General features: G+C 62.6%; 33 protein-coding genes and 1 pseudogene. 24 read left to right on the top strand and 10 right to left on the bottom strand.

Features of this window, described 5'->3' with window-relative positions:
• From FSO04_RS32730 to motA, 3 genes are all read right to left on the bottom strand, one after another.
• Nucleotides 1-331: helix-turn-helix domain-containing protein (locus FSO04_RS32730; protein ID WP_154565724.1), on the bottom strand; the 331-nt coding region annotated here is incomplete at its 3' end.
• Between the two features lie 442 nt (nt 332-773).
• Entirely contained in the window at nt 774-1763 is a 990-nt protein-coding gene (gene motB / locus FSO04_RS32725) for a flagellar motor protein MotB (protein WP_154565723.1), read from the bottom strand.
• 14 nt (nt 1764-1777) lie between these two features.
• Nucleotides 1778-2647, bottom strand: coding sequence for a flagellar motor stator protein MotA (motA, locus tag FSO04_RS32720; RefSeq protein ID WP_154565722.1), 870 nt, complete (start codon nt 2645-2647; stop codon nt 1778-1780).
• Nucleotides 2648-3089: 442 nt separating this feature from the next.
• Between motA and FSO04_RS32715 the strand changes: the two genes are divergently transcribed.
• Both FSO04_RS32715 and FSO04_RS32710 read left to right on the top strand, forming a co-directional pair.
• Nucleotides 3090-4103 (top strand): hypothetical protein, encoded by a 1014-nt coding sequence (locus tag FSO04_RS32715; protein ID WP_154565721.1) that lies wholly within the window; start codon nt 3090-3092, stop codon nt 4101-4103.
• Between the two features lie 74 nt (nt 4104-4177).
• Nucleotides 4178-5590, top strand: coding sequence for a DUF2252 domain-containing protein (locus FSO04_RS32710; protein ID WP_154565720.1), 1413 nt, complete (start codon nt 4178-4180; stop codon nt 5588-5590).
• Nucleotides 5591-5689: 99 nt separating this feature from the next.
• Here the strand turns inward: FSO04_RS32710 and FSO04_RS32705 are convergent, their stop codons facing one another.
• Nucleotides 5690-6547 carry a polysaccharide deacetylase family protein gene (locus FSO04_RS32705; protein ID WP_154565719.1) on the bottom strand — a complete coding sequence of 286 codons (858 nt, stop codon included), beginning with the start codon at nt 6545-6547 and terminating at the stop codon, nt 5690-5692.
• A gap of 84 nt (nt 6548-6631) precedes the next feature.
• On the opposite strand from FSO04_RS32705, the gene FSO04_RS48380 reads away from it, so the two are divergent.
• The 8 genes from FSO04_RS48380 to FSO04_RS32670 all read left to right on the top strand — a co-directional run bounded on the left by FSO04_RS48380 (nt 6632) and on the right by FSO04_RS32670 (nt 12366).
• A complete protein-coding gene (locus FSO04_RS48380; RefSeq protein WP_267905066.1) occupies nt 6632-6763 on the top strand; it encodes a hypothetical protein in 132 nt (43 codons plus the stop codon).
• 22 nt (nt 6764-6785) lie between these two features.
• The gene (locus tag FSO04_RS32700; RefSeq protein ID WP_168435931.1) at nt 6786-7550 is read left to right on the top strand and encodes an SDR family oxidoreductase; all 765 of its coding nucleotides are present in this window, start codon (nt 6786-6788) and stop codon (nt 7548-7550) included.
• Nucleotides 7551-7624: 74 nt separating this feature from the next.
• Nucleotides 7625-7855, top strand: a complete 231-nt coding sequence (locus FSO04_RS32695) for an oxidoreductase-like domain-containing protein (RefSeq protein WP_168435930.1) — start codon at nt 7625-7627, stop codon at nt 7853-7855.
• Between the two features lie 50 nt (nt 7856-7905).
• A complete protein-coding gene (locus FSO04_RS32690; protein ID WP_154565717.1) occupies nt 7906-8775 on the top strand; it encodes an NAD-dependent protein deacetylase in 870 nt (289 codons plus the stop codon).
• Nucleotides 8776-8887: 112 nt separating this feature from the next.
• Nucleotides 8888-9493, top strand: coding sequence for a pyridoxamine 5'-phosphate oxidase family protein (locus FSO04_RS32685; RefSeq protein WP_154565716.1), 606 nt, complete (start codon nt 8888-8890; stop codon nt 9491-9493).
• Between the two features lie 12 nt (nt 9494-9505).
• Nucleotides 9506-10156 carry a DUF938 domain-containing protein gene (locus FSO04_RS32680; RefSeq protein ID WP_154565715.1) on the top strand — a complete coding sequence of 217 codons (651 nt, stop codon included), beginning with the start codon at nt 9506-9508 and terminating at the stop codon, nt 10154-10156.
• Nucleotides 10157-10373: 217 nt separating this feature from the next.
• On the top strand, nt 10374-11783 hold the full coding sequence (gndA, locus tag FSO04_RS32675) for an NADP-dependent phosphogluconate dehydrogenase (RefSeq protein WP_154565714.1): 1410 nt from the start codon (nt 10374-10376) through the stop codon (nt 11781-11783).
• A gap of 265 nt (nt 11784-12048) precedes the next feature.
• Nucleotides 12049-12366: a DUF4148 domain-containing protein gene (locus FSO04_RS32670; RefSeq protein WP_154565713.1), complete on the top strand. Its 318-nt coding sequence runs from the start codon at nt 12049-12051 to the stop codon at nt 12364-12366.
• Between the two features lie 139 nt (nt 12367-12505).
• Here the strand turns inward: FSO04_RS32670 and FSO04_RS32665 are convergent, their stop codons facing one another.
• Nucleotides 12506-13273 carry a DUF2968 domain-containing protein gene (locus tag FSO04_RS32665; RefSeq protein WP_168435929.1) on the bottom strand — a complete coding sequence of 256 codons (768 nt, stop codon included), beginning with the start codon at nt 13271-13273 and terminating at the stop codon, nt 12506-12508.
• 167 nt (nt 13274-13440) lie between these two features.
• Entirely contained in the window at nt 13441-13761 is a 321-nt protein-coding gene (locus FSO04_RS32660; RefSeq protein ID WP_054041885.1) for a hypothetical protein, read from the bottom strand.
• Nucleotides 13762-14009: 248 nt separating this feature from the next.
• Between FSO04_RS32660 and FSO04_RS32655 the strand changes: the two genes are divergently transcribed.
• From FSO04_RS32655 to ltaE, 3 genes are all read left to right on the top strand, one after another.
• Nucleotides 14010-14321, top strand: coding sequence for a cupin domain-containing protein (locus FSO04_RS32655; protein ID WP_054041883.1), 312 nt, complete (start codon nt 14010-14012; stop codon nt 14319-14321).
• 146 nt (nt 14322-14467) lie between these two features.
• Nucleotides 14468-15232, top strand: a complete 765-nt coding sequence (locus FSO04_RS32650) for a murein hydrolase activator EnvC family protein (RefSeq protein WP_154565711.1) — start codon at nt 14468-14470, stop codon at nt 15230-15232.
• A gap of 168 nt (nt 15233-15400) precedes the next feature.
• Nucleotides 15401-16408, top strand: coding sequence for a low-specificity L-threonine aldolase (gene ltaE, locus FSO04_RS32645; RefSeq protein ID WP_154565710.1), 1008 nt, complete (start codon nt 15401-15403; stop codon nt 16406-16408).
• Between the two features lie 56 nt (nt 16409-16464).
• Here ltaE and FSO04_RS32640 read toward each other — a convergent pair whose 3' ends face one another.
• Nucleotides 16465-17832: an MFS transporter gene (locus FSO04_RS32640; RefSeq protein ID WP_174825327.1), complete on the bottom strand. Its 1368-nt coding sequence runs from the start codon at nt 17830-17832 to the stop codon at nt 16465-16467.
• 751 nt (nt 17833-18583) lie between these two features.
• On the opposite strand from FSO04_RS32640, the gene FSO04_RS32635 reads away from it, so the two are divergent.
• Nucleotides 18584-21037 carry a glycogen/starch/alpha-glucan phosphorylase gene (locus tag FSO04_RS32635; RefSeq protein WP_154565708.1) on the top strand — a complete coding sequence of 818 codons (2454 nt, stop codon included), beginning with the start codon at nt 18584-18586 and terminating at the stop codon, nt 21035-21037.
• Between the two features lie 87 nt (nt 21038-21124).
• Here FSO04_RS32635 and FSO04_RS32630 read toward each other — a convergent pair whose 3' ends face one another.
• The 3 genes from FSO04_RS32630 to FSO04_RS32620 all read right to left on the bottom strand — a co-directional run bounded on the left by FSO04_RS32630 (nt 21125) and on the right by FSO04_RS32620 (nt 23392).
• On the bottom strand, nt 21125-22240 hold the full coding sequence (locus tag FSO04_RS32630; protein ID WP_154565707.1) for a hypothetical protein: 1116 nt from the start codon (nt 22238-22240) through the stop codon (nt 21125-21127).
• A gap of 264 nt (nt 22241-22504) precedes the next feature.
• On the bottom strand, nt 22505-22849 hold the full coding sequence (locus FSO04_RS32625) for a hypothetical protein (protein ID WP_154565706.1): 345 nt from the start codon (nt 22847-22849) through the stop codon (nt 22505-22507).
• 153 nt (nt 22850-23002) lie between these two features.
• Nucleotides 23003-23392, bottom strand: a complete 390-nt coding sequence (locus FSO04_RS32620) for a DUF6232 family protein (RefSeq protein ID WP_154565705.1) — start codon at nt 23390-23392, stop codon at nt 23003-23005.
• 430 nt (nt 23393-23822) lie between these two features.
• On the opposite strand from FSO04_RS32620, the gene FSO04_RS32615 reads away from it, so the two are divergent.
• The 10 genes and pseudogenes from FSO04_RS32615 to FSO04_RS32570 form a co-directional block, all read left to right on the top strand.
• The gene (locus tag FSO04_RS32615) at nt 23823-25388 is read left to right on the top strand and encodes a multicopper oxidase domain-containing protein (protein ID WP_154565704.1); all 1566 of its coding nucleotides are present in this window, start codon (nt 23823-23825) and stop codon (nt 25386-25388) included.
• A gap of 10 nt (nt 25389-25398) precedes the next feature.
• Nucleotides 25399-27051: a multicopper oxidase domain-containing protein gene (locus FSO04_RS32610; protein ID WP_408384638.1), complete on the top strand. Its 1653-nt coding sequence runs from the start codon at nt 25399-25401 to the stop codon at nt 27049-27051.
• Between the two features lie 17 nt (nt 27052-27068).
• Nucleotides 27069-35345 carry a choice-of-anchor Q domain-containing protein gene (locus tag FSO04_RS32605; protein ID WP_166618298.1) on the top strand — a complete coding sequence of 2759 codons (8277 nt, stop codon included), beginning with the start codon at nt 27069-27071 and terminating at the stop codon, nt 35343-35345.
• 10 nt (nt 35346-35355) lie between these two features.
• Complete coding sequence (locus FSO04_RS32600) at nt 35356-35856, top strand: hypothetical protein (RefSeq protein WP_154565703.1); 501 nt, start codon at nt 35356-35358, stop codon at nt 35854-35856.
• A gap of 42 nt (nt 35857-35898) precedes the next feature.
• Nucleotides 35899-36738, top strand: coding sequence for a LolA-like protein (locus tag FSO04_RS32595; RefSeq protein ID WP_233465053.1), 840 nt, complete (start codon nt 35899-35901; stop codon nt 36736-36738).
• Between the two features lie 25 nt (nt 36739-36763).
• Nucleotides 36764-37588: a LolA-like protein gene (locus FSO04_RS32590; protein WP_154565702.1), complete on the top strand. Its 825-nt coding sequence runs from the start codon at nt 36764-36766 to the stop codon at nt 37586-37588.
• A 2-nt stretch (nt 37589-37590) separates the two neighbouring features.
• On the top strand, nt 37591-39285 hold the full coding sequence (locus FSO04_RS32585; protein ID WP_154565701.1) for a c-type cytochrome: 1695 nt from the start codon (nt 37591-37593) through the stop codon (nt 39283-39285).
• Nucleotides 39286-39583: 298 nt separating this feature from the next.
• A complete protein-coding gene (locus tag FSO04_RS32580; protein WP_233465052.1) occupies nt 39584-40969 on the top strand; it encodes a cytochrome C in 1386 nt (461 codons plus the stop codon).
• A 175-nt stretch (nt 40970-41144) separates the two neighbouring features.
• Nucleotides 41145-41819 carry a c-type cytochrome gene (locus FSO04_RS32575; RefSeq protein ID WP_154565700.1) on the top strand — a complete coding sequence of 225 codons (675 nt, stop codon included), beginning with the start codon at nt 41145-41147 and terminating at the stop codon, nt 41817-41819.
• Between the two features lie 426 nt (nt 41820-42245).
• Nucleotides 42246-42675 (top strand): annotated as a pseudogene (locus FSO04_RS32570) (c-type cytochrome biogenesis protein CcsB); the annotation flags it as partial.

Below are 42675 nucleotides of genomic sequence, written 5' to 3'. Positions count from 1 at the left end.
GCAGGATGTCGGTCACGGTGCTGGCCTGTGGCACCGCCTCAAAGCCCAGATCCTGCAGGCGCCGGCGGATCTTGCGCCCGCCCCAGCGCGGATGGGCCTGGCGCAGCCGCACCACTTCCTGCTCCATCGCAGCGGGGGTCTTCGAGGGACTGCTGGCAGGGCGCCGGGATTGATCTGACAGCGCGTTCTCGCCGCGATTGAGCCATTTGTAGCCGGTCTGCCGGCTGATGTTAAAGCGCTGGCACAGCTCGGTCATCGTCAGCATGTTCTGACTGGCCAGATGAACAAATTCCTGTCGGAGGCTCATGGTGTCTCTTGCGTTCCAGGGCATGGTCGGGACCGGGCGTTTTAATACCCGGAAGTGTCAACCATGTCCCCGCACGTCTGTCAGCTATGTCTCCGGTCTATACACATGCCGCAAAGAAAAGTAGGCAAAAGAAAGCGGCTCAAACCACTCCTGCTAAGCGGGGCCCGTAGTTTACACAGGGTAGTGGTGCATCTGGAATCTGGGTTCGTGCACCTGCATACGCTAGTGACAAGGGTGTCATACTTCCGGCGGCGCTGCGCTCGCCGAAGAGTACTTCGAAAACCATTGGTCATCTGGAGCCTAGCTCCGTCGAGGTGCGATGGCGATGCAACCGCGTGATTTTTATCAGCGTCTCCGCCGGAAATTAATCCCCACGAATACCGCCATCAATGTCAAAAATCCGCCAAACAACAGGGCGGAATTGACGACAACGTGTCTGACGCCAAGCACGTCGACGTAAAAAATTCTACGGCGTGCTACGTGAAACACTGACCGGCTGCAAACGGTTCACTACCTCGGGTATAGCCGAGCTTGCGGGCGACGTTTCATCAATTGCCGTACGGCCGCCGTCGTGGAAGAACGCGAGTTCCGCAGCCTTATTCAGCACGAGAATACTGATCCGCCGATTGGTCGGTTCGTCGGCGACGTTGCTGTTCAGCGGCAATACATCGGCGAGTCCGCGCACCTGCAGCAGCTTCTCGCCGCGCATGCCGCCGGCGACCAACGCGCGGCGCGCGGCGTTGGCCCGGTCGGACGATAGTTCCCAGTTCGAGTAGCCCTCGGGCCCGGCCGTGTATGGCACCGCGTCGGTATGGCCGGCTATCGAAATGCGGTTCTCCACGTCGTTGAGCGCGGCGCCGATCTGCGTCAGGATCGTCACGGCGTAAGGCTGCAACTTCGAACTGCCGGACGGAAACATCGGACGATTCTGCGAATCGACAATCTCGATGCGCAGACCTTCGTTCGTGATCGAAATGCGGATCTGATCCTTGAATGCCCTCAACGCCGGGCTCTGCTCGATCAAGGCGGTGAGCCTCTCTTTCAACTGCTGAAGCCGTGCCGCGTCCGCTGGCGCCACGATCGGTGGGACCGTGGTCGGCGGCGTCGGTTCGGTCTGGCTCTTCTTGCCGTCGCCGGGCCGGGTGTCGGAAATGTCGCGCCCGCCGCCCTGGATGACGCTCGGACGTGCCGCTGCCGTGCCCTCGTTACCGCCGAGCAGGCTCGATAGCGGGGTGTTGAAATAGTCTTCGATGCCCTGCTTGTCGTACTTCGACGTCGAACCGAGCAGCCACATCAGCAGGAAGAATGCCATCATCGCGGTGACGAAGTCGGCATAGGCGATTTTCCATGCACCGGCGTGATGGGCGCCATGATCGTCGCTCTTTTTCGAGCGGCGCACGATCACGGGAGCGGGTGTTTCGACCTGTTGGGACGCGCGCGATCTTCTTTCACTCATGATGCCGCTCCGCGTCAGGCCGATTTCGGCATCTTGGTGGCGCGCACGGCGTCGTCCAGTTCCTGGAAGCTCGGACGGTCGGCGGTGAACAGCACCTTGCGCCCGAACTCGACGGCGATCGGTGGTGCATACCCGGAGAGCGAGGCGAGCAACACGGCCTTCACGCACTGATAGGGTTTGGCTTCGGCGCGGCCCTTGGCATTGAGCAGATCGGCGACCGGACCGATAAAGCCATAGGCGAGAAGAATGCCGAGGAAGGTGCCGACCAGTGCGCCGGCGATCATTTCGCCGAGCACGGCGGGCGGCGCACCGACCGAGCCCATCGTATGAACCACACCCATCACGGCGGCAACAATGCCGAATGCAGGTAAGCCGTCGGCCATTTTCTGGATCGCGTTGGCGGCGATCGACGCTTCCGCATGATGCGTGGCCAGTTCTTCGTCCATCAGGTCCTGCACTTCAAGCACGTTCACGTTGCCGCCGGACATCATGCGCAAATAGTCGACGATAAAGTCGAGCAGATGCCGGTCCTCCAGCACGTGCGAATACTTCTGGAACAGCACGCTTTCTTCGGGCGCGGCGACGTCGGCTTCGAGCGACATCATGCCTTCCTTGCGTGCCTTCTGAAGCAACTCGTAAAGCAGCGCGATCAGTTCAAGATATTTTTCCTTCGTATACCCACCGCTTTTGAAACACGAAGGAATCGCCTTGATCGTTTTCTTCAGCGTGGCGGTCGGATTGCTTACGACAAACGCGCCGATCGCCGCGCCAAAAATGCATAGCAATTCGAACGGTTGAACAAGCGCGGGAAGATGCCCGCCTACGCCGACAAAACTACCGATCACAGAAGCGATTACCACTACCCAGCCGATTGCGACAAACATGCTCTCTCCATTATCTTGCACGACGCACGTTCGGTGGAACAGGCCCTATTTCAAGGGCTTTTTCGAAGGCGCCACTAGTATTCTGTATGTACAGGTAAACGGCCAGAGTCGCGACGTCTGAAGTGTGCGCATCCGTGAAAATAAAAATATTCACCAATTGGTTAATCGGGTGAATCGACTTCCGGTAATTTTGTCCGTCGTGTTGCGACCAGTCGTTGTGGCCGCAACCAATAGGGGGGATTTGCGGACCGGATGATTGAGGATGTGGCTGCATGATCGGGTTATCCAAAACGCATGGTGTGGCATTTTTACCGGGCGGTCTGCTAGCATGGCAAACAGTTTGTAACGACAGCCGGTCCCGGCGCTCAAAGCGCGCCACGCGGCTTCTCGTCGGCTCACGAATGCCGGCAGCGACAGCGGCCCATCCGGAGATGCGAAAAGCATGTGGAATCTGAATTCTGCCGAGAACATCAAGCTGACGACCAAAGCGGCCTCCTGCATTGCCGGTCTCGGGCTTCTATTTGCGTCCAACGCGGCTCACGCCCAGGAGTTTTCCCTATTCGGCGGCGGCTCGCGCGCGGGCAGCACGAACACCTACACGTGGGCAATCGACTATCAGGAAGGGCTCGGGCAATACTTCGCCGCGAGCTTCACGTGGCTGAATGAAGGGCACATTCCCAATCATCATCGCGACGGCCAGATGATCCAGCTATGGGGCCGTATTCCCGTCGGGAGCCCGCAGTTCGTCCTGCAGGCGGGCGTCGGTCCATACCGTTACTTCGACACCACCACGGCCGTGCAAGGCGGGAGCTATTCGGACACTCACGGCTGGGGCGTCGTGTATAGCGTGCGCGCGGCGTACTACGCGTCGAGCCGGTGGATCACGCAACTGCAGTTGAATCGCGTGCATGTGCAGCGCGGGCCGGATGCGACCAGCGTGATGTTCGGCGTCGGCTATCAGCTCGATGCCCCGGGCACACCCGGTCCACGCGACTGGGCGAGCGGCAGTACGCAAAAGGTCACCAACAACGAGGTGGCGGTGTACCTCGGCGAAACCATCATCAATTCGACCAGCTCGCCGACTGCACTTGGCGGCGCGATCGAGTACCGTCGCGGCCTCGCGAAATACCTCGATGTGACGGTTGGCTATCTTCACGAGGGCAGCAGCAAGGTGGCGCGCCGCGACGGCTTGACCAGCCAACTGTGGGCGACGCGTGCCTTCCTCAACGATAAGGTATCGCTCGGGCTCGGCGTCGGCACCTACTATGCGATCAACGAAAACGAGAACAGCCTGACGCCAGGGCCGGGCGCCGGGAAGTTTTCGGGCCTCGTCACGATCGCCGGCTCCTATCGCCTGACCGATCACTGGAATGCGCGGATCGAATGGAATCGTGTCGTGACACGCTATGATCGCGACTCGGATGTGATTTTCGGCGGTGTGGGCTACCGTTGGTGATGGCTCACCGTGCCAGCAGAAACAGTCTTCTAGAACCGATAGTAAAGATTCACACAAAAAAACCGGAGAAGAGCATGAAAGCCAGCACCATCGCCGAACGGGAGGCCCGTGGCCGCGCCGCCCGTGAGCACTCGAAGCGTTCGAGCCATCGCGCGGTAGGCGAGTTGCATCGCAACCCGATCGAATTGCTCAAGCAAAGCAGCGAGGGGCGAGTCGAAAGGCTCGTGCCGCTGCGCTACGGGCGTATGTCGGTGTCGCCGTTCACCTTCTATCGCGGCACCGCGATCATTCAGGCACACGACCTGAGCCGTGTCCCCGACACCGGCCTCACCATGCCGATTTGCGGCGACGGCCATTTGATGAATTTCGGCGGCTTCGCGACACCGGAGCGTCAACTCGTGTTCGATCTGAACGACTTCGACGAAGTCGCCACAGGTCCCTTCGAATGGGACCTGAAACGTTTGACCGCAAGCCTCGTGGTCGCTGCACGTCATATGCGTTTGAGTCGTGGAGCAGCGGAGAATCTGGTGATGACCGCCGTCACCGAATACCGCGACCGCATGGCGCAATACGCGCAATGCGGCGCGCTCGAACTCTGGTACGACCGCATCACCTTCGACCGCATGGCGGAAACCGCGCTGACCCCCGAGCGCCGCCGTATCGTGCGGCGCGGCATGGAAAAGGCCGCGAGCCGCACCCACGAAAATCTGCTGGAGAAAATGGCCGAGCACGACGGCGACCACTGGACGATCCGCGATGCGCCGCCGGCGCTGTTCCACGTGCTAGGCGCGAACACGCTGTTCACACCCGAAGAAACCGAGGCATTCAAGGGCCACAACTGGCGCAAGATGCTCGAACGCATGTGGGGCGAGTACCTTAAGACGATGTCGCATGACCGGCGCGAGTTGCTCAGCCATTTCACCGTGCAGGACATCGTATTCAAAGTGGTGGGCGTCGGCAGCGTCGGCACGCGCTGCATGGTCGTGCTGAACGTGGATCACATGGGCAAGCCATTGTTCCTGCAGCTCAAGGAGGCGCGGCCGTCGGTGGTCGCCCAGTACTACAAGTCGCCTCCCGTCAAGCACGAGGGCGAACGCGTCGTGCAAGGGCAGCGCATGTTGCAGGCCGCGAGCGACATCTTTCTCGGCTGGGCGAACGGGCCGTTAGGGCGCCATTTCTACTTCCGGCAACTGCGCGACATGAAGCTGTCGGCGAACATCGAACTGTTCGACACCGACCTGCTGGAGGGGTACGCGAAACTCTGCGGCTGGATCATGGCGCGCGCGCATGCCAAGGCGAGTGGCGAGGCGATCGAAGTCAGCGCGTATATCGGCCGTAGCGACCAGTTTGCGGAGTCGCTCGCGGCTTATGCCGCCAGCTACGCTGACCAGGTGGAGCGTGATTACGACGTGTTCCTGAAGGCCTGCCGCAGCGGCGAGCTCGAGGCGCGCACGGACGAAGACATGGCGGCGGATTTCCGCGTGTAACAGTCAATCGCGCCTGAGCAGTGCTTGAGCCGCGTAAGCAATGTTTGCGTGGCTCGCCGCGTGCCGGTGGCCGAACCACGCGGAAAGATTGCTCACAGTTCAGTCGTCGATGCGTGCTTCACGCAGCGTAACGAAGCGCAGGTGCTGGCTGCGCGCCGCGTCGATTACGCGCGGCAGGACTGCGAGTATCAGCGGTTTGCCCTCGATGGTGAGCGCGGCATTGCCATCGTGCAGCAGCAGGATGTCGCGCGGCGCAAGGCCGCGGAGCAGCCGGTGCGCGACCACGTGGGGATCGCGCTCGCGCGTGTCGTAGCCGCGCCGCGTCCATGCCGCAAGTCGCAAATCGAGTTTGCGCAGCACGGGCTCGAGAAAGATGTTGCGCAACCCCGCCGGGGCGCGGAAGAACATCGGCCGCTCGCCGCTCAATGCCTCGAAGGTGCGCTGCGCCGCGCCGATCTCGCGGGTGAGCGCGCCCGGAAACGTGATCGAAAACGTGTGGACGTGAACCTGCGAATGGTTTTCCAGCGCATGGCCGCGTGCGACGATCTCGCGTGCGAGTTCCGGGTAGCGTTGCGCTTTCGCGCCGATACAGAAGAAGGTGGCGCGCACCTTGAAAGCGTCGAGCAGATCCAGCACTTGCGGGGTGACGACCGGGTCGGGGCCGTCGTCGATGGTCAGTGCGATCGCGTCTGCGTTGCGCGCGCCGGCGGGCAGGTGCGTCCAGTTCGGGCCAAGCAGCGAGGTGCGCGGCAAAAGGCCGGCTACCGTGAAAATAGCGTGATTCACGACGATCGCGGCGAGCCACCACGGCCATGCGGCGGGTGCCAGCAGCCAGCCCGCCAGTACGAATACGTGCCATGCGGCGGTGGCCGTGAGCATCGCGGGATAGCTGGTGCGCGGCCAGCGGCGCTGCGGCGGAGCCTCGTTGCGTTGCTGCGGCGTGAAAAGTTCGTTCATAAAGCGTGCTTCCTGTCTTCCTTCCTCCGTCCTGGGAAGGCCCTGAATCGCGCGCGTGACGCGCAACAGCCAACGATACCATTGATGCGCAATGCGACGCTGTTGCGGAAGGTAACGATAAGTAATGAAAGAATGCTGAAAGACGCCATGCTTCGCGACGGCTGCGCCGTTGCATTTGTGATGGGCGATCCGCTGTTGTATGGTGCTAAGGCCTAAGAAACGGAGCAGGGGAGGTGCTGTGACAGGAACGGGAGTCAAGAAAGTCGCGCTGGTGACGGGCGCGGGCAGCGGCATCGGCCGGGCCTGCGCGCTCAAGATGCTGGAACACGGTTATAGCGTCGTACTCGCCGGCCGTCGCCAGGCGCCGCTCGACGCTGTGGTCGAAGAAGCGCAGCAACTGGGCGGCGACGCGCTTGCAGTGGCCTGCGACGTGACGGATGCCGACAGCGTCGCCGCGCTGTTCGACACGATCCGCGCGCGGCGCGGCCGTCTCGACGTACTGTTCAACAACGCGGGCCGCAACGGCTCGCCGGTGGATATCGATGAGCTCGATGTCGACGAATGGCGCTCGGTGGTCGACACCAATCTCACGGGCGTGTTTCTTTGCACACGTGCCGCCTTCGGTCTGATGAAAACGCAGACGCCGCGGGGCGGCCGCATCATCAACAATGGCTCGATTTCCGCGCATGCGCCCCGGCCGAACAGCATCGCCTACACGGCGACCAAGCACGCGATTACCGGCATCACGAAAGCGGTTTCGCTCGACGGCCGCAAATACGACATCGTGTGCGGGCAGATCGACATCGGCAATGCGGCGACAGAAATGGCCGAGCGGATGGCGCGCGGCGTGCCGCAGGCGAACGGCGAAATCGCGGTCGAGCCGTTGATGGACGTGCAGCACGTCGCCGACGCGGTGCTGCATATGGCCGAATTGCCGTTGTCAGTGAATGTGCAGTTCATGACCATCATGGCAAGCAAGATGCCGTTCGTCGGGCGGGGCTGAGCGGGGCGCCGCACGCATCGCGGAAGATCAACTTATACTGGGCGCTTCCCGCCTTCTGGAAAAGGCGATTCGCCGTGCCCCGCGCCACACCCAAGGACGACCCTCAGCCGGTGCCGCCCGCGCAGCCCGACCTCGACGATTGTTGTCATAGTGGCTGCAATCCGTGTGTCTTCGATCTCTACGATGAAGCGCTCGAACGCTATCAGTCAGCGCTCGCCGAATGGCAAGCGCGGCAGGCGGCACTGAAGGTGCAAAAGGTACGAACGGTGCACGCACGGCCGAGCAAACCGCGTACGCGTCGCTAAACGGTGTTTCAGGTTTTACGCCAAGGCCGCAGCCATACCCCGTCCCCGTCATGACCGACCTTCAGTCCGCACCCCTCGAACCCTTCAACGAAACGCACACGCTGGACGACCTGCATACCTTCGTGCAGCGTTATCCGCGTCTGTTCGTGCTGACCGGCGCGGGCATCAGCACTGACTCCGGCATTCCAGGCTATCGCGACGACAACGGCGAGTGGAAACGTTCGCCGCCGATCACGCTGCAGGAATTTCTCGGCACCGCCGCGATGCGCCGGCGCTATTGGGCACGCAGCATGGTGGGCTGGCCGGTGGTGGCCGACGCGCAGCCGAATGCCGCGCATACCGCTCTCGCCCGGCTCGAGGCCGCGGGCCATGTGCCGACGCTCGTTACGCAGAACGTCGACGGTTTGCATCAGCGGGCGGGCAGCCGCGAGGTGATCGAACTGCATGGCGGTATCGACGGCGTGACGTGTCTGGACTGCGGCATGCAGCATTCACGCGCGTCGATCCAGCGCACGCTGGAAGCCGACAATCCCGCGTTGCTGAACGTCACTGCCGAAACCGCCGCCGACGGCGACGCGCATCTGGAGTGGCACGATCTCGACGCTTTTCGCATTCCGGCGTGCACGAACTGCGGCGGTTTATTGAAGCCCGCCGTGGTGTTCTTCGGTGAAAGCGTGCCGCGCGAGCGTGTCGAAGCGGCGTCGCATGCGCTCGACGCGGCGGACGCAGTGCTGGTGGTCGGCTCGTCGCTGATGGTCTATTCGGGCTACCGCTTCTGCGTGTGGGCGCAGAAGCAGGGCAAGCCGATCGTCGCGATCAATCTGGGGCGCACGCGCGCCGATCCGCTGCTGTCGCTGAAAATCGCCGCGCGCTGTGCCGACACGCTGACCGCGCTGGCGGGCCGTCTGGCACTGGATTGAGCGGACCGCCTGAGCCTCCCGATCAGCGCGCGGCCCGCATAAATCGTCGATAATCCCAATCCCACGCAGCGCCGCTCTCACGAAAAGCAACCGTCCCGCAAAAGGAACGCCGATGTTGACGACGATCGAACAGCTCGAAGCAATCTATGGTCAGCCCCACGAACGCGCGGTGAAGAAAGAGATTCCCTACGTCAACGAAGACTATCGCGCGTTCATCGAAGTCGCGCCCTTCGTCGTGCTCGCCACCGCCGGCCCGGAAGGCCTCGACTGTTCGCCGCGCGGCGACGCGCCGGGCTTCGTGCGGGTGATCGACGAACGCACGCTCGCGCTGCCGGACCGCATCGGCAACAATCGCGTCGACAGTCTGCGCAATATCATCGTTGAGCCGCATCTGGCGCTGCTGTTCATCATTCCGGGCGTCGGCGAAAGTTTGCGCGTGAACGGCCGCGGCCGCATTTCGAACGATCCGGAATTGCTGGACAGTTTCGCCGTCGAAGGTAAACTGCCGCGCACCGTGCTGCTGATCGACGTCGACGCGGTGTACTTTCATTGCTCGAAGGCGCTGGTGCGCTCGAAACTGTGGGATCCCGCGCGTCACGTCGAACGTTCGCGCCTGCCGAGTGCCGGCGAGATCCACCGGCGCATCAACGGCGCGAGTTTCGATGCCGCGACCTATGACCGTGAACTCGCCGAACGCGTGCGCACGGCCCTGTACTGAAACAACGTGAACATGACTGATTCCCATCCGGCGCTGCGGCAACACTCGCCGTCCGCCGAACGTAATCGCGAACCGATCCTTGCCGTATTGCGCGAAGTGCTGCCGGCCACCGGCCGCGTGCTGGAAATCGCGAGCGGCACGGGGCAGCATGCTATCTGCTTCGCCGGCGCATTGCCTGGGCTTGACTGGCAACCGAGCGATATCGATGCGGATGCGCGTGCGTCGATTGCCGCGTGGGTCGCGCATGCAGGGCTGGCGAACGTGCGCGCACCGCTCGCGCTCGATGTGCATCAGCCGGAGTGGGGCGCGCAAACGCTGGACAAGCTCGATCAGTTCGACGCCGTGGTCTGTATCAACATGATTCACATCTCGCCGTGGAGCGCGACAGAAGCGCTATTCGCCGGCGCGAGCCGCCGACTGGTCGACGGCGGTGTACTGTATCTGTACGGCCCTTACAAACTTGGTGGCGCGCAAACCTCGCCGAGCAACGATGCGTTCGATCAGCAATTGCGCAGCCGCGACCCCGCGTGGGGCGTGCGCGACATGGAAGCGGTGGTAGCGTTGGGCGCATCGGTCGGGCTCGTGTGCGACGAGCCGATCGCGATGCCGGCCAACAATTTCAGTCTGGTTTTCAGGAAACGCGTGGACGTGGCGCGGGTCTGACGGACGTTGCGTAGTGCGGTGCGTCATAAAGCGCATCACCGGGCGCCGCATAAAGTATCTCGTGAGGCCCGCATACAGTGGAAAGCCCACTCGTTGAGTATCAATGCGCGCCAGCGAGCGGCAAGCCGGCATTTCTTTTATCCTTTCACCCTCGACGTTCCGCCGACGTTCTTTCCGGCGCAGCGTCTCGACATTTTTTGGACTCTGGAGAATTCACATGGGCAAACAGGCAATCGGCGTGGTGGGGCTAGCGGTCATGGGCCGCAATCTGGCGCTCAACATCGAAAGCCGCGGCCACGCGGTCTCGGTGTACAACCGTAGCCGCGAGAAAACCGACGAACTCATCGCCGAATATCCGGACAAGAAGCTGGTGCCGGCCTTCACGCTGGAAGACTTCGTGGAGTCGCTGGAAAAACCGCGCCGCATTCTGCTGATGGTCAAGGCAGGCGAGCCGACCGACGCCACCATCGCGCAACTCAAGCCGCTGCTGGACAAGGGCGACATCCTGATCGACGGCGGCAATACGCATTTCACCGACACCATCCGCCGCAATCAGGAACTGGCGAAAGCCGGCCTGCATTTCATCGGCACGGGCGTGTCGGGCGGCGAAGAGGGCGCATTGAAAGGCCCGTCGATCATGCCGGGCGGCCAGCGCGACGCCTATGATCTCGTCGCGCCGATCCTCACCGAAATCGCCGCCAAGGCGCCGGACGGCGAGCCGTGCGTCGCGTACATGGGTCCGGACGGCGCGGGCCACTTCGTGAAAATGGTGCACAACGGCATCGAATACGGCGACATGCAATTGATCGCCGAGAGCTATGCGGTGCTCAAGCAGGTCGTCGGTCTGTCGAACGAGGAGCTGGCCAAGGTCTACACCGAATGGAACGAGGGCGAGCTCGACAGCTACCTGATCGAAATCACCTCGAAGATCTTCAAGAAGAAAGACGAAGAAACCGGCAAGGATCTGGTCGACGTGATCCTCGATCGCGCGGCGCAGAAGGGCACCGGCAAGTGGACCAGCCAGAACGCGCTCGACCTCGGTGCACCGCTGCCGCTGATTACGGAAGCCGTGTTCGCGCGTGTGTTGTCGTCGCTGAAAGTTCAGCGCGTGGCGGCGAGCAAGGTGCTGGAAGGGCCGGCAGCCAAGCCGCTCGACGCCGAGCGTGACGCGTTCATCGAATCGGTGCGGCGTGCGCTGTACTTCAGCAAGGTGATTTCGTACGCGCAAGGTTTCGCGCAACTGCGCGCGGCATCGGAAGAGTACAAGTGGGATCTGGACTACGGCGGAATCGCGAAGATTTTCCGCGCCGGCTGTATCATCCGCGCCCGCTTCCTGCAGAAGATCACCGACGCCTATACGAAAGACAAGGCAATCGCCAATCTGCTGCTCGATCCGTACTTCCGCGATATCGCGAAGAACTATCAGTCGGCGTTGCGCGAAGTTGTGATTGCCGCCATCAATGCGGGCGTGCCGGTGCCGGCATTCGCGTCGGCCGTCGCCTATTTCGACGCGTATCGGTCGGAACGCCTGCCGGCGAACCTGGTGCAGGCTCAACGCGATTTCTTCGGCGCGCATACGTTCGAGCGCATCGACAAGCCGGGCAGCTTCCACGCGAACTGGAGCTGATCGTTTGAATCGTGACCCGGCGCGCGCTTGCAGCAAGGCGCGCCGGGCCACGCTAGCGATTGAAATCGAGACGGGCAATTATTGCTGATAGCTATCGGACAGATAGCGTGGCAGCACGCCGGACCGTCTACTATTGCGAATTTTGGAATAGAGTTTCATCGTTTCAGGGGTTTCCCCTAGATGTCGACGCTCCTAAACTCCTATTTAAGCGCTACGGGACAACGAGCCCAAAGCGCATTAAATACAAGTTCTGGAGGTTTACATCATGAAGACTCTTATCTCTGCTGTCGTCGTCGCTGCCGCTCTGGTTGCTCCTGTTGCTTCGTTTGCTCAATCGAACCAGCCGCTTACTCGCGCTGAAGTGCGCGCCCAACTGGTGCAACTGGAAAAGGCCGGTTACAACCCGATCGGCGATCATGTCGACTACCCGGCTAACCTGCAGGCTGCGCAAGCCCGCGTCGATGCACAGAACGGCACCGCTCAAGCTGTGAACAGCGGCTACGGCGCACCGATCGCTGGTACCTCGCAAGCCGGCCGTCCGGTGACCGGCAACGACCGTAACTCGGTCTACTTCGGCAACTAATTCGCCAAAGTTGATGTGAACGCCGCCTGGCTGACAGGCGGCGGGTAATGAAAAAAACGCCGACCGGATTGCCGGGCGGCGTTTTGTCGTTTACGGCCAAGCCTATAGCCTGGCCGTCAGATCGATTTGAAGGCGCGCTTCAACGGTTCGGCAAATGCGGAATCCCTTCGTTGCTGGTCAGATTGAGCTGGTGAATCTGCCGATGCGCCTTGTTCAGATGCGCCTGCGCGGCGACGCGTTGCGCTTCCAGTTGCGACACCTCCTTGCGCACCTGATGCTGCCGGTTCGACACGGTCTGTTCCTGCGCGCCGCGCCGTTGCAGGTCCGTGCGCAGCCGTTCGGCCTGCGCCTCGGAGCGCGCGATCATGCGCGCAAGCTGTTCGTTTTGTGCCTCGAGTTGCGCGCGGCGTGTTTCGCCTTCCGAGAGCCGCGTCGCCTGTTCCTCGAAGTGATGGAAGGCGGCTTCCGCGGCTTCGAGGTCGGCGGCTTTGAGCGCGCGCCACAGCGAGCCGTCCTGATAAAGCGCGACGTAGTACGTCAGTTCCTTCGCGTGGAACAGCAGACTGACCGAATAGGCGAAGCTGCGGAACACGCGGAACGGTGTCAGCGCTTCTTCTTCGGCGAGCCATTCGATTTCGGCGGTGTCGGCCATCTGCACGCCGCGCGCGCTGACCTGCGAGGGCACCACCGGCACTGGCCGTAACGTCGTCACCGGCCGCGCCGGCTCGGCGGTTGGTGCGGCAGGTGCCCCAGCGGCAGCGACAGCGGACGCGACGCCGGCCGCCGCGGCCAGCGCCGCCTCCTCGCTGTCGTCGGGCGTTACGGGATCGGCGGCGTTCTCTCGAGCGACCTGCACGAGATGCGATGGGCCTGCCAGCACGCTGCGGCGATTCAGGAGACTTTTCACGGCGGTTCCTCCGGTTGACTCGCCCGAAACCTTCAGACGGCGTCGACAGTCATGCATGCCGGACAATCTGGCGGTTCGGGCGGTGAGCGAAAAGTGGCGGACCGGCGGCGCTATCGCTGAGCACCGGGGTGCGCGGCAGTGCAGATGCGTTTTCCGCGAGCGCGGCTTTAATGCAAGGTGCGATGCCGGCGGCCTATTTCATCGAACAGCGCGCGGCTGGGTTCGAGAGCAAGCAACCAGGATTCGTCGTAACCGCTGAGATTGTCGAGCGCCTCGCGCAGCCGTTCGATCGCCAGAGCCGGAATCTCGACGCTGGCTTCGACGCCGCTCGACAATCCCGCGATGCTGGCCAGTTGGACCAGTGCGTCGGCGGCTTCGGCGACGTCTGCCGCGAAAACCAGATGGGTGTTCAGCAACTCGACCAAACCGGGCGACGCCGCAACATCGTCGACGTTGAGTTGCACGGCCAGAAACGTGGCTTTGTTCATCCTCAACTCCTCGCAGGATCCAGGCGTTTGTGTACGGTGCGTTGCGGCAGCATGACTGAGTATAGGCGAGGGTTGAAAGGATTCAATAATCACACGAATGCCCTCGCGCGGCCGTGCGGCGGCGGTCGGGCCTGCCACAACACCTATAATGGGGGCCGTCGAAACGCGTGATCCTGCTGGGCCGGGCGGCTCGGTATGCGGCACGGATAACGCCTCGACAGCGACTGTTTCTCAACCCACTATTCACCATGAAGATCATTCGCAGCAAGAGCTTCACCGCGACGCGTCCGTGGGGCGCGCTCGATATCGCCAACATGGGCGGCATCACGACGCGCCTGCATTGGACCGATCAGCCATACAAGTGGCATGTCAACGACGGCGAGGAAGTGTTCGCCGTGCTCGACGGCCGCGTGGAGATGCGCTATCGCGAAGGCGGCGTCGAACAGTCGGCGATTCTGGAAACGGGCGATGTGTTCTACGCGTCGGTGGGCACCGAACATGTTGCACATCCGATCGGCGTGGCGCGCATTCTGGTGGTCGAGGCCGAGGGCAGTGTCTGACGGTTCCTTGGCCCATGCCGTGTCGAAATCGTCGCCAACGCGCACGGCGGCATAATGGATAGGCGCCGCGGCGCCCGTAGCGAGCGGCACGGCGAATGCTTGGGGCTGATTGAATCCGATTGAATCTAAGTGTCGAGGAAAATCACATGACAAGACAATGGCAATTCACGGCGGCCCGGTTGCTGATCTCGGCGACGCTCGGCGTGATGATCAGCGGTTGTACGTCGATGCCGTGGGAAAGCACGCCGTTCTATAGCAGCGCGCCGTCCCGCCCGACTACCCTCGGCACGGTCCCTGTGCCGGCCGGTTACTACCGCGCCAATCCGGGTGACACGCTGGCGGGCATCGCGTCGGCGTACGGTCGCAAGCCGCAGGAGATCGCGACATGGAACGGCCTCGCATCGAATGCGGCGATCAATCCGGGGCAGGTGCTGCGGGTGGCGCCGCCAATGGCGTCGGGTAGCGTGGTGACGCCGCCGGTCAACGTGGCCGGTCAGAATGGCGCTGCCGCCACGCCCGGTGCGGCTGGCGTCGCGCAGCAAGGCGTGCTGCTGTGGCCGTTGCGGGGTCCCGTGCTGAAAGCCTTTGCGCCGGGCAAGTCGAACGGTATCGTGATCGGCGGTCGCGCAGGCGATCCGGTCAAGGCCGCCGCGACCGGCCGGGTCGTTTACGCCGGCACGGGTATCGAGGCGTACGGTCCACTCATCATCATCAAGCACGACGACTCGCTGATTACCGCCTACGGGCAGAACAGCACGCTGCTGGTCAAGGAAGGCGACGCTGTCGCGCAAGGACAAACCATCGGCGAAGTCGGCGTGGATAGCCGGGGCGTGGCGTCGATCCAGTTCGAAGTCCGCCAGAACGGCCAGCCGGTCGACCCGCTTGCGTGGCTACCGAAGTCGGGTGGGTGAGCCCCGCTTACTAGCGCGGTTTTCAGCGCCGAGTTAATTAATTGAATACACTGTGTGGCTCAACAGCCGGAGTCGTGGCCGTTCATCGAAGCAGATGAAGCGGTGCGCGGGCCGGCGGTCACAGGCTGTCATGCATTGACACAAACAGGGACACACGAGGCTCTCACCATGATCGATTTGCGCAGCGACACCGTAACCCGTCCAACTCCTGCCATGCTCGCGGCGATGTCGGCCGCCGAAGTGGGCGACGACGTCTGGGGCGACGACCCAACCGTGCTGCGCCTGCAAGCAACGGTCGCGGAGCGCACCGGCAAGGAAGCCGGCCTGTTCTTCCCGAGCGGCACGCAAAGCAATCTGGCGGCGTTGATGGCGCATTGCGCGCGCGGCGACGAATACATCGTCGGCCAGTTGGCGCATACCTATAAGTACGAAGGCGGCGGCGCGGCGGTGCTCGGCAGCATCCAGCCGCAGCCGCTCGAGAATGCCGCCGACGGTTCGATCCCGCTCGAGAAGATCGCGGCCGCGATCAAGCCGATCGACAACCACTTCGCGCGCACGCGGCTGCTGGCGCTGGAAAACACCATCGGCGGCAAGGTGCTGCCGGCGGGTTACGTCGACGAGGCGGTGCAGTTGGCGCGCCGGCATGGCTTGTCGGCTCACCTCGACGGCGCGCGGGTCTACAACGCGGCGGTTGCATCGGGCAAGCCGGTTGCGGCGTTGTGCGAACGGTTCGATTCAGTCTCGATCTGTTTTTCGAAGGGCCTGGGCGCGCCGGTCGGCTCGGTTCTGGTGGGCAGCCAGGCGCTGATCGATGTGGCGCATCGCTGGCGCAAGGTGCTGGGCGGCGGGATGCGCCAGGCCGGCGTGCTGGCAGCCGCATGCCTGTATGCGCTGAATCACAACGTCGAGCGTCTCGCCGACGATCACGCGAACGCCGCGCATCTGGCGGCCGGTCTGGAATCGATCGACCAGGTCAAGGTGCAGTCGATCGCGACCAACATGGTGTTCGCGCATTTTCCGCAGCAGCATTGCGTACCGCTCGAAGCGTGGCTCAAGGAGCGCGGCATCCTCACGCAGATGCTCTACGCGTCGCGCTTCGTCACGCATAAGGATGTGTCGCGTGCGGATATCGATACGTTTATCGGCGCAGTGAAAGGGTATTTCGCCGCGCATTAATCGAAATGCCGGGAAGGAAAAAAGGGCGCACTGCCACAGCAGTGCGCCCTTTTTGTTTACTCCGCCGACGCTTTCGCGTGCACGCCCGCGCGATGCGACGGCGCGAACAGCCGCAGTCCGCTCGCAAGGCTCGCCGCGCCTGCAAAGAAGGCGCCGGCGCTGAGCGCGAGTGTGGGTCCATGCCGGCCGGCGATGCCGAAGCTCAGCGCGACCAGCGCTGCACCGGTGGTCTGCCCAAGCAGCCGGGCAGTCGCGACGATGCCGCTGGCGCCGCCGCTGCGCTCGGGCGGCGCGCTCGCCATCAATGCCTTCAGGTTAGGTGACTGGAAGAAGCCGAAGCCCGCGCCGCAAATCGCCATGCGGATGCCGATGTCGAGCACATGCGGATGCACCGGCAACAACGCCAGCGACGCCATCCCCGCCGACATCACCGCAAGGCCGATCGCGCCCAGCAGGCCCGGTGGATAGCGGTCGGACAGACTGCCCGCCAGCGGCGCGGCCAGTGCGACCACCACGGGCCACGGCGTCATCAGAAAGCCGGTCTCGACCTGGCTGCGATGCAACACGTCCTCGAAGTAGAAAGGCAGCGACACGAACGCCAGCCCTTGCGCGGCGAACGAGCACACCGCGGTCACCGCCGACAACGCAAACACCGGCCGCTTGAACAGATCGACCGGCAGCATCGGCGCGGGGTGACCGGCTTCACGGCGAATCAGCAACACACCGAACACCACGGCGATCGCGGCCGCGCTCAGCACCAGTTGCGTCGAGGCGCGCTGGGCCGCTTCGCCCAGCGCGAGGATCAGCGCGGCGAAGGTGATCACGTTGAGGAGCGCCGCAATCGGGTCGAAGTTGTGTTTGCCGCGCTCCGTGTGCGGCAGCGCGGGCCACGCGAAGGCCAGCGCCAGCAGGCCGAGCGGCACATTGACCGCGAACAGCCACGGCCATGCGGCAACGGACAGAATCAGCGACGCTACCGTCGGCCCGACCGCGAACGACACGCCGACGATCAACGCGTTAGTGCCGAGGCCGCGTCCGAGCCGATGCGGCGGATATAGATAGCGGATCAGCGCCGTATTGACGCTCATGATCGCGCTCGCGCCGAGCCCTTGCAGCACGCGCGCGGCGGCCAGCAGCGGCAGTGTCGAAGCGAGCGAGCAAGCCAGCGACGCCAGCGTGAACAGCGCAATGCCGCCGATATAAATCCTGCGATGCCCGACGATGTCGCCGAGTGCGGCAAGCGGCAGCAGTGTCGCGACCATCGCGAGCTGGTAGGCGTTGATGATCCACACCGACGCCGCGGGCGCCGCGTGCAGATCCGCGGCGATGGCGGGCAGGGCGGTGTTGGCGATCGCGGTGTCGAGCGTGGCGAGCGCGACTGCGAGCATGATCGCGGCCATCGCGCGGCGATTGGCGGCGCTCATCGGGCCGTCCGCTGGAAAGGTCTGGTCGAGCGTGGCGCCACGGGTGGCGCTGGGTTTGTCGGACAAGGCGTGGCTCGTCGGGTTATGCATGCCGCAGCGCCGGGTGCGTCGGAGGGACAGCGCGGCGGCGTGCAGGCGGCAGGGTTGCGAGGCATGAAGCGCGGGGCCCGAGTCCAGCGGTCAGAGCGGCGCGCGCGGCGAATGAAGTGATTGTTACAGAGACGTGGAAATCGTGCTGGGAGGCCGGCAGGGCGGGGCACTCGGTCGGACGTCCACAATGCAACTAACGGTCAAGCCCGCGCGGCGTCTTCGAATCGGCGTGGCCCAGCGTTGTCGCATATCGCCCGGCATAACAGTTCAGCAGACGAGGCGCTCCGATTTGACCACTTATCGAACCAGTCAACGCATTCATCGCCACGTCACACGTCGAAAAAGATAATCATGCTGCCTCTCCCATGCAGTCGGCTTTCATTGCTTGCCGTCGTTTGCCTGTTTTGCGGGCCGATGCACGCGCCCAGTGCCGCGCACAGACTGCCTCTGCACCGCGTGCGTGCGCGGAATGCGTGCGAATTGCGTGAAGCCCCGCATGTCGGCGGGCATGGCATGTGCATGAACACCCGCTCGCGCTCGCCGGTGTCCGCGCGCCGTAAAATGTCGTACTCTGTTTGTTAACCCGCCTGACCGACCCGCGCCTCCCGTCCGTCATCTATGCGGTTCGCGTATGTCGCGTCGTTATTTCCCGGAGGCTTCGATGACAGCCGTCGATCTGGATTTCGACCAGCTCAACAGTACCGTCGACGCGCTACGGCGCTCAATTTCCAATCGCATGATGTACGGCGTCGGCAAGGACGCCGTCACCGCTCATCCCCATGACTGGCTGCACGCCGCGGCGCTCGCCGTGCGCGACCGGCTGGTCGCGCGCTGGATGAAGACCACGCGCCTGCAGTACGAACAGGACGTCAAACGCGTCTACTACCTGTCGATGGAATTCCTGATCGGCCGCACGTTTACGAACGCGTTGCTGGCGCTCGGCATCCACGATCAGATGAAGGAAGCGCTCGCGGGTCTCGGCGTCGACATGGAGACGCTGGTCAATATCGAGCCGGACGCGGCCCTCGGCAACGGCGGCCTCGGGCGGCTCGCCGCCTGTTTTCTCGATTCGATGGCGACGCTCGGCATTCCGGGTTTCGGCTACGGCATCCGTTACGAATACGGCATGTTCCGTCAGGAGATCGTCGACGGCGAGCAGGTCGAAGCGCCGGACTACTGGCTGCGCGCGGGCAATCCGTGGGAGTTTCCGCGGCCCGAGATCAAGTACATGGTGCATTTCGGCGGGCGCACGGTGCAGCGCGGCGAGCATGTGGAGTGGATCGACACCGAGCATGTGAACGCAACCGCGTATGACACCGTCATTCCGGGCTACGCGACGGACGCGACCAATACGCTGCGCCTATGGTCGGCGCGCGCCACCGAAGAACTCGACCTCGGCGCGTTCAATCGTGGCGACTACCGCAACGCGGTCGATACGAAGAACATGTCGGAGAACGTCTCGCGCCTGCTGTATCCGGACGACTCGACACCGGCCGGCCGCGAACTGCGGCTGCGGCAGGAATACTTCTTCGTCTCGGCGACCATGCAGGATCTGATTCGCCGCTATCAGCGCACGCACAGTACGTTTGGTCGCTTTTCCGAAAAGGTGGCGGTGCATTTGAACGACACGCACCCGGTTCTGGCGATTCCGGAACTGATGCGTTTGCTGGTGGATGTTCATCATCAGCCGTGGGACAAGGCGTGGCATCACGTCACGAAGATCTTCTCGTACACGAACCACACCTTGATGCCCGAAGCGCTCGAAACGTGGGACGTCGAGATGCTTGCGCGTCTTTTGCCGCGGCATCTGGAGATCATCTTCGAGATCAACGCGGGCTTTCTCAAGCATGTCAGCGAGCAATCGGGACATGACGGCGAGATGATCCGCCGCATTTCGCTGGTCGACGAATATGGCCAGCGGCGTGTGCGGATGGCGTATCTGGCGATCGTCGCGAGTCACAAGGTGAACGGTGTATCGAAGCTGCATTCGCAACTGATGACGCGCGATATTTTCGCCGACTTTGCACGCATCTATCCGGACCGCTTCACTAACGTCACCAACGGCATCACGCCGCGGCGCTGGCTGGCGCAGGCGAGTCCGTCGCTGTCGTCGCTGATCGATCAGCAGATCGGCAAGCATTGGCGCAGCAATCTGTTCGAGCTGGAGCAACTGCGCAATCTGCGCAACGACAGCGCGTTCATCGACGCCTTTCATGAAGCGAAGCGGCAGAACAAACTGCGGCTCGTGCAGCGGCTTGCGCATCACACGAAACTGAACTTCGATCCCGATGCGTTGTTCGACCTTCAGGTCAAGCGCATTCACGAATACAAGCGGCAGTTGCTGAACGTGTTGCACGTGATCGTGCGCTACAACCAGATTCGCGCGAATCCGGAGCGCGATTGGGTACCGCGCGTGGTGATGTTCGCCGGCAAGGCTGCGTCCGCGTATCGCATGGCGAAGACGATCATCAAGCTGATTGGCGATGTCAGCGAGAAGGTCAATCACGATCCGTTGATCGGCGATCGTCTCAAGGTGGTGTTCGTGCCGAACTACGGCGTGAGCGTGGCCGAGTTGATCATTCCGGCGGCCGATCTGTCCGAGCAGATTTCAATGGCCGGCACCGAAGCGTCAGGCACCGGCAACATGAAGCTCGCGTTGAACGGTGCGTTGACGATCGGCACGATGGACGGCGCGAACATCGAGATCTGCGACGCAGTGGGACGAGAGAACATTTTCATCTTCGGCCATACCGCCGACGAAGTGGACAACCTGCGCGCCACCGGCTACCGGCCGCGGCAAGTGTACGAGGAGAATCCGGAACTGCGCATGGCGCTCGACCAGATTCGCACGGGTTACTTCTCACCGGATGATCCGCTGCGCTTTTCGGACATTTTCCACACGTTGGTGGATTGGGGCGATCACTATATGGTGCTCGCCGATTTCGCCGCGTTTGCGAAAGCGCAGGACGAAGTGGATGCGCGTTTCGTCGACAAGCGCGCGTGGACCGAGAGCGCGATCGAGAACGTCGCGGGCATGGGACAGTTTTCGTCGGACCGCACCATCGGCGAATATGCGCGCAATATCTGGCACGTGAATCCGCTCAGTATGGAGTGACGCGGGCGCGTTTGTGTATGGCGCTTGCTCAAATGAAAAAGGCCGTGCGAATTTTTTGCACGGCCTTTCTTTATTGATCGATGACTATCACGGGGCGAATCGCTCGCTCTCTTTCGCGGCATACAAACCGAACTGCCCGCGCGGGAAATCGAACAGCACGTCGATGTTCTGCATAGCCATCAAACCGACCACGATGCGGTTAGCGTCCGGCTTCGCCTTGACGATCGTGACTTGCGCCTTCTCGTAACGGTGCACCCACGCGCCGCTGCCGATGGCCGTCTCATAGTTGCCCTGATCGAGCACATTGCCGACATCGCCGTCACCGGTCCAGTTGGGCGCTTTGTCCATTTCGAGGCGGATCATGCCGGTGCTGCCGGTTGCGAACACCAGCGGCGCGCAGAAGGTCATCTTGTTGCCCACATTCACGCAGCCTCGCGGCCATTGCGCCGTGCCGTCTTTCGACATTGTCATCGGCACCATCGTGTAGTCCTTGGTAATGGTGCTCGAGGGGCTCAACACCATGTACGGCTTCGTGAAGTTCGAGTGCACCAGATAGCGTTGGCCGATGTTGCCGGGCAATGCGCGCAGCGGTTGCGTGTAGCTGTTGTCGTCGGGCTGCGCGGCGCCGACGCCGACGATGCCGGAAAACGCCCAGCCGAATTCACCGGTGTAGCCGTCCATCCCGGCGCACTTCCGCGCGTTTGGCAGGCAGCGTATGACATCCACCGCTTGCGCGGTGATCGGCGTTGGGGTGGTGCCGGCGAGGCTGAACGGCACCTTCACGGCCGAGCCGAGAATCTCCACACCGTTCGCGAACGACAACGACGTCACGCCGCCGGCGCTTGCATAGTTCGAACCCGGCAGTACCGACTTCAACACCCGCGTACCTTGCGTACCCGTGTCGAGCGCCATGTACACCGGCTTGCCGTCGAGCTGGACCGGCAGGCCGAGGCGTGCGTGGTCTTCGTCGGCACGCTCCACATGCAGTGGAATCAGCAGGCCGTCGTTGCCGCCGTTGATCAACGCGGCATTGGGGGCCGGCGGCGTGGGGGTGGGGAAGGTGACGGAGCAGCCGGTCAGTGCGGCGAGCGCGCCGGCTGCAACCAGTGCCGCTGCGGCTGAACGACGAAATTGAAGACGGAATTGAAAACGAAAATGAAGACCGACATGCCGGCGCGCGGCATCGAGAGACGACAGGAACATAGGATCACGCTTTGCAAAAAGGCGGGTCCCTGGCGGAGGCGATGCATCGTGAGCTGTGGGTTGGACTACTCGAACAGCACTGGCGGCAATCTCACTGGATTGCCGCGGCGTGGGCGGGGAAACCGGGACGCTTGCGGGGGCCTGCGGGAGGGAACACGCGATAACAGGAGCGGCGACTCTACACGGCCACCCGTGGGCAATTGCAAAGATGTGTAAAGGGTTGGGGGACGGCTAGCAAGTCGCCCGTGCAAGCATTGATCTATGTCAATAGTCGCGCGGACGGCGGATCACGGTGGCTTGCGCGCGGCCGAGCGTGGCGCGGTCGAGGGCGCTTGTCAGCAGGCTGATCACGTCGTCGAGGGTGCGCGAGGTGACTTCGACACGAAAGGTCACGCGCTCGTGTTGCTGGTCGACGGTCATGACGTAGAGGCGCAGATCGTCGCCGAGGGCGGTATGCAACGCGCGCCGTCCATGTGCCGACGAAGTGCCGGGCACGGTGACGTCGATAATCACAAGCGGAACGACGACATGCGTGCGGCGGGGAAGGCGTGATTCGCGCGGTGCGCGCGGGACGGAGACTTCGGACGTTGCAACGGACGTGAGCATCATGATTGCGCCGATTCGGCGAGGCGGCGCGCGTTGTTGACACCCAACCACTCTAGCGGCACGCGCCTCAACGACGCGCAAAAGCTGCCGCGTCGCGAATCAATTTTGTGTTAACGCGCGACGCCTGGCGTATGGCGTATAGCGGACGGCGACTGCTCAGGCCTTGGGCGCCGCAGTGACGGCCTGCGCCTCGTGCACGGCCGCGGCGACGCGCTCGACGAACTCGCGATCGGTGCTCATGAGTGCCTCACGCAGGCCATTCGCGGTCTGCACCATCAGACGATGCGTGATGTCCTGGGTCGCCCAGGTGAGCCAGCCGACCACGATCAGCATCGTGCCGCACACCACGCCGACCGGCGAGCGCAATATCCCGCCGACAATAACGCCCACGAGTCCGACGAGCGAGATCGCACGCGGCAGCGCTTTGTTCTTCTGCACGGTGACGACTTGCACGTCGACGATGTCGCGCAGCGGAAAGACCTGGCCGGCCGACGAGAGTGCGTTACGCGTGACCGACACGCCGCGATCGTTGAAAGGAGTTTCCATCGAGTCCAATGCAATCCGTAGCAAAGGGCGCAGCGTACCAGATCTGAGGTTGACTATTTCCGAAGCTCGTCTTCACACAGTTCGCCAAAGCTCGAACCGCTCGAAAGGTCGGTCTGTATTCAATCTTCCACCGAAAGCTAATCGAAAGAAATTGAATGGACCTGATGCACCCGCCAGGCATTGGCCGAGAACCCGGCCAGGTGCCAGACGCGATCGACGCACGGCGTTTTTCCTACTCCGGCCGGCCAATCCGAAGAACGTCACTGGGTTTGCCCTACTGCAAGTGTAGGGGGGTGACCCATCCCAGGCTCCGTCGCTCTTGTTCAGAATCCAGATACGGACTGATGTAACGACGTAACCAGCCCGCATTCGCAGTAGAGCATGACGTCCAGCGCGTATGGCGCTGGCTGACCCCTGGGACGGAGGTCATATGTTCAGTACCCGCGCTTATCACAGCAGTGTTGCCGCGCTGCTGTTCCTGCTATTTGCAGTTCCTTCGTTCGGCCAGTCGTTCCGGGTGCAATGCCCGCCGACCACGCCGGCGCATCCGACGGCGCTGCCGCCCGGTACGGGGGAGCCCGCCTACACCGGGCCGTCCTACACGGGACAGACCTCCACGTCGACCGGCGTCATCAACGGCGCGGTCAAGTGCCAGCAGATCTCGGGCGGTGATGGTTACGCCACGATGGCGAACGGCGTGCAGACCTACCTGTTCGCTTTCGGCCCGTTGTCCGGGCTTGCCGACATCAAGGCCGGTCTTCCCGGCACCGAGTTCGCCTCGGTGTTCAACGCCGTCGGCGACCCAAGGTCGGACCCGACCTACAACGGTGCGGTCGGCCTCGTGCCTGATCCGGAATCTGTGCCTCCGGGCCAGTTGACCGGCCACGTCGATCCGCGCCCCATCATGGATATCGGCGTGATGAACGGCAACGAGCCGGCGCCGACGATGGCGATCGACGAGGACGACGAGTTCTTCCTCACGCTGACGAACGTCGGGATGATCATGCGCCCCGACCTGTTCGAGCGGCACACGGTGCACTTCCACGGCTACCCGAACGCATCGTCGTTTTATGACGGCGTGCCGGACGCGTCGGTGGCGATCAACATCGGCGCGAGCTTTACGTACTACTATCTCGCGCCGGATGCAGGCACCTACTTCTGGCACTGCCACATCACACCGCCCGAACACTTGCAGATGGGCATGGTCGGCCAGATCTTCGTACGGCCTCGCCAGAACCGCGTTCCCGGCGGTGCGTCGCTGTATAGCTCGCTGCTGCTGCAGCAAAAGGATCTGCGTACGGCGTGTGGCAACGACATTCTGTGCACGACACCGCTGCCGCCGGCGAACGGCGTGGCCCACTTGAACAATAAGAGCGGTACGCCGACGCTGTACGCGTACAACGACGGCGACGGTTCGACCGCCTACGACGTCGAGTATCCGGTGCAGATACACGGCTTCGATCCGAACTTCCACTTCATCGGCATGACGTTCAATCCGGAGCCGTTCACCGACATGAAGGACAAGCTCTTCATGTTGAACGGACGCAGCTACCCGGACACCGTGAATCCGAACCCGCTGTCGACACAGGTCGCCGACGGCACACCGCACTTTTCGCAACCGCTGCCGACGCTGATCAACATTCCGGCGGGCGGCAGGGCGCTGCTGCGGATCTCGGATCTGGACGTCACTGAGTTTCAGACGCTGGCGTCGCTGGGCATTCCGATGCACGTAGTCGGTGTCAACGCCCGCTTGCTGCGCGACATGTCCGGCAACGACCTGACCTACAACACGAACTCGATCACGTTGGGGGGCGGCGAATCGATCGATGTGATCCTCGACGCCAGCGACACGACGAAATATAAGCCGGGTGCGATCTATTACCTGTACACGCCGAATCTCGATCACCTGGCCAACGACCAGGAGAACTTTGGCGGCTTGATGACCGAGGTCCACATTTGCAACGCAGTGGACCCGACCAAGAAGTCCTGCACCTAGGAGAAGAGCCGTGGGACACATCAATCACACCACATGGATCGCCACGCTCGCGCGCCTTGGGCGTCTTGCACGGTTCGGCGCGGCGATGCTCGCCACGCTCGTCTGCATGCACGCGCAAGCCGCCGCGCCCGGCATCACGGGGACGCACTTCGATTTGAGTGCCGAGGCGAACCGTATTACCCAGCCCGACGGCGTGAGCATTTATTCGTGGGGCTATGGATGCCGCACGGCGCCGTCCGGCTTTTCGCCATCCACGATCGCGGGCGCGAACTGTCCGAGCATGCAGATTCCCGGTCCGACGCTGATCGTGAAGCAGGGCGACGTCGTCACCGTGACGCTCACCAATAACCTGCCGGCGGCGGCGGGCAACACGTCGATCCTCTTTCCGGGATTCCAGGTCTGCGCCGCGGTGCTGAACCCCGACGGGACCTGTCCTGCCGCGCTCACCGGCTCGCCGGGATTGCTGACCCGCGAGGCTGCCCACGGCAGCACGGTCACGTATAGCTTCGTCGCGGCGACGCCTGGCACGCATGCCTACTACAGCGGCACGCAGGGCGATCTGCAGATCGAGATGGGCCTGTATGGCGCGATCATCGTTTTGCCGACCTCCTCGCCCGGCACGGTTGCGGTGCCTACTGGTTGTCGCGCGGTCGCGGCGACGCTGCCGGACGGGCAGCCGGACTTCCGCAATGCCGGCGCGGCCTATAACCACAGCGCGGCCTGTTACGACCGCGAGTATCTGTTCCAGTTCTCCGAATTGGATCCACGCATCCATGTGCAGGCGGAACAACAGGCGGCGAACGCGTGCACGGCGCCGAACGGCTGCATGACCGTGGAGACGGAGCCCTATCACCCGGCCTATTTCATGGTCAACGGCCGCTCGATGCCGGACGACATGGACCCGAACTACGCGGTGCAGTATCCGCATCAGCCCTACAACGGCAATCCGCACATGCATCCGGGTGAACTGGTGCTGTTGCGGATCATCGGCACCGGCCGCTGGCAGCATCCGTTCCACGAGCACGGCAATCACGTGCGGGTGCTGGCGCGCGATGGAAACATGCTGCTCAGCAAGACGGACCCGACCAAGGTGGCCGGACCGCTGCTGTTCACGACGACCACGACGCCGGGCCTCACGATGGATGGAATTTTCTACTGGACAGGCAAGGGCCTGAACTGGGATGTCTATGGGCATAAGCCTGGGGACCTGTACACCGATACTGACCCGAAATATGCGGCTTACGTCGGCAAACCGGTCGTCTGCATTCCGGACGTGAACGGCTATTACACGGCCGACCCGCTCGCGCCGAACTACTACGAGTGGTGCGCCGATCACGGCAAGGCGCTCGAAGCGCATCCGTTCGGCAACGTCGGCAGCGGCGGGCCGGTCACCCTGCCGGATTCGCATGTGGTGACCAACGGCTTCTGGTTTGGTGGCAGTCCTTATCTTGGGCCTGACGCGACCATACGCGCCACTGCGCCAACCGGGACCACGCCGCCGAGCGGGACGATCGCGAATCCACCCGCAACGGAAGCAGGGTTTGCATTCATGTGGCACTCGCATAACGAGCGCGAGATCACTACGAACAACATCTTCCCAGGCGGAATGATGATGATGATGCTCGTCGATCCACAGGTTTTCCTGATTGACGAATCCAATTAGAGGCGGGGAGAAGCGCGATGAGATCCACTCAGTTTAAGGCGACCCTCTTCGCCGTGCTCAAGGCAGGGGTCACAGCGTCCATTCTGCTGACTGCCAGCAGCATATCTTTTGCTCAAGTCGTCAATCTGACGGCGAAGGCGACGACTGCCACGCTGCCCGACGGGCAGGCGGTGCCGATGTGGGGCTACACCTGTACGCCGGCTGCGGTTGCGCCGGCGACCTGTGCGGCGGCAAATTCGGGCGCCGGAGCGAACTGGTCGCCTGTGGTGATCACCGTGCCGCCAGGACCGCTGACGGTCAATCTCACCAATAGCTTGCCCGGTGCCGTGCCGACCTCGCTCGTCGTGGTGGGGCAGTTGGGCGGCGGGCTGGGGACGACGGCGACGAGCATGCCGAGTCCGCCGCATCCGACGCAGACCGCAACAACCTGGCCGATTGCCACCACCGCGAGCGGCGCGACTTTCACGCCGCCCGCGCAAGGGCCTCGTGTCCAGTCGTTTGCAACCGAGGTGGCGACCGGCAAGACTACCTCGCTCACCTGGAGCAACCTCAGCCCCGGCACTTACCTGATCGAGTCGGGAACACATCCGTCGATCCAGGGGCCGATGGGACTATACGGCGTGCTGGTGGTGAAGGCACCCGTCGGCGGCACCGTGAGCTGCCCTGTGACGTCGCAGACGTATCAGGCCTATACGAGTCCGGCTATTTGCTACGACGCCGACGTACCGCTTGTGCTGAGCGAAATCGATCCCGTGCAAAACACGGCTGTCGCAGCGGCGGTGACGACGACAGGCTTCAGCGAAACCCTGGCGTGGTCGGGTCAGCCCGGCGGCTGCGGCGATTCGAAGTCGACGGCGTTCGGCACCTGCTATCCGCCGACCGTGAACTACGATCCGCGCTACTACCTGATCAACGGCGTCGCCTTCGACCGCACCAATCCCGGCGGGTCTTCGTTTGCCGCCACCGCGCCTGTTGCGACAGGCCAGGTGCTCGTGCGTTTCGTGAACGCCGGTTTGCGGATGCACGTTCCGTCGATAGTCGGTGCACAAACCGGCAATCCCGTCGCTTCCGGTTTCTCGCTGATCGCCGAAGACGGCAATGTGTTGCCCGGTAACACGCGAGTCCAGTCGGAAGTGTTTCTGGCCGCGGGCAAAACCTACGACGTGATGATCAACGCACCGGCTACAGGCGCAACGGCGCTTCCGGTGTTCGACCGCGAACTGAGCCTGTCTACAAACAATCAGCGTGACGGCGGGATGCAGGCTTATGTCGCCGTCAATGGCGGCGTGCTGCCGACGGCTGGGGCCGCGAATCAGAATGCGATTGCCAATTCCGCTGCCTACTTCTTTGTCCCGGGCACCACGTTGACCGTGTCGGATCCTGCCAAGGGCGTGAAAGCCAAGGACGTGAATGTTTACGGCGTGGAGGTCAAGACGACGACCACCGGCGGCGCGCTGACGCTGAACCCGGATGGCACGTTCGTCTATGTGCCGAATGCCGGTACGACAGCTGACAGCTTTGTGTATCAGGCCAACGGCAATCCCGCGGTATCGGCGACGGTCACGCTGTCAGCCTGCAGCGCCGGCAACGGTTGTCTGTCTGGCCCGCCGGTGGCCAGCAATGGCGCTTACGTCAGCAACATCGCGTCGCGGCTGCAAATCGGCGCGCCCGGCGTGCTGGCCAATGCCTCGGATCCGAAGGGGCTGCCGCTCACCGCGGCGATTTCGGGTGCTGTGACAGGCGGGACCGTCACGTTGAATCCGGACGGATCGTTCACCGCGATTCCGACGACGCCGCCGGTCGGCAGCACTGCGACTGCCACCATGACGTTCAAATACACGGCAAAGAATTCGCAGAACACGTCGAGCACCGCCGCGACCGTGACGGTGACGTTCAAGGGCGGCAGCGGACTTATCGTCAAGCCGCTGGACGCGCCGAGCACGGCGCCGGGCAAGACCGCGGTTCAGCTTGCCGACTACCGCTGGATCATCGAGGAAGACCGTACCTTCCAGATTGATCCCGCATGCCAGACGACCGCGACAACGCGCCCGGCTACGTGCCCGCCGCTGCCGGTTCCCAGCCTCGGCGCAAATTTCCACACCAGCTACATGCCGGTGGTGGCAGCAGGTTGTGTCGGCAAGGTCGCCTGCGAGTCGGGGCAAACGGTATACGACCCGGCGAGCAACTCGCACTTGCCGGCCGTGTGCGATATCGGCAACGGCGTGTGCCGCACTACGGCTGCGCAACAGGTGCCGGTCAATCCGAGCCAGGTGGCGCTCGATCCGAAGAAGCACTACTACATCTCGATCTTGCCCGGGGACGCCGGTAACAGCTTTGGGAACGGTGCGGGCTTGCCGCAACCGGTTAATCCGGCGAACCCGACCGGGCCGCAGAGACAGTTCGACATTTCCAAAGACTGCCCGTCGGGTCCCGGCGGCGCGGATTTTGCGCCGGGCACGGGTAAGTGCGGCCACACCATGGGCGGCGCCCCGATCGCGCCCGGACAGACCAGCGTCAACGTGCTGTTGCAGGAGACGCCGATGGCGACCGCGAAGGTCTCGGTGTTTGTCTTCGAAGACGACGCACCGGTGAATGGCGAAGTGGACGTCAGTGGCGGCACCGACACGTTCGGTACCGCGCGCGAACCAGGACTTGGCGGGTTCGAAATCAAGCTCTGGGACGACGCGGGCGGCACCGGCGACGCAACCGGACAGATGACCTACGACATGTTCAACATGCCGCTGTCCAATTCCTTGCAGGGGACCATCGATCCGGTCACGGGGCTCAATGCCTGCCCGATTTCGACGGCGACGGACGGAATTGTCGGCATGGTCCCAACGTGTCCGAAATTCGAGTCGGACGGCAAGACGGTGTCGCCGCTCGTCGGCCAGGCCATCATTGCCAACCTGATGCCAGGCCGGTACGGCGTCGTCGCGACGCCGGCAGCCGACCGGATCGGCAGGGGAGAGGAATGGCTGCAGACGAACACGCTGGACGGACAGAAGGCACACGACGCGTTCATCAAGGTCGGTGGGCCGGCGTACTTCCAGGAGTTCGGGCCGGCAGGCTTTCACGTGGCGGTCGGCTTTGCCAATCCGAAAATCATCAATGCTCGCCTGCCGCTCCTTTGCGCAGGTGCGACGTGCACCAGCGGGCTCAAGGGCAGGGTAACGAACCTGCACTACAGCCGTCCGCCGAACGAGAATCTGTATGGCGCCGGCTCGCGTACCTCGCTGAGTTTCACGCAGTGCTATGTCAGCGTCGGCGATCCGGACGGCGAGGATATGGCGTTCACCAAGTGCAACGCCGACGGGACGTTCAGCTTTAGCGGCTTGCCCGCAGGCACGTTCAGAATCACGATCTTCGATCAATGGAACGATCAGATCGTCGACGGGCTCGCGACTGCGGTGCAACTGGCGACCGGCCAGACTGTGGATGTCGGGGATCTTTCGGTGCTCCAATGGCACACGAATCTCTACACCCGGACGTTCATGGACACGACCGGCTCCGGCGTCTCGCAGACGAGTTCGCCAGGGCTCCCGCTGGTTCCGACCAATATCCGCTTCCGCGACGGCAGCTATTCGAACTTCAACAACACGGACCTGAACGGCTATGCGTCGTTTAACGAAGTGTTCCCGCTGTTCAACTGGTACGTCGTCGACACCGACGAAACCCGCTTCAAGCAGACTGGCGTCCACGTGGTCTACGACGCCGGCGGCCCGCCCGACGGCACACCCGGCGGCGGCACCTCGACCATTGCGGCCAACTACGCCAACACTCTGGAATCCGCGACGGCGCACCTGCCCACGAACCTCCGGGTACCGGGCGCGGTGTATTGCAACGACGCGGACTGCAAGGACCGTACGGGTTCGAATCCTTCGACCGGCAGAGTCGATCCGCCGTGGGTGACTACGATGGGTTGGCAGGGCTTCTCGGGGCAGAGTTCCTTTATCGAGTTCGGCAAGGCGCAGTTTGGCGCGACTGAAAACGGCGGCATCCGGGGCGAAGTCATCTACGCGTCGACGCGGCCGTTCGACGATCCTTCGCTGCTGATCCACACAAAGTGGACGCCGGACGTGCCGAACGTCACGGTGAACCTGTATCAGGAGGGCGTCGCGGCGGACGGCACGACCAGCCTGACGCTGGTGGACACGACCAAGACCGCTAGCTGGGATGACTGGGCGCAGGGCTTCCGCTCCGACGGCGTGCCGAACATGAACTGTCCGGGACAGGAGACCACTGACCCGTTCTTCTTCACGTTGAAGGACACCCCGCAATGGCTCGACGCGCAGAAGCGTGCGTTGCCGGCGCATTCGCAGTTCAAGTGCTACGACGGCATGCACGCGTTCAACCAGTTGCAGCCCGCGCCGTACGACGGGATGTACAAATTCCCCAGCGTGACGGGCCGGAGCACGACGACCGGCAAGCCGACCGCGACGAACTGCACGGTCTGTGTGGCCAATCCTTCGGGCGACGGTACGCAGATGCTGCCTGCCGGCAAGTACGTGGTCGAAGTGATCGTGCCGCCGGGCTACGAACTGGTGAAGGAGGAAGACAAGAACATCCTGATCGGCGACAACTATATTGCGCCGGTCACGCAGCAGTTCGCCGGCATCGGCGCCATCTTCATCCTGCCCGACCAGGCTGCGGTGAACTCCACCTATAACCGGAACAATCCGCAGAATCCGACCCAGGACCTGGGCTCCACCACCTACTCGCGGGGCGAGGGCGACACGGGCAGCATCGAAACCTCCTGGCCTTGCGTCGGTGAGCTGCGCATCGTGCCCGACTACATCAGCTTGTTCCCGGGTTCGCAGGAAGTCGCGCCGTTCGCGGGCGCCTCCCGGCACCTGTGCGACCGCAAGGAAGTTAACCTGACGAGCCAGTCTACAGTGCTGACGAAGTTCTGGATCTTCAGTTCGACGCACGTGGCCGCGCACTACACCGGCTTCATGCTGGATGACTTCTCTTCGGAGTTCGATCCGTATTCGCCGCAATTCGGTGAAAAGTTTGCGGTGCCGAACGTGCCGATCTCGATGAAGGATTTCGCCGGCAACGAAGTCGCTCGCACATATACGGATCAATGGGGCATCTTCAACGGCTTGAACTATTCGACCTGGCAGGTCAACCCGCCGAACCCCACCGGCTATGCGCCGACGATGATGGTCGCCTGCATGAACGATCCTGATATGCCCGATCCGGCGCATCCTGGCCAGACGATTCGCGATCCTCTGTTTAACACGGCATACAGCCAGTTCTGTTACGAGATTCCGTTCATGCCTGGACAGACCCAGTACATGGATACGCCAGTGGTGCCGGTCTCGGCCTTCGCGGAGGGCTACAACCAGCCTGACTGCGCGTACCCGGATGCCACGCCGGCGATTTCCAGCGTAACGGGCGACTCGCTCGGCGCCGGCGCGGGACCCTGGGTGAGCGTTGCCACCCGCACGCTGACCATCAACGCTCAGGGCAACCAGCAGGTGCCGAACCATGCCTACACGGGTCCGGCTGCGACCACGGCGCCGTTCAATCAGAAGTTCCTGACGCGTCACTATGGCTTTGGCAGCCGGCCTTCGACATGCCCGGCCATCGGCCCGTGCAAGAACGCCACGATCGGCGGTGTTCCGATGAACAATGTTTCATGGAGCGACACCACGATCACAGGCCAGGTGCCCATCCTGGTCGGCTCGCAGTCGAGCTGCACGATCCAGCAGCGTGGCGTGCTGAATCCCACGTCCTGCGGTGAACTCGTCATCACGGCGGCCAACGGCAAGCGCTCGATCGACACGGTCACGGTCACGATCGGCGGCAAGACGCCAACCTATGTGAATGGCGAGAACGCCACGAGCAACGCGATTCAGACCGCGATCGATAAGGCGACCCCAGGCGACATGATCATCGTCGGTCCGGGCGTCTATAACGAAATGCTGCTGATGTGGAAGCCCGTGCGGTTGCAAGGTGTCGGTGCGACGGCGGTGACCGTCAACGCGAACACCCACCCGTCGGGCAAGATGGACCCGTGGCGCAGGCAGGTGGGCTGTCTCTTCGGCGACGCTTTGAACGGCGGCCTGATCTCGGCGAGCAATCCGTACGATCCGACCGGCACGTATTCCTGTGCGTCCACGATGCAGCGCAAGGTGGATGCGATACCTTTCGAACCCGCCTCCGGATGGGATTTCAACCTCAACGGCAACCTGGCTGAACTGCTGATCGAGCCGACGCTGATGGGCGCATATGAAGGTGCGGCCATTACCGTGCTCGCCAAGGGCGTGAAGGACGTGAACTCGCAACCCGACCCGAACTGCATCGCGAACGGCATTTGCACGCCGCTCACTGGCCCGACCCTGCTCCAGCCGAACCCGCCGGATTGCACGAACTACCCGAGCAACTTCCTGTGCAATCCGTCGCGTATCGACGGCATGACCTTCACCAACAGCTCGCAAGGCGGCGGAGGGATCTTCCTGCACGGCTGGAACCATTACACGGAGGTCTCGAACAACCGTGTCTTCGCCAACGCAGGGACGCTCACAGGCGGCATCACGGTAGGCCAGGTCGAAACTGCCGAAGCGACGATCGCCGCGGACGGCGTGACGCAGTTGCCGTTCCTGCTCAACCAGCATGTGAACATTCACAACAACGCGGTGACGTCGAATGCTTCGTATGGCGACGAAATCAACTCGACCACGCCTTCATCGGCGGGCGGCGTGACCTTCTGCAATGGTGCCGACTACTATCACTTCAACTACAACTGGGTCTGCGGCAACATCAGTGCCGGCGACGGCGGCGGTATCGCGCACTTCGGCTTCAGCTATAACGGCGACATCTCGCACAACTGGGTGTTGTTCAACCAGAGCAACAACCCGACGCTGCCCACGTACGGTGGCGGCATCATCGCCCAAGGCGTACCGCCTGACGGCACGTTCTGCGAGAACTCGACGGTGGACATCGATTGCGCGCCTCAGCTTTCGGATGGCGTTGGCCCGGGCCTCATGATCGACGGCAATCTGATTGTCGGCAACACGGCGGAGAGCGGCAAGGGCGGTGGGTTGCGGCTGCAGAGCGTCAACGGCACAGACGTGCAACGCAGTCCCAACAACTCGAGCGCGTGGTATCAGGTTCGCGTGACCAACAACATCATCGCGAACAACGTGGCCGGGTGGGCAGGAGGCGGTGTCTCCCTGCAGGATGCGGTAGCCGTGAACTTCATCAACAACACGGTGGTCTCCAACGACTCGACGGCGTCCGCTGGCGTGCTGTTCAACACGCCCGCGGCCACGCAGGCCAACGTCGGGCCGCCGAACTGCACGACGGTTGGATCGGAAACGACGTGCTCTCCGATCACGACGTCGACATTCGAGCCGGCTGGGCTGGAGACCGCGCGCCACACGGGGAACTTCATCGTCGCGTTCACCAATCAGAGCGTGGCATGTCCGGCGGGGTTGCCCAACTGCACGACGTTCTCGAACCCGGTGCTGACCAATAACGTGTTCTGGCAGAACCGCACGTTCTATATCACCGTGGGAGGAAAGAATCCGAACATCGCGGGCCTGCAGAACGCGGTCACGTTGAACCCGTCGTTGAATCAGGCAGGGAAGGCGACAGGCTTCTGCGATCCGAACGCAGTCTATTGGGACATTGGCGCGTTCGGCGACACCTCGGCCAGCAGTCGTCAAGCGGCTTTGACGATGCACCCGCAGTACTCGATTCTGACTGACGCCGGTGACTACCCGGGAGCGCACAACAGCAATCTGAATCCGGCGGTGGTGCACCAGTACTGCAATGGCTCGCGTGTGCCGCCGGAAGCGGGCGGAATCGGCATCACGGTACCGCCGGGTATCGCCGATACGGTTCTTCCGAATCCGCTGTTCACCCTGATGCCGTCGGCGACGCCGGATGAAGGCAACCAGTGGATCAACATGTCGTACGGTCCGCTGTCGCTGTTCAACGAAGCGCTCACGTCGGGCATGACCGGCTATAACGTAGTGCTGGGCAACTACTCGATCAATACGGGTTCGCCAGCAATCAATGCCGGCACGGCGGCCGGTGCGCCGAATCACGACATCTTCGGCACGTCGAGGCCGCAGGGCGCCGCCATCGACATCGGCGCGGTCGAGGTCGTGCAGCCAGGCTTGTTGGGCGGCACCCCTCCGCCGATCGATCCGCTCGCATTGGGTGGCTCGTCGACGGGTGGTCTGCTCGGGCTGTTCCAGTTAGTGGCGCCGAAACTGCCCGTCGTGACGCCACCGGTGCCGCCGCTGACCCCGGCGCAGACGCTGCCTGCGGTCATACGGTGAGGGGGCTGTAATGAAACTTCGGTCCCCCTCGACAAAGCCGGCGGTGCTGTTCACGAGCAGCGTGTGGCTGGCCGCGACCCTGGTTCAAGGGGTCGCGGCCCAGCAGAGCGCGCCGCCGGCGCTCACGGCCAGGCACTCGCCGTATTTGCCGGTGAGTGTGTCGCAGCACGCGAAGAACTACTACGGGATGATGAAGGGCATCGATAACCTGAGTGTGCGCCGCACCGCATCGGGCAATCTGATCCGCTTCAACTATCGCGTGACGGATCCGGTGGCGGCGCATCTGCTCGGCGAGAAGACCGCGACCGCCTACCTGTACGGGCAAACGAGCCACGCGGTGCTCGAGATTCCGGTGATGGACAAGGTCGGGCCGTTGCGCCAGACCGGTCCACTTGAAGCCGGGCAGGAATACTGGATGGTGTTTTCCAACAAGGGCGGGCCGATCAAGGCCGGCGAGCGCGTCGACATTTTCATCGGTTCGCTTCATGTCGACGGACTGATCGTCGAATGATCGCGGCACGGTGATTTGCAACACAAATGGGGGAGGTGAATCATGTCCCGGTTTCTTTTGAAGGCGATTTCGGCGGCCTCAGTGGCCTGTGTTCTGGCATCCTGCCCGGTCGCATACGCGGCCTCGGCCGCAGGAACGGCGCAAGCCGCTGCGGCGAGTCATCTTGGTGCGGCGCAGATCGTCGAGCGGAACGTCGCGGCACGTGGCGGGCTTCAGGCGTGGCATGCGGTCAATACGATCACGATGTCAGGGCAGATCGATGCCGGTGGCAAGAAGAACACAAAGCTGCCGTTCACGATGACGATGAAGCGGCCGAACAAGAGCCGCTTCGAGGTTCGCTTCAACGAGCAGACGGCGTTTCAGGTCTACGACGGCGCGCGGGGCTGGAAGGTCAGGCCCTTCCTCGGACGCGACGAAGTCGAACCGTATACCCCTGCGGAGGCTAAATCGGCTGCGGCGTCGGCTGACCTGGAAGGGCCGCTGATCGACTATGCGAGCAAGGGCTCACGGGTGGATGCTCTGGGTATGGAATCGGTGGAAGGGCATCGCGCGTATGTCCTGAAGCTGACGACGAAAGACAATACGTCACGCCGCATCTGGATCGACGCAAGCAGTTTTCTCGAACTGAAGATCGACGGCGAACCACGCAAGCTCGACGGCCGGATGCACGACGTCGCCATCTTCTATCGCGATTACAAGAAAGAAAATGGGCTCGTCATTCCGCACACGCTGGAAACCGTCGTCAGCGGCGTCAAGCCGACGCACAAGCTGACGATCGACCATGTCGTGGTGAATCCGCCGGCGGACGATACCTTGTTTGCGAAACCGCAACTGGCCATGGCCAAAGTGCCGAACCAGCAGCCGCTGGTGAATAGCCACTAGCCGTTATCGTGCGAGGTCCACTGCCATGACACGAATCGCACTGTGGGTGCTCATCGGCTGCCTGACGGCGGCGGTGTACGCGAGCGAGCAAATACCGGAGCACGATCTGAGCGCGGACCAGATCGTCGAGAAAAATATCGCCGCGAGGGGAGGGCTCGACGCATGGCGGAATATCCAGACGATGGTCTGGGTCGGGCACGTGGATAGTGCGAATACACCCGCGGAGGAAATGCCGTTTGCGCTCGCGCTGAAACGTCCGAACAAGACACGCTTCGAGGTCACCGTGCTCAGCCACCGGGCTGTCCGGGTATTCAACGGCAAACAAGGCTGGAAGGTGAGCCCGAGCGCCACCGGCGGCGGCGAAGCGCGGCCGTACACCATGGACGAGCTGAGTTCAGCGCATGACGAGCAGGTCATCGACGGATTGCTGATCGACCATCAGGCGAAGGGTGTCGATGTCACGCTCGACGGTATCGACAAGGTCGACGGACACGATGCATACCGCCTCGGCGTGAAGTTGCCTTCCGGTGTGACCCGTCATGTGTGGGTCGACGCGCAGAGCTTTCTTGACGTGAAGTACGACCGCGTGGCGCGGGGCCCTCGCGGGCCGGTCACAGTGGAAGTGAAGTACGGCGACTACAGGAGCGTCGACGGTTTGCAGATACCGTTCACGATCGAAAGCGGCGCAGCGGCGGCCGGAAAGGGTGACAAGCTGATGATCGACAAGGTGACGCTCAATCCGCCGCTTGACGATGGGATGTTCACGAAACCGGGCTCGCAGGGCCGGCGCAACTCGGTGTCGGTGAATGCCGATGCGTCGTCGCCCGCTCTGAGCCGGCCGGGCCCCTAGCCATGGACTGCGCCCGGGTCAGCCGAGGAGCCAGCGCTCGGGTGCGATGGCTCGCGGCGCTCGCGCTCGTTCAATGGGCATTGCTCGCCGCGTTGATTGCGCCGGTAGGCAAGGCGAACGCTGCCCCCTCGTCGCCGCCCGTAACGACAGCGAACACGGGGGAGGCGATCTTCCAGAAAGGCGTGCTGGGTTCGGGCGAACCGCTTGAAGCGATGCACGACGGTGGCGTGAACCTGCGAGGCGCCGCCGCGGCCTGCATGAATTGCCATCGGCGCAGCGGCCTTGGATCCAGAGAGGGGAATAACAACATCCCGCCGATCACTGACCGGTATCTGATCCATGCTCGCGTAGAGAACCCCGACGAGTTCGACCTCCCGTACATTCCCGGCATGCGCATCAATCGCGAGCCCTACACCGATGCGACGATCGCAAGAGCAATACGCGAGGGACTCGATTCGGAGGGCAAGCCGCTCAGCAATCTGATGCCGCAGTACGCGTTGAACGACACCGACATGGCAGCGCTGATCGGCTATCTGAAGCGCCTTGATCGACGCAGGCCAGCAGGTGTGACGGACACGGTGCTGCACTTCGCGACGATCATCACACCGGATGCGGACCCGGTGAAACGGCGTGGCATGCTCGATGTGCTCAAACAGTACTTCGATGACAAGAACGTGTTTCCGCTTGGCGCGACGCCGCCGTTACGCGCGTCGCACAAGATGATGTTCATGGTCAATCGTCGCTGGGAGCTGCATGTGTGGGAGTTGAGCGGACCGCCGTCGACGTGGCATGAACAGTTGAAGCGCCTACTGGTGGAGCAGCCGGTGTTTGCGGTGCTGTCGGGACTCGGCGGCAAAAACTGGGCGCCGGTCCACGAATTCTGCGAGCAGGAGGCCGTGCCGTGTCTCTTTCCCAACGTGGAAGTGCCGGTTGAAACCGACCAGGATTTCTATTCCGTGTATTTCTCGAAGGGCGTACTGCTCGAGGCGGAGTTGCTTGCGAGGCGGATTCTCGATGAAGCCCATGGCAAACCCATGCAAGGAACGACAAGGGTGTGGCAGGTCTATCGCACAGGCGACAACGGCGAACGGGGCGCACAGGCGCTTGCCGCCGCGTTGAAGGGCCATGGCATCGCGGTGTCGAGCCGTGCTCTTGCGCCAGGCGACAGCGTCGCGCGCTCCCTGCACGGAATTTCGCATGGGGACGTGCTGGTGCTATGGCTGCGTCCGCCCGACGTTGCGGCGCTCGGGCATTTGCCACCGCCGTCGGACACCGTGTTCATGTCGGGGCTGCTGGGTGGGCTCGATAGCACACCGTTGTCGGCAAGCTGGCGCGGCGTCACGCGCCTCGCCTATCCATTCGACTTGCCGGACGGACGGCGTGTCCGTGTCGACTATGCATTCGGCTGGTTCTCGATCCGCAAAATCCCGATGGTCGCCCCGCAGGTCCAGGCGGACACTTATCTCGCGTGCGGTCTGCTGGCGGAGACGCTTGGTCATATGGTCGATGCGTTTGAGAGGGATTACCTGATTGAGCGCATTCAGGACATGCTTGAACGCCGCATCCTGACCGGCTACTACCCGCGCCTCACGCTGGCGCCCGGACAGCGCTTCGCGTCCAAGGGCGGCTATATCGTCCGCTTTGCCGAGCCGGACCGAGTCAGGCTCGTTGCCGACGGGGCCTGGATGGTGCCGTGACGATGTCGTGAGACGAAGCGTGGACTGGCGCGCAAGAAATCACGAGACGCCATCGCCCGCGCGGCCGGGCGTCTCCCCTACCGCAAGAATAGGACGTTGACCCATGTCGTTTCCTGTCGACGGTTTGCACAATATAAACGTGGCAAGGGGGCGCGAATGCCTCACCGGAATGGGGCACCGTAGTCGCGAGACCTTCTTCTCATTTCGCTCGTTGCCGTCAGGCGCGACACAGCAACGCAGTCATTGAATTTTTCCGCCGTTGGCAAATGTGTGAAGCACGGCGCAGGGAGAGATAGCCATGGCAAAGACTATTATCAGTATTCCTGCATTTAATCAGATGCTTCGCTGTGGTTGGACGGTGGCCTTCGTGGCGCTTTGTCTGTTCCAGGCTTCTACCGCACACGCTCTGCCTATATTCGCACGGCAAACAGGACAAAGTTGCATTGCGTGCCACGCCGGCGGTCAGTTTCCCGAGCTCACGCCGTATGGGCGCATGTTCAAGCTGAACGGATATACGCTCGGCGAACGCACCATCCCGCTCGCCGTGATGGGAACAGTCGATGCGACCAAGACCCGGCACAACAACGACGCTAACGGGAATCCCATCTCGCCCAAAGACGGCAATCTGACATGGGATGCGGCCAGCATTTTCCTCGCCGGGAAGATCACCGACAAGATCGGCGCGTTCGCTCAATATACCTACACGAACTACGATCACCAGAATGGCGACGGCAGGTGGATCGGTAAATGGGCATCGGACAACACCGATGTCCGTTACGTGGAACGGATCATCGGCGAAGCGAGCGATTTCATACTGGGCGTAACGTTGCACAACAACCCGACTGTGCAGGACGTCTTTAACACCGCGCCTGCATGGAGCTACCCCTACCTCTCTTCGTCGACGAGCGCGGTTGGGTCTCCGGTGTTCACGCCTCTCATCGAGGGCGCATTGGCGCAGCAGGTCGTCGGCATCGGCGGCTACCTGTACTGGAACAAGATGGTGTACGCGGAACTGACCGCGTACAGCACCGCCGACGGAATCTGGTCGTTTCTGAGTCATGGCAGCAAGGCCGGAGACCTGGCCCACCCGCAGACCTATCTGAAAGGCTACAACCCGTATTGGCGCGTTGCGCTGACCCGCGAATGGGGCCCGCATAACATCATGGTGGGGACGTTCGGCTTGCTTGCCGATGTCTATCCCAACGATCCAAACGCTTTCCCGATCTTCACGCAGGGTGTGACCCGCTATCGCGATATCGGTGTGGATGCGCAGTATCAGTACCTGCTGGAACCGCATACGATTACCGCGCAGGCGCGCTACACACATGAGAATATCAGTGATCCGAATAATTTCGTTTTAGGCGACAGCCAGTCGGCAAATCTCAAATCGATGCTGCTGAAAATGTCGTACATCTATCAGGCCAAGTATGGCGTGAGCCTCGCTTTCTTCAATGTGACGGGCAGCACCGACAGCGTGGCTTACGCCAGCAGCGCGAACTTTTCGCCTGCCACGCAGGGATGGATACCCGAGATCTTCTGGATTCCGGTGCCGAACATCCGGGTCGGCCTGCAATACACGCATTTCACTAAATACCTTGGATCCCGATCCAATTACGACGGCACCGGGCGAAACGCATCGGACAACGACACGCTGTTCGTCTATTTATGGGCCGCGTACTGGTGACGTCGATGCCGGCGTTTCCCACGCAAGTTAGTCGTACTTGCCCCTGGAATAAAAGGAAGGTGCCTTGCGTTTTTGCAGTATCGGCGGAAGCGAGGGCGTTGAAATACGTACTCATTGCGCTGCGCTTTGTCGCGCAGCCTTTAAGGGCGGTAAGCGCAGTCTGGAGGTTCGTGACATGAAAACGTTGGCGCAAATCATCTCCCTTGGGATGCTGCTTGCAGGATCGGGCTGTCACGAAATGGACCGGTCAAGGGCGGTCGATAACCCGGCAGTCGCCGGCAAGACCATTGCTCTGCAGGTCTGCTCGAACTGTCATGGCGTGAACGGCGTTTCGGTATCGCCGGCCTTTCCCAAGCTGGCGGGGCAACGAAAGGAATACATTGTCGATCAATTGACGGACTTCAAGACGCATGCCCGATCAGACCCGAACGCCAAGAGATTCATGTGGGGCTTTACGCACCTGAGCGAGGCGCAAATCGACGAACTTGCCGCGTATTTTTCCAGTCAGAAGCCGGCTCTGGGTGAATCCGGCGACCAATCGCTGATTGGCGAAGGCAAAGCGATTTTTGTGTCCGGGTTGCCGGACAAGGGCGTCGCAGCATGCGTTTCGTGTCACGGCCAGCATGGCGAGGGAATGAATCAGTTTCCGCGGCTCGCCGGTCAACACGCGGACTACATCATCAAGCAGCTATTGGTTTTCCAGCGCGACACCGCTCAAAGACCTCGCGGTGAGATCATGAAGGAGGTCTGCGGCAATATGTCGGAGCAGGATATGCGCGCCGTAGCGGCCTTCGTGGAAGCGTTTCCTCCAGAGACCGAGGCAGCGGCCAACCCGCCGGCCGATCAATGAACAAGTTGACTTGCGTGTCGCTGCGCCCGTGGACGTGGCGATTCAGATTCCAGGCCGTCCGTCTGGTCTGTGCAACGCGGATGCACCGTTGCACGGCAGCGGCACCTGCAAGAACGCCTGCGTCATTGTTGAGGTCGCCTCGGTTGGGGGCTTCAGCGGCGATGTGGCGAACAGTTTGCGCACCGTCTCCCCCCGGCGGGCGCTTTTTTTTCAATCTGCAGTGGAAACTTACGGAGCGAATCGGGACGCGGGCGCTCAAGATAGCAACGGGTTTCCCGGTCACGTCTGGCAGCGCGTTTGTGGGACGGGGACCACTACTGGATGACGGCGCCTTGGGGCGCGGCCGTCGAACGAAGCGCGCCGGGAAAGCAGTCAATTGCGTGCCGACGGCATCCTGTCGACGCGATCGGCGCAATGGAGGGGACCATGAATCTGACCCGAACGTCTCTTGATGCCGGTGCGCCGGACCCGGCGCCCGTGCTTAAGTGGGATGTCTCAAAGACCGCGGCTCAAACGGTGGATCTGCTCGACGAGCGCCCCTTCCTCAAGCGTCTCGGTGTCGTCGACTGGCTGTTCGCCGTCGTGATGGTCGCGGGCGCGGGGTTCGCGCTATCGCGCTATCACCCGTTCATGAACTACTACGACAAACTGGTGCTGTGCCTGGCCGTGCCGGTGTTCGTCGTACTCGGCTGGCGCTGGAAGCCGGTGCGTCCGCTGATGGTGGGCATTGCCGCGCTGTCGTTGCTGGCAATCCAGATCTATCAGGGCGATCTGTCGCGCGCGGATAGCGCGTTCTTCCTTAAGTATTTCCTGTCGAGCCAGTCCGCGATTCTGTGGATGAGCGCGCTCTTCGTCT

This window comes from Paraburkholderia madseniana, assembly GCF_009690905.1.
GTDB lineage: Bacteria > Pseudomonadota > Gammaproteobacteria > Burkholderiales > Burkholderiaceae > Paraburkholderia > Paraburkholderia madseniana.
This window is presented reverse-complemented; position numbering and strand designations above follow the sequence as displayed.

Excerpts from the sequence above, each read along its gene's own strand:
- motB (WP_154565723.1), bottom strand. The coding sequence starts at position 1,763 with ATGAGTGAAAGAAGATCGCGCGCGTCCCAACAGGTCGAAACACCCGCT.
- motA (WP_154565722.1), bottom strand. The coding sequence starts at position 2,647 with ATGTTTGTCGCAATCGGCTGGGTAGTGGTAATCGCTTCTGTGATCGGT.
- FSO04_RS32715 (WP_154565721.1), top strand. The coding sequence starts at position 3,090 with ATGTGGAATCTGAATTCTGCCGAGAACATCAAGCTGACGACCAAAGCG.
- FSO04_RS32710 (WP_154565720.1), top strand. The coding sequence starts at position 4,178 with ATGAAAGCCAGCACCATCGCCGAACGGGAGGCCCGTGGCCGCGCCGCC.
- FSO04_RS32705 (WP_154565719.1), bottom strand. The coding sequence starts at position 6,547 with ATGAACGAACTTTTCACGCCGCAGCAACGCAACGAGGCTCCGCCGCAG.
- FSO04_RS48380 (WP_267905066.1), top strand. The coding sequence starts at position 6,632 with ATGCGCAATGCGACGCTGTTGCGGAAGGTAACGATAAGTAATGAAAGA.
- FSO04_RS32690 (WP_154565717.1), top strand. The coding sequence starts at position 7,906 with ATGACCGACCTTCAGTCCGCACCCCTCGAACCCTTCAACGAAACGCAC.
- FSO04_RS32685 (WP_154565716.1), top strand. The coding sequence starts at position 8,888 with ATGTTGACGACGATCGAACAGCTCGAAGCAATCTATGGTCAGCCCCAC.
- FSO04_RS32680 (WP_154565715.1), top strand. The coding sequence starts at position 9,506 with ATGACTGATTCCCATCCGGCGCTGCGGCAACACTCGCCGTCCGCCGAA.
- gndA (WP_154565714.1), top strand. The coding sequence starts at position 10,374 with ATGGGCAAACAGGCAATCGGCGTGGTGGGGCTAGCGGTCATGGGCCGC.
- FSO04_RS32670 (WP_154565713.1), top strand. The coding sequence starts at position 12,049 with ATGAAGACTCTTATCTCTGCTGTCGTCGTCGCTGCCGCTCTGGTTGCT.
- FSO04_RS32660 (WP_054041885.1), bottom strand. The coding sequence starts at position 13,761 with ATGAACAAAGCCACGTTTCTGGCCGTGCAACTCAACGTCGACGATGTT.
- FSO04_RS32655 (WP_054041883.1), top strand. The coding sequence starts at position 14,010 with ATGAAGATCATTCGCAGCAAGAGCTTCACCGCGACGCGTCCGTGGGGC.
- FSO04_RS32650 (WP_154565711.1), top strand. The coding sequence starts at position 14,468 with ATGACAAGACAATGGCAATTCACGGCGGCCCGGTTGCTGATCTCGGCG.
- ltaE (WP_154565710.1), top strand. The coding sequence starts at position 15,401 with ATGATCGATTTGCGCAGCGACACCGTAACCCGTCCAACTCCTGCCATG.
- FSO04_RS32640 (WP_174825327.1), bottom strand. The coding sequence starts at position 17,832 with ATGAGCGCCGCCAATCGCCGCGCGATGGCCGCGATCATGCTCGCAGTC.
- FSO04_RS32635 (WP_154565708.1), top strand. The coding sequence starts at position 18,584 with ATGACAGCCGTCGATCTGGATTTCGACCAGCTCAACAGTACCGTCGAC.
- FSO04_RS32630 (WP_154565707.1), bottom strand. The coding sequence starts at position 22,240 with ATGTTCCTGTCGTCTCTCGATGCCGCGCGCCGGCATGTCGGTCTTCAT.
- FSO04_RS32625 (WP_154565706.1), bottom strand. The coding sequence starts at position 22,849 with ATGATGCTCACGTCCGTTGCAACGTCCGAAGTCTCCGTCCCGCGCGCA.
- FSO04_RS32620 (WP_154565705.1), bottom strand. The coding sequence starts at position 23,392 with ATGGAAACTCCTTTCAACGATCGCGGCGTGTCGGTCACGCGTAACGCA.
- FSO04_RS32615 (WP_154565704.1), top strand. The coding sequence starts at position 23,823 with ATGTTCAGTACCCGCGCTTATCACAGCAGTGTTGCCGCGCTGCTGTTC.
- FSO04_RS32605 (WP_166618298.1), top strand. The coding sequence starts at position 27,069 with ATGAGATCCACTCAGTTTAAGGCGACCCTCTTCGCCGTGCTCAAGGCA.
- FSO04_RS32600 (WP_154565703.1), top strand. The coding sequence starts at position 35,356 with ATGAAACTTCGGTCCCCCTCGACAAAGCCGGCGGTGCTGTTCACGAGC.
- FSO04_RS32595 (WP_233465053.1), top strand. The coding sequence starts at position 35,899 with ATGTCCCGGTTTCTTTTGAAGGCGATTTCGGCGGCCTCAGTGGCCTGT.
- FSO04_RS32590 (WP_154565702.1), top strand. The coding sequence starts at position 36,764 with ATGACACGAATCGCACTGTGGGTGCTCATCGGCTGCCTGACGGCGGCG.
- FSO04_RS32585 (WP_154565701.1), top strand. The coding sequence starts at position 37,591 with ATGGACTGCGCCCGGGTCAGCCGAGGAGCCAGCGCTCGGGTGCGATGG.
- FSO04_RS32580 (WP_233465052.1), top strand. The coding sequence starts at position 39,584 with ATGGCAAAGACTATTATCAGTATTCCTGCATTTAATCAGATGCTTCGC.
- FSO04_RS32575 (WP_154565700.1), top strand. The coding sequence starts at position 41,145 with ATGAAAACGTTGGCGCAAATCATCTCCCTTGGGATGCTGCTTGCAGGA.